Origin of the sequence: Qipengyuania gaetbuli, from assembly GCF_009827315.1 — a bacterium.
In the GTDB taxonomy this organism is placed as follows: domain Bacteria; phylum Pseudomonadota; class Alphaproteobacteria; order Sphingomonadales; family Sphingomonadaceae; genus Qipengyuania; species Qipengyuania gaetbuli.
Genome location: NZ_WTYF01000004.1, coordinates 728592 through 783822, shown reverse-complemented (window position 1 = coordinate 783822; position 55231 = coordinate 728592). Strand labels below are relative to the sequence as shown.

Genomic DNA, 55231 nt, shown 5'->3' with positions numbered 1-55231 from the left:
CCAACAACACTGTCTACGCCTCGCTGTGCAGCGATCTTTCTAGTTACTATACCCGTGCCACATGCCACATCGAGCGCTCTGCCACGCGGCGGGCATGCTTCGATCAAAGCATCACTCCAGATTTCAAACAACGGAGTTAGATAGGCTTGGTATAGTTCTGGTGGCGCCCTGCCAGCTATAAAATCCTCTATCAGCGCCATGCGTTCTCTCCTGCTTGGTTCTCCCCTTTACACATGGGCGAAAAGCGGACCACCAAATGTTACAGATCAATCATCCCTAGTCTCTGAAGCTAGGGTCGATCCGGTCAAGCTTACGCAGCAGCGCGGGCCAGGCGAGCTGCTTAGCGACGAGCGCTGTCGCCTCTTCAGGGGTCTGTTCCCTAACTTTCTCCGGAGTACCCTGCGGTGGATTGTGTAATCCATCGCGCCCAGCAGCGAGCATCTTCACTTGAGCGTCACATGCCCGTTCAAGAAAATAGAGCCGCAGGAAGGCTTCAGGCACCGATGCGCCAATGGCCAAAGTGCCATGATTGCGCAGGATCATGTAGTGCTTGTCGCCCATGTCCTCGACCAGCCTGTCTCGCTCTCCGAGGTCGGTCGCGATACCCTCGTACTCGTGGTATGCAAGGTCACCGCGAGCCACCATTCCCGTTTGCGTGTGTTCGAGAAGGCCGCACTCCATTGCGCTAACTGCCTGCCCCGCTGGTGTGTGCAAGTGCATGACTGCATGCGCATCGGGGCAATTCATGTGCAATGCCGAATGGATCGTAAACCCGGCCGGATTAACCGGGTGGGCAGTAGGCACAACCGGCTGCCCTTCAACATCGATCTTTACGAGTGATGATGCCGTGATCTCATCAAACATCATGTCGTATGGGTTGATCAGGAAGTGCTTATCCGGCCCCGGGACCTTGGCTGACAGGTGAGTGAAGATCAGATCGTCCCAGCCGTAATAGGCAACGAGGCGGTAGGCGGCGGCGAGATCGACGCGAACCTGCCATTCCTCTGGACTTACCGACCCGCGGATATGGGAATCGTCGGCGGCGGACTTTATGTCGAATATTGTTGCCATGGTTTTTCTCCTGAAAGTCAGTCCATTGCGGCTTTGTAGAGGCTGACCCGGGGGCGTTCGAAAACACGCATGACCATAGGGGCGAAGAACTCGATCGGCAGCGTGTCGTAGTCTGCATCGAAGGCCGGACAGTCGTATTTGTCGATGAATTCGACGGTCGCTTCGTAATAGGGCGATCCGGCGTATTTCTGTCGCATCTCGGGATCGAGTCCGACAAAGTGGAAGAAGTTCGCGCCTTGGAAAATGGCATGATGCTTCACGATCCAGTGCAACTCTTCTGACACGAAAGGTTCGAGGATCGCGGCCGCGATGTCGGCGTGATTGTACGCGCCTAGCGTATCTCCAATGTCATGCAGCAATGCCATGACGACATAGTCTTCCGGTTTGCCATCGCGATGGGCACGCGTTGCAGTTTGCAAACAATGCGTGAGGCGGTCGACAGGAAAGCCGCCAAAATCACCATCGAGCAATTTCAAGTGATCGAGTATTCGTGCACCGCCGTTTTCCGCGAACGGTTTGGCATGCGTCAAGATAATGTCCCAGTCCTCCTGGGTGCCTTCGGTCATAGTGCGGAAGGCTGCACTCCTCTCCATTACTTCGGTCATTTTGGTGGTCCTCTGCCTGATGTTGCCAATGACCTTCTACAGGTTCAGGAAGAGCAGAAATGCAAAGAACTTATCAATTCTCTGAAATTGGTCCCACGCACGCAGAGGGGCAAATGTTTGCGACCCTGGTCAAGCTGGGCGTGCGGAAGCGATTTACCAGTGGCTCTCAAGTGCTGCACCGCGGAGATCCGGGAACTGGTTTCTGGTTGATCGAGAGCGGACACGTTATGGCTTGCCGCTTCGGACCAGAGGGAGAGCGAACGCTTTTTGCGGTCCTTGGCCCGGGTGACTTGATTGGCGAGCTCGCTTGTTTCGCCGGCCTTCCTCAGCAGGTTCACGCGATCGCGGAAGGCGAAGTGCAACTCGTTTGGATCGAGATGGTTCAGGTCGAGCGCTTGCTGGAAGAAGGGCCCAAGTTCGCCAAGTGGCTACTAAGCGCGCTGGCGAATAAGCTGCGGCTTGCATTGGACAGGGTTGAAGGTGTCCAGAACCTACCCGCGAAGGCACGTATAGCGCGGGTTCTATCCGATATGGCCGCGAATGAAGGGCGCGCGCTCAAGATTACGCAACAACAGCTCGCTGACTTCGTTGGAGTATCGCGAGTGACAACAGTGCAGGTATTGTCACAGTTCGCTGCGGAAGGACTGATTGAACGGCATTATCGTCAGATCAACGTCGTCGATACACCCGGACTGACTGCGTACTCTGAATGAGGGTCGAGCATCACAGTCAACGCGCTTCGCCACCTGAGTATTCTGCTCATCCCCACCTGCAAGCCCGGAACCAGAATGTCGGCTAGCGCGATCCCAAACCCAGAAAGCGGACTGACCGCTGACGACCCGATTGCGGACGGTCTGCTTTCAGGCTGCGAAGCGCCCAAAGCAGACACTCCGCTTACGCATCCAAATTCTTCGGTTTTAAACACTGGCGGGTCTTTAAAAGCACGAATCGCATGCAATTCTTATGGAACTGCGAGACCCGGATTGAGTCCATGAGATGCTAGAACGACATGGGACTGGCGGAATGGCGAAGAGCAACCATACTGAGCGCAGAAGTCTGGACCTGCGAGTTGATTGCCCTTCGCTTCAAGTTCTGTGATCGTTCGATAGAAGGGATCGATCACGCCACATTTGCCTGTGTCACCACCATGGCGACGGCGCTGCTGATAGTAGCCATCGCGCAGATCGTGGCGGCGAGAGCCAGCTTCATTTTCTGTTGAATCGGGTTTTCGGTCTTTACGTACATTTTCATTCTCCAATGTTTGGCATCGCCGGTTCGTCGGCAACACGGAGAATATGGCTTGGCCGTGTATCACCCTGATATCGCATGGCCGGTTTTCTCGTTTCGATTGTTTCGGTTTCTCAGGCGGCGGCGCGCGAGATCGCTTGCCATGCAGCGGCAATCTCATCGACCATCGGTGCAACGTGGTCGGGACCAGTTTCGCCGTTGATGATCGAGAAGCGCAGCAGCTTGCGGCCCTGCCATTGAGCGGTGCGTACGAAATAGCGCCCGCTGGCGTTGAGCGCCTGCGCCACCGCTTCAGCCCCGTCGCAATGCGGGCTGTGGAACGCCACAGCGAGCTGGTTGAGGCACTGACGGTTGATCACCTCCACGCCGTCCAGCCGCCTGAGCGCCTGGGCGAGCAAGTGCGCCGAGTGGCAATGGCTTTCGATCATGTCCTCGATGCCCTTGCGCCCGAGGCTCTGCATCACCGCCCAGACCGAAAAGCCGCGCGCACGGCGCGAGAGTTCTGGGACATAGTCCGAATTGTTGCGCAGCGGTTCGCCTTTGGGGAGGTATCCCGCCTGCATCGACATGGCGCGGCGGTGGTACTCCTCATGCTTCACGATTGCGAAGCCGCAGTCATACGGAATTTGCAGCCACTTGTGTCCGTCGACCGACCAGGAATCGGCCAGCTCCACGCCTTCGGCAATGCGCCGCAACCTTCGGCTGGCACGCACCCATAGGCCGAAGGCACCATCGACATGCAACCATGCGCCGTGGCGTTTGCAAAGCGCGGCGAGGCGCGTGAAGTCGTCGAAGGCGCCCGACATGATGTGGCCCGCCTGTGCCAGCACGATCCGCGCGGGCACATCGTCTTCGGCCATGGCTGCCTCGAGCGCGTCGCAATCATAGGTTCCGTCGTCCAGCGAGGGGATCCGGTGCAATTGGTCGCTGCCGAAACCGAGGTACCGCAGCGCCGAGTAATTGGTCACATGGGCATCGTCGGCAATGTAGATCGCCACTTCGGGACAGCCGTAGAGGCCCTTGCGCTCGAAATCATGGCCAGCGCGCTCGAGCACGCACAGGCGCGCAGCGGCGAGTGAAGTGAAGGCTGCCATGGTCGCACCCGTGGCGAAGCCGACCGAACTTTCGGGCGGCAGGTCTAGCACGTCGAGGAGGTATTTCGCGCTTGCCGCCTCGGCCTGGGCAGACGCAGGCGAAGCTTCGTAGAGGCAGGCATTCTGGCCCCAGGCCGCGGCCATCCAATCGGCGGCCACGCCTGCAGGATGCGAGCCGCCGATAACCCAGCTCATGAAGCCGGCATCGGTCATGCCGGAGAGGCCGGGACGCGCAGCACTATCGAGCGATTCGATCACTTCGAGTGGGTCGCGACCCCTGCGAGGAAGTGCGATGTCGAACCTGTCCCGTGCTGCGAGCGGAGCCTGGTGGGGATCAAGCGCTTGGTCGCTGTAGCGACCCCGTGTCGCCAGTTGCGCTGCCTTTTCGAGCAGGCGTTGAGCAATTTTCTTGTCGGGGAAGGAACTCATCTTTTCTGCAACCACTTCGGAAGGAGGGAATAGGCGTTTTCGACGCCGGGCTGCTTGTGGGCGATACCGGCGTCTTCGAAAATGCCGGAAAGCCGACCGTCGTTGAAAGCATCGAACAGATCGGTCGCCCCGCCGAGGTGCTTCGTACCGACGAAGATTTGGGGGATCGTCGGTGTTCCGCCGCTGCGCTGGGCAAGTGCGGCACGTACGTCGCCGCCCCATGCCGGATCGGCATAATCGGGTCCGTCGAGATGGACGATGCGATAATCGACTTCCATCAGGTCGAGCAGCTTTTGTGCAGACCAGCAGAATTCGCACCATTCGAGCGCGAAAAACACCAGCGACTGCGTTTCGTCGGCGATAATGGCATCGACATGGGCGAGTGCGCGCTTATCGGCCTCTGGCACAGCTGCTGAGGGAGCGGCAGCAGGCGTGGCATCGAAGCGGGCTCCGGGGGTCGATCGCGAGATTTCTATCTCCGCCTCGTTCATGTCCTCCTCGATGTCACCGAACAGCGGCGTGGTCATGTAACGTTCGCCCGTGTCGGGGATCATCGCCAGCACGCGCGACCCTTCAGGAAGCTCGCTTGCAAGCTGACGTGCGGCGGCGAAAGTTGCGCCCGAAGTGATGCCGCAGAAAACGCCTTCCTCGCGGGCCAGGCGGCGCGACCAGGCAAGCGCATCGGCGCCCGCGACCGGGACGATCTCATCGATCACGCCGTCGGTAATGGCACGCGCTGTGACCGCGGGAATGAAATCGGGGGCCCAGCCCTGCATCGGGTGCGGGCGGAAGCGGGGGTGGCTCGCAGCGGGCGAGCCGTCCTCGGCATATTGCTGAGGAACACCCGAGGCGAGGACCGGCGAATTGTCGGGCTCGCAGGCGACAATGCGCGCCGAAGGCATATGTGCCTTGAGCGCACGCCCTACGCCAGCGATAGTACCGCCGGTGCCGAGACCACTGACGAATGCGTCGAGCGGCGCGTCGGCGAATGCTCGGACGATTTCCATGCCAGTGGTCGCTTCGTGGACCTTCTCGTTATTCTCGTTCTCAAACTGGCGGGGCAGGAACCAGCCGTGCTCCTCGGCCAGTTCGCGGGCCTTGTCGACCATGCCAGTACCCTTGAGCGACGCCGGAGTGAGCACGACCTTCGCGCCGAGGTAACGCAAGATCTTGCGGCGCTCGACGCTGAAACTTTCGGCCATGACGATGACCAGCGGATAGCCCTTGCGCGCGCAAACCAGTGCAAGACCGATGCCGGTGTTGCCGCTGGTCGCCTCGACCACTGTCTGTCCGGGCTTGAGCGATCCGTCCTTCTCGGCGGCTTCGATCAGGCCCAGCGCGAGCCGGTCCTTGACCGAACCCATGGGGTTGGCGCTTTCGAGCTTGAGCCAAACTTCGCGGCCTGGAGGGGAGAGCTTCTCGGCCAGCACCACGGGGGTGTCGCCGACGAGTTCGAGGACGGACCCGCGCCTTTCGCTTCCTTGTGGGCGGGAGAGGGGACGGGGGAAAGGAGCGTTCATGGCGCGGGTCCTAGGCTGTGTTTCAATGCCCATGACTATGCGCGGCCCGCGTTTCAGCCGGATATCGCGCCGGCGTCCTTAATGTTTCAATTGTATCGCTGCGGTGGCCGCACGCCCCTATTCGGGGTCGTAGATATACCCCAACCCGCGCACCGTGCGGATGACCACGGGCTTCGACGGATTGTGCTCGATCTTCTTGCGAATGCGCGAAATGCGGATGTCGATGCTACGGTCGAAGGGGTCCCATTCGCGGTCGTGCGCGCCTTCGAGTATCTGGTCGCGATTGAGCACCCGCCCGCGGTTCTTCGCGAAGAGCTTGAGCAGGTTGAATTCCATCGCGGTCAGCGGGATCGGCTTGCCATCCCTGTCGTATAGCTTGGCCGCTTCGAGATCGAGCCAGGTTTTGCCGAAGGGCAGGCGTCCTTCGGCTGCCTGCGGGTCTTCAACTTCCTTTGCGGAAGAACGGCGCAGCACGGCGCGCACCCGGGCCACCAGTTCGCGCAGGTCCACGGGCTTGGCGAGGTAATCGTCCGCGCCCATTTCCAGCCCGACAATCCGGTCGACCGTTTCTCCCGCTGCGGTCAGCATGATGATACGCGGAGCCCGTTCCTCGCCCTGCAGACTGCGCAGGACCGAAAGCCCGTCTTCGCCCGGCATATTGATGTCGAGCAGAAGCAGTGCCGGTTCGCAGCTTCCCAGCGTTTCCCGCAAATTCGCCGCATCATGCGCCTGCACGGTGCGGAAGCCGTTCTTTTCGAGATATTCCGCCAGCATCGCCCGCAGCGGCTCTTCATCGTCGCAGATGCAGATGAGGGTCGCATCGTCCATGTCAGCTACTCCGTGCGACGATCCTGGCGGCAAGCGCGCGGATGTCCTTTGGTGCGACCGGCTTTTCGAGGAAACGGCAGCCACAATTATCGAGGAAGCCGCGTGTTTCGGGGCTCATCGTGCTGCCCGTGACGAAAGCGATCCGTTCGACCAGTTCGGGACGTTCGCCCCTGATCCGCTCAAGGAAACCCTGCCCGCCGATGCCGGGCATCTTGATGTCGACGAGAATCGCGTCGTATTCGGTCGCAGCGCAGGCTTCGAGCCCGTCCTCGCCCGAATGGACCATGTCGACCTCGTAGCTGTCGCGCCGCAGGATTTCCGCGATCAATGCGGCGACGTCGTGTTCATCGTCGATCACTAGCACCTTGCCCGAGGGTTCCCCCGCTTGCTGCAGGGTGGGAGCAGCCTGCTCCTTGTGCGCATCCTCGCCGAGCGGCAGGTGGATGCGGAAATGGGCGCCACCTTCAGAAGGCATCAATTCGATCGACCCGCCATGCGCGGTCAGCACGCGGTGGCAGAAGGCAAGACCGATGCCCGTCCCCTGGCCCACTTCCTTGGTGGTGAAGAGCGGCTCGAACACGCGCTTGCCGACATGGGCGGGAATGCCCGGTCCATCATCGCAGAAGTCGATTACCATGAGGTTGCGGCTGCGGTCAGGGCGCGCTGTAATCTCGATCTTGCCGCCTTCGCCCGATTTGGCGATGGCCTGCTGCGCATTGACGAGCAGGTTGGTCACCACCTGTTCGAGCTGGGCGGGATCGCCGGAAAGCGGCGGCAGATCCTTCTTCAGATCGCAATCAACCTCGGCGGTGAATTCCATATCACCTTCGCGCAGGCTGCGAACCGCGTCCTCTACCAGTTCGGCGAGACCCAGCGTTTCCTTTGAAACCTGCTGTTCGCGCGCCATGGCGAGAAAGCTTTTGACGATCTTGGCGCAGCGTTCCGCGGCGTTCTCGATTTGCTCGACCCGCCGCAAAATTTCGGTGTCCTGCGTTTCTTCGCGCAGCATCAGCGCGTGCCCGACGACAACCGAAAGCGGGTTGTTGAGTTCGTGCGCGACACCCGCCAGCAGCTCCCCGAGCGCTGAAAGTTTCTCGGTCTCGAAAATGCGCTCGCGCTGGGCGGCGAGCATCGTGCGCATCTCGATCTCCTTGGTGATGTCCACCAGCGATGACACAGCGACATCCTCGCCGCGGTATTCGATCAGTCGCGACGAAACGAGTGCGGGAAAAGTCTCACCATCGGTTTTCTTGAGCTGCACCGAGACGTCGTCGACACGTCCCTGCGGCAGGATTTCGGTAACGAAATCGGCGAGATCCGAGCGCTTGACGAAATGTTCGGCAACTTTCTTGCCTGGGCCGAGGACTTCGCGTGCCGCGGGCGAGCGGTAGATGATCTGACCGTCATCCATTCGCGACATAACAAGATTTGCAGGACACGCCTCCATCACTTGCCGCAGGATCGCATCGGCTTCCTGATCGTGCTCGCTCGCCATTTCTCGGCGCGTCACGTCGCGCTGCGACAGTGCGAACCCGCCGTTCGAGGTTGCGACCAGCACCAATTCGTGGAGGCCCACGCCGCGCATCTCGACGACCGCTTTTTCGCTCTCCATATTGCCGGCTGTCAGGCCACTCTCGAGCCGGCGTAAGCGCTCCTGCACCGTCCTATCGATAACACCGCGCGCAACCCACTCGATCAGCAGCTGATCCCATTCGAGGCCGGGCGCGAAGAGATCGTCGAGCGCCGGATTGATCTGCGCCATAGCGTGATTGCTGTAGAACAACCGCGCTTCGTCATCGAACAGCGCGACCCCCAGCCAGAAATGATCGAGCAATTCGCGGAAAACCGGCGACTGTCCCTGCTCCCCGATGGCGGGTTTAGAGGTGGCTGGAGTGCTCACCTCAATGGCTCAAGCTGCCGTTCCCGGACAGCACCCGGACGAGTTCCACCGCTGTTCCGTCAGCCAGTGCGCCGGAACCGGCAGCCTCGGTCTCATGCGCTTCGCCGAACCGCTCGGCAAAGTCAGCCGCCGCGACGATCTCCATCGCTCCCGCCGCTTCGCGCAGGCGCATGGCATCCGCCACGGCCGGTCCGAAAACGTCGTAGATGTACTTCTGCACACCCACCACCGATCCGATCACCGAACCGGCGGCCAGGCCGATCCGGCAATTCCAGTCGACTGGGTGGCTCTTGTTGCGATTTTCGAGATAGCGCACGAAGCGAACCGCTGCGTCCGACACCGACTGGATGGACCGGTCCGATGGATCGGGCATACCGGCAACGGTGATGTAGAGATCGCCAACGGTCTTGATCCGCTCGCAGCCGAACTGGTCGCCGATACGATCGAATGCGGTGTAGATATCATTCAGTTCGCTGACGATCACGCCGGCGTCCTGTTGCTCGACCGTGGCCGAAAAACCGGAGAAATCGAGGCACAGAACCGCGACGTTCTCGTAGGTGCGCGGCGTGACCACGCCGAAAGTCTTGTATTCCTCGTAGACCGAGCGCGGCATCATGTTGAGGAGCAGCTTTTCGACCTGCTCCTTCTCGCGCTTGATCTCTCGCGTGTTGCGTTCGACCATCATCGAATAGGAATCGATCATCGATTCCAGTTCCTTGATCCGGCTGATGTTCTGGCACACCAGAACGGCGACCTTCTGGTTGCCCTCGAGTGCGGGATTGATCGTCATCGCGATCGTCATCATGCGACGGCGAATGCGAAAGCTTGCCTCGCTCGTGAACTGGCCGGTTTCCTGAAGCGCCCTGATCACCTCCGCAGTATCGATATCAGGAAAGACGTCGCGCAGTTGCTGCCCGGTCTCGATCTCGGCAAACCATTCCTTGAAGGTGTCGTTGAAGAAGCGGAACTTGAGCTCCGATGTGTCGAGAAGGGCAACGCCCACACCGATGGCGCGGAGCAACTGCTCGTTGATGGCTTCGATCGACATGCTCAGTCGTTCACCACGAGACCGCGACGCTGCGCAAAGGCGCCGACGACTTCCTGTGCGTCCTCATCCTCGACCCCATGGTCCTGGAGAACCTGGGTCAGCATGAGGGCGAGCTTGTCGAAATGCGCATCGGAAATCGGGAGGTGGCTGTGGAGCTTCTGGATCTGCACGTCGGTGTAGGAAGCCGGACCGCCCATGACCGAAGACACGAACTTTGTCTGGTGATCGACGATCCGCGCAAATTCGACATCATCGAAGAATGGGCCGAGATCATCGTCGTCCAGCAGTCGTTCGTAGAGGTCCAGCACGATCTTGCTGACCACCGAAAAACCACCGTATTTGTCGAACATCGATTGCTGTTGAGCCATGATAGCCTCCCCACCGCAAAGCGGTATGCTGCTCTGATGACAGAGCAAAATCAAGCCGCCGCCCGAGTGGCGTATAGGTTCTCGGCGATCCAGAGCTGGTTCGCCTGCATTGCCGTGTTGAGCGACTTGTGCAGGGCAGCCAGTCCCTCAAGGCCCATGTCGTAACCGGCGATCTCGTCGGATAAGCGAAAGATGTCGTGCGACAAGGCATCGCGGACGGCAGGATAATCGTCGAGCCTGCCGCACGCCCAGCTGTCGGCCAGCAGTTGCGCATCGCGCAGCGCATCGGTGATACCATGCGCAGTAATCGGGTCCTTGAAGTAGCCTGCATCGCCAACCAGCGCCCAACCGTTTCCGCAAGCCTCGCGCATGTGTCCCGGCTGGCCGCCAAAGCAGCGGATCTTGCCGGAAAGGCTCGCTCCCCGCAGTTCATCCGCCATCTGCGGCATCATCTTACTGGCCGCGTAGGCAAAAGCATCGGCGCCGCGCATGCCGCGCAGGTCATAGGGCCCATCGTGCGCAGCCGACAGGAATACGCAGGCCTCGCCGTCATTGGTGGGGATCACGCCGCCGCCGCAATCCTCGCCCCAGTACCAGCGATAGCCGCGCTGGCCGAGGCCCGTGAAATAGCCGAAAGCGATTTGAGACATGTTGGTGCCGCGCTTGATCAGTCCCGCACCAACATGCTTTGCGAGCGAGGAATTGCGACCATCGGCGCCAATCACCAGGTCGCAGGCGAGCGTGTGTGTACCCTGCCGGCCCTTGATAGTGACGCCTTTAATGCGCCCTGCGCCTTCCTTGACCACGCCGGTCATGGAAACGCCGAAAAGCGTGTCGACCCCGGCCTCGCGCGCCGCTCGGACCAGCTGACGGTCGAGCACCGTTCGGCGCGGCGCATAAAGCGCGCGCGTGCCGAAGCTGTCGGACAGGTCGATATCGATCGGGTCGGCATGGCCGTAGATGAAGGAGGTTCGATGGATCGGCGGCGTGTTTTCCGCAGTTATGGAGTGCAGGACTCCCCAATTGTGAAGCTGCATGACCGCCCCGCGCATCAGCGCATGGGTCGAAAGTGTGTCGCTTCCTTCTGCGGCACGGTCGATCATCAGCACGCGCGCACCGTGGCGCGCCATCAGCATCGCAGTGGCCGCGCCTGCGCAGCGTGCTCCAACAACGACGGCATCGTAACGATGTGTGGGAAGGATATTGTCGGTCACGTTTATTCTCCTCAGGCTGCTTGCAGGGTGTCGGAAGCTCCGAGCCGGGCGGCAATGACGGGGGCGAGGGCTTCGGCGTCGCGGCCGACACCGTCGATGAAACTGGATGCGCGGTGGCGCATGAAAGGCAGGCCCAGCACGTAGAGGCCTGGCGTGTCGCACAGGCCGCCCTCCTGCCTCAGTTCGCCGTCTGCATCGCAGGCATCGAAATGGATCCAGGAGTAGTCGCGCCGGTAACCGGTCGCCCACAGCACGGTAGAAATCCCGTGTCCGGCAAGGTCGATGGCGCCGTTCATTGGCATGAGGAGGCCGGTGTTCTGGCGGGCGGCGGGGTCCTCGGGAGCATCGATGCCTGCTGAGCCGATGAAGGCATCGATCTGGCTGAGCATCCGCTGGCGGCGGCGCTCGCCAAGGCCGAGGCTGCGCGCAAGATCATCGGCAAAGCCTACGACGCTGCCTAACGCGCCAGAGGCATGGCCGGCAATGATCACACCACGGCGCGCGAGGCTGTAGAGATCGATTTCGCGATTATCGTCGCTGCCGATCAGCTGCATCGAAGGCTGGGCCATGAGCTGGGCGGGCGAGCGGCCTGTCGCGTTCGGCTCAGCAAGAAAGCCGCTGGCATCAAGCCAGTCGAACAGGTCACGGCCGCGATAACGGCGCGGCGAACGCACGTGGCTGCCTGCCGCGAGGATGGTCTTGCGGCCCGACGCCGCAATCTCGCTCCCGAGCTGGACGCCAGTTGCCGAAGCCCCGACGACAAGAACGCCGCCTTGGGGAAGCTGTTCGGCGCCGCGATATTGGGTCGAGGCAATCTGGTAGAGGCTTGGCGAAAGGTCACGGCCCCAAGACGGAATACGCGGTCGGTCGCAGGCACCGGTCGCAACGACAACGCTGCGTGCGATCCAGCTGCCGCGCGAAGTAACGGCACGAAAGCGGTCGCCCAGCTTCTCGAGTGCGAGCACGTCGATTTTCTCGATAACGGGAAGGCCCTGGCCCGCTGCATAGTCCTGCAGCCGGGCGGCAAGGTCGCCAGCACGGAGGAAACCTTCCTCGCGCCCTGCCAACTGCTGGCCGGGCAGGCGGGTCATCCAACCTGGAGTCAGCAGCCGCAGCGAAGGCCAGCGCGCCGTCCTCCAGCGATTGGCAATGCTGCCACGTTCGAGCACGACGTTCTCGATTCCTGCGTCGAGCAGGCTGCGGCTCATCGCGAGACCGGCCTGGCCTCCACCGATAATCAGGCAATCGATGAACTGTGTCATGGGACGAACTCCGTTGGATTGGTCCGTCCCTTTTCGCCTGCCAACGTATCGCTCTTGTGCCGCCAACTGCGGTTTTTTGTTTCAAAGGTTTCAGCAGCGACAGCGAGCTCTGGTGGCAAAAGGAAGGCCCGCCGGTCCTGAAGACCGACGGGCCAGTGTTGCGGCAACTCGGGTCGCGAAGAGCGCCGCCACACTTTCGGAGGCTTGGGTCAGCCGACCTTGGCGGCAACCGAGACGGGGACGCCGTTGGTCATCACGTCGAACACGGCCGAACGGGCAACCGACTGGCGCACGATCTTTTCGAGCGTTTCGTCATCGGCATTGCCCTTGATGGCGACAGTAACGCGAACGCCCTGGAAGCCGTTGCGAACCTGCGGGTCGAGACCGAGGATGCCGTTGAGATCGATATCGCCCTCGACCGTGCATGCGACCGATTCGAGTTCGACCTGACGCATCGAGGCGATGTTGCCGATGCCGGCAGTCAGGCAGGCCGAAAGTGCGCCGAGCAGCAATTCAGCCGGGGTCGGGGCATTGTCGGTCCCGCACAGCACTTCGGGGTGGTCGCCTTCAATCGCGTAGGTCTGGTTGTGCTCGTTCTCGGAACAAGCGCCGTAGAAGTCCTTGAACTCGACGCGGCTATGCGTACCGGCAAGCCACTGGCCATTGGCGCGGAAGGTGAAGCGCGCGATTTCGCGCTGGTTGTCGACCGCACCGAGCGTGGCGATGAAAGTCGGGACGTCGACGCCGTTCATGGCGACGCGAGCGGGCTTGGTCATGGTATTGGTCATTTGTGGGTCTCCATTCAATCTCTGCACTGCCCGTCACCGTGACGGGAGAACGAGTGAATGAATGGGCCGCCAATGTTTCTGTTGGATGCCGCAACGATCGATATTTCATTTCAGTTGTTTCAAAGTTCAGGAACGAGATCGTCAGCTTTTTTGATTGAACAGAAGAGCTATGACTGTCCGCTTCCCACCCAGTTCGTGACTGATTTGCAGGGCATGAGGGTTGCTGCTAGCGGTCAGCCAGTGAGCGGCCGGATTGCCGACACAGTCCTTCCCGACATCTACAACCGCGACCGGCACATCAAGGTTGCCTTGACGGGCGCTGCCCAGCCGTCGGGCCGGTTGGAGCTGGTGGCAAAGCAAGATCGCGGCGCTAGCGCAGCCGGCAGTATGCTGGATTGGTTGATGAGTGGGTCACAGCCATCGGACTTCGCCGAGAGGAATATGGGACACACTCGATGCGGCGAACGAAGGCTTCGATGATCTACAAGGCTACGGGCAACCTGAGAGCCATCCAGATATTGCTCGGTCATTCCAAGATCGAGAACACTGTCAGGTATCTAGGTGTGGATATCGAAGATGCTTTGCTCCTCGCTGAGCGAACGGAGATCTGAGACGGAGGCGGCCCCTCCTAAAGCGGAAGGGCCGCTTTCCGGTCGACCAGGTGGTCATGAATGTCCAATACTGGGTGGTAAGCGGACATTCCCAACTTACAAGATCCCCTGATCAGAGCGATCAGATTCGCGTCGTTGAAATTTATGAAGTAAGACGTCGACCGATACTCTTCCGAGGGAGGCGGGGTTGCTGATACGTCGATTGATTTCATTCGTATTGCTTGGACTGTGCCTGCCATCTCAAGCGAATGCCGAAAGCGAGACTGACGGTGATCCAGCTCGAGTTTCCGAGCGGGCTTTGCTTGGTTCGATGATTGAGATCCAAACGGTCGCAGGCCGTACGGAAGAGTTTCAAAGGTTGACACTGCTTCTGAGGCGCGAACTCGAGAAGGCTGGAATTACGCAAATCGAGATCAAAGATCACGATGGCACACAGACGCTTATTGCTCGTTGGCCGGCAGGACGAAGCAATGAGAGCAAGCCAATTCTATTGATGGCCCACATGGATGTGGTTGAGGCCAAACCGGAGGACTGGCGGAACCCTCCGTTCGAGTTGCGCGAGGAAGATGGCTATTATCTCGGTCGCGGGACTGCCGACAACAAAGGCCAGCTGGCGGGTCTGCTCCTGTCGTTGCAGGAACTTCGGCGCCAAGATTTTCGGCCATCCCGCGACATCGTAATTCTTATTACCGGCGATGAAGAGACCACTGGAAACGGTGCCAGACGTGCTGTCACTGAATGGCGGAGCCTCGTCGACGCTGAGTATGCGATAAACTTCGACGCCGGCGGGGGAACGGTGACGCGCGATGGGAAGGTAGAAGCGTTCATGCTGCAATTGTCCGAGAAGGCTGTTGCAGACTTCAAGCTAACCGCGACAAACCGTGGCGGACATAGTTCTACACCGCGTCCCGACAATGCGATCTATGCGCTTGCAGGTGCCATAAAGGCCATCGAGGCGCATCGCTTCCTTCCTATGATCAACGAGGGCTCCCGGGCCCAATTTCAGATGTTTGCAGATCGGGACGGGGGACGGTTGGGCGAGATTATCAAGGCTTGGCTAGCAGATCCCGATAACCGCGAAAAAGCAGATCTCGTCGAAGCAATATTGCCTGGCTATACACGCACCCGTTGCGTTGCGACGATGATTTCCGGCGGCCACGCCCCGAACGCCTTGCCGCAACGAGCCGAAGCCAACGTGAACTGTCGCATCTTTCCTGGCGTCAAGATTGAAGACGTAAGGCTCCAGTTACAGGGCGCTTCAGGACCTGATATTGAGGTTAGCCTTGTCGAGGGTTCAACCACACCCACTGCTGAACCCACCGCCCCCCGAGATGACATCCTGCAAGCTTACCAGTTTGCTCTGGAAACACGCTTTCCCGACGCCCCGGTCGTGCCCATGATGTCGGCATGGGCGACTGACGGGGCGTTTGTACGAAATGCCGGCATTCCGGTTTACGGCTTGAGTGGAGACTGGGGGATCTCAGGCACATCCTCGGGCAGTCACGGTCTGGACGAGCGGATGCTGGTAGAAGCCTATCACGGTCAGATCCCAATCATGACCGAGTTTCTCCGCATTCTTTCTGGCACATGATCGGTAAAGGATGTTCGCAATCGGGTCGATCACTGCCGGTCCGCTCCTGGCACGGCGCTAGCTCGGTGAAAGCGTCGCCAGATGGGTGGAAAGCGGTCTTTCAGCGCCCGCCGTGTGCAGCTCTTTCAGTCTCGCTTAAGCGAAGGAAGCGAGCAGCATTGTTGTAGAAGATGTCACGCTTCTGAGCTGATGTGAGAAACGGCGCATCTTCAATTGTCCGGATCGCTGGCTCGATGACTCCGGGCCAAATCATCTGATCGGAACCGAACATAATGCGGTCTCCGTAACCTGCATCCACCAACTCGCGCAAAAACCTGTAAAAGGTGGTCCTTGGCTCGGTATATACTATGCCGCCGATATCCGCGTAGACCTGCGGATAGCTGAACATCAGCGCCCGCATCCGGTCTGCCATTGGGTAGCCCGCGTGCATGATGGAGACCCTTAGTTTTGGATGCCGGACAAGCACCGGCTCAAGGAGCAGGGGGTCGCCAAGGGAGACGCGATAACCGCCGCCAGAATAAGGCTGACCAGGTTCACCCGGGCCCATGTGGATTGCCACAGGAATATCAAGTTCTTCAGCAAGCGCCCACAACGGCTCCATCCGCGGGTCATCGACGCTAATGCCCTCGTACTGCGCCATGATTTCTCCGATGACACGCAGCTTGCCGTCAGCATGAAGGCCGCGAAGTTGTTCAGTAGTTCTAGCCTGAACGTGTTTCGATCCGCGGGTTCCCGAAAGCCGGTAGTCCACGGCTGGAATAATTCTGCGTGGTGCTGCAGCTAACCATCGGGCGAGCGACCCTGGCTCTCCACTTACCACACCGTAGATATTGAACTTTTCCATGGCCGCGAGAGTGTCACGCATCACCTGCTCGTCGCTTGAGGCAGCGGGGATCGGTTTGTCGCAAGGTTGGTGGTTGAAATCCATCCCTTCATAAACGCCGTCTCGATTGTCGGACCTGGGCATTACCTCAAAGGGCGTGCACATCGGCGGAGGGTCTTGGCCCGCGTAGACGGCGGAGCGGACATGTAGGTGCATATCGATGATGGGCTCTCGCGCCTCCTGCGCCTCAGCCGATCCAGAAGCAAATGCGAACAAGGCGACGAGTAAGCTGCGCACTATTGAGCCCTCCCGGAGCAGAATGTGCACCGTTGGACGTATGTCCGCAATCGGGTCGTTAGCTGCTGGTCCGCTCGTGGCACGTCGCTAGCTTGGTGAAAGCGGCTTCAGATGGGGTGGATAGTGGACTGTCTGCTTGGAGCTTAATTGGCTGGGAAGCTGCCACGCGTTCGGTTTGCAATCGCGACCAGCGACAGCATGACGGGCACTTCGACCAGTACACCGACGACCGTAGCAAGCGCAGCGCCACTGCCCAATCCGAACAGACCGATGGCAACCGCCACCGCCAGTTCGAAGAAGTTGGATGTGCCGATCAGCGCGCAGGGTGCTGCGACCGCGTGCGGCACTTTCCACGCCTTGGCCCAGCCATAGGCGACGAGAAAAATGCCATAACTCTGCACGATGATCGGCGCGGCGATCAGCGCGATCAGTAGGGGGCGCGCGACAATAGTCTCGGCCTGAAAGCCGAACAGCAGCAGCACCGTCAGCAACAAGCCGAGGATCGAGAGCGGCTTTATGCCTCCGGTGAAATCAGAAACCGCAGCTTCATCACCGCCATGCGTCGCGAGCAGTCGGCGGCGTATGAATGCCCCCGCTACGAGCGGCACGACCACATAGAGTACGACCGAGAGCAGCAGCGTTTCCCAAGGCACCGATATGTCGGTCACACCGAGCAGCAGCGCCACGATGGGCGCGAAAGCAAAGATCATGATAAGGTCGTTCGCTGCGACTTGCACCAGCGTATAGGCCGGATCGCCCTTGGTGAGCTGCGACCATACGAACACCATCGCGGTGCAAGGGGCCGCACCCAGCAGGATCAGTCCTGCGATATATTCCTGCGCGTCGGCGGGCGCGATCAAGTCGGCAAAAACGATCTCGAAGAACAGCACGCCAAGTGCAGCCATCGTAAAAGGCTTGATGAGCCAGTTCACTACCAGCGTGATGATCAGGCCCTTTGGCTTGTCACCGACGCGACGCACCGCGCCGAAATCGACTGAGACCATCATCGGGAATATCATCGCCCAGATCAGCACCGCGACGACGAGGTTGACCGAGGCGTATTCGATAGCCGCTAGCGACGCGAACAACTCTGGCCCGGCATTGCCAAGCGTAATTCCAGCGAGGATCGCAGCGCCGACCCATACCGAGAGCCATTTCTCGAACAGGCCCAAACCCGCTGCGCGGGCATCCAAGTCAGCAGTTGCAGAGGTCATTGCTTGTCAGCGTCCTTTCCGATGGCCTGCAGCCTTTCGCGCAGGGCAATTTGCTCAAGGCTGGCAATCGGGAGCGCCAGCATCAGGTCGATGCGCCGCTTGAGCATGCGAAAGGCATCGAGGAAGGCCGCTGCTTTCTCAGCATCGCTGCCCTCTGCCGCCGCCGGATCGGGAATACCCCAGTGTGCCGAGGTCGGACGCCCAGGCCAAATCGGACACGTCTCCGCCGCTGCGCTGTCGCAGACGGTAAAGATCAGATCGAACTCTGGCCCATGAGCAAAGTCGCTCCAACTCTTTGAGGAATAGCCGTCTGCCGGATAGCCCAAAGCCTTGAGCGTGTGGATCGCCCAAGGGTTGACGGTGCCAGTTGGATTGCTCCCGGCGCTGTAGGCTTTGAATCGGCCTTCGCCGTCATGGTTGAGGATAGCTTCGCCCAAGATCGAGCGAGCGGAATTGCCCGTGCACAGGAACAGCACGTTCAGCGGTTGATCGGACATTTGGTAACCTCAGCAGCAGGAGGTCTTGGCGGGAGTGAGCTGCGGTGCACAGCAAGCGCTCGACGCGGCGTCGGCGGAGGCAAGTTGATGGAGATCAGGATTGCCGCCGTAGGTCGTGCTCTCGCCATCGGTAAGAAAGGCTTCCCACACCACGCCATCGGGATCGGCGATCCAGCTCTTTTCCGATTGCGCATAGCAACAGGTCGTTGCACCTTCTTCGAGCACGGGACGGTCTGCAGCTCTTAGGCGGCCATAGACCTCTTCGAGTTCGGTCTTGTCCTCGACCTGTAAGCCGACGTGCTCGATGCCCTTGGCCGCATCCTCGCGCATCGAGATCGCAAAATTGATGCGGGGATCGTCGAGCATCCACTTGGCGTAATCCGCCTTTACGATCGTGGGATCGGAGCCAAATAGACTGGAATAGAACGTGATCGACTTGTCGATGTCGGTCACGCCCACATGCACATGAAAGCGTTTCATCACGCGCTCTTTCGTTGGGAGGAAGGAAAGTACTCGGCGTTTTCGGAGCAGGAAATGCCGCCGCAGCAGTTTTCGGTGAGGTAGCCCATCAGGCCGTTCATCGCGGCATAGTCCGCCGAATAAATGATGGAGCGACTTTCGCGCCGCTGGGTTACCAATCCCGCATTGGCGAGCTGGGCCAAGTGGAAGCTCATGGACGATGGGGGAACGTCGAGCTTTTCGGCCAGCACGCCGGCAGCGACTCCTTGATCGCCCGCTTGCACCAAGAGCCGGAATGCAGCGAGGCGGTGTTCCTGTGCCAAGGCTGAGAGGGCGCGGATGACGCGATCGGCTTGCATTGATCACTCCAATAATTCGATAAGTATCAAAATATCGAATCATGATGAAGTCGTCAAGCGAGCTGATGTCCGCTCTCAGACGATCGAGTGAGGTGGCCAATGTCGCGTTTCGGGTCGTTAGCTGCCCGTCCGCTCCTGGCACATCGCTAGCTCGGTGAAAGCGTCGTCAGATTGGGTGGAAAGCTGACATTGCTCAATGCGCCCTACCTTGGCAGTATCCCGTTATGCAAACCCCCAGCAAGCGAGCGGAGCTAATCCGGGCGGCTATAACAGCGCATTTGATCGGCCTCATCGTCGTTGGCTTCTATGGCACGATTGGAACATCAGGAGGCTTTGGAAACGGGGCATGGGTAGGAATGCTCGCTGGCGGCATAATCTCAATCCCTTGGTTCGCCTCGCTGTTTGCCGTAATCTGGTTTTTTGCTGACTTCTATTGGCGGAATTTCATCGTGCTCTGCATCGTCGGGCCTGCCGTAGTCTGTGCGTCGTGGTGGTTGTTCGATGGTCCCGACTTGATCGATGCAGTTGCTCTCACCGCCATTGTCGGGAGCGCGGTCTTTCTAGTAATTATTTCGATTGTGCGTTGGCGCAGCAACACTGCGACTTAACGTCCGCAATCGGGGCGGAAGCGGAATGACCGCTTTTCGATAAGATGAGCCGAAAGCAGACCGATTGCTAGAGGCCCCTTATCCGATAACTGCCGCTGTGTTTTCGTTAGAATCTTGCGGTAAGCCGTTAGCGAATTTGGGAACCAATATCACGAACGAGGAATTGCAATGCTGATCTAGAACGTAACTTTCAGCACTGCCATGAAACCCTCCATCCTGATAATCGAAGATGAATTCCTTATATCTGCCGAAATGGAAGAGGTCATTCGAGACCTCGGCTATGTGTCTGCCGGGACTGCGGATGATCTCGAAAGCGCGTTGAGCCTCGCCTCGGACGAGATCGATGTTGCGCTAGTGGACGTCAATCTCGCTGATGGCGCCACCGGTCCGGAGATCGGTGCCCGCCTTGCGCGAGAGTATGACATGCAGGTCGTTTTCGTGACTGCAAACCCGCAGCAATTGTCAGCAGGAGTCCCTGGAACGCTAGGAGCCGTGGAAAAGCCTGTAGACCTGAGAGTGTTGGACGAGGTGCTTGAGTTTGCGTTTGCTTACAAGCGCGGGTTGACCCCGACGCCGCCACCACGTCTTCAAATGTTTCAGGCGATCTAAGAAGCTCTCAGGCGTTTCAGTGGAATCTTAACTTCCATGCGAAGACCTTTGTCCGACCACCGTCTGGTATAATCCCCACCAAGTTGTTGGCGCACCGCCATATCGATCAGACGCGTCCCAAAGCCTGCAGCCATGGCTTGCGGTTCACGACACGAATCACCTTCTTCTCGCCAAATTATCTGCGCGAACTCGTCAGATTGATTAACTTTTATACTCACGGTCCCTTTGTCGCTTGAAAGCGAACCATACTTGATCGCGTTGGTAGCCAGCTCGTGGAACACGAGAGCGACGGGGGTTGCTGCCTTGCTATCGACTGGAATCTCCGAGCCACTGACCGTGATCCTGCCCTCCGAATACGCGTGGTAAGCGATGAAAATTTGCTCAAGTAGAGCTGAGAAATGCCCGTCGCCTACGATCGGGCGCGATTTCTCGGTGTGTGGGCGTACAAATTCGTGGGCGCGGCCAAGGGCTGAGATACGCCCCAGAAGTTCCTTGGCAAGAGAACTCAGAGCGGGCTCCGCGCGAGCCGAAAGGCTGACCAGTCCTGAGATGATCGCGAAAATGTTCTTGATCCGATGGCTGAGTTCCTGGCTGAGAATTTCGTTCTGTAACGCGATCGCCTTTTGGTCATCCACATCCGTGCACGTGCCTATCCAGCGCTGGATCGTACCTTGGCCGTTGTAGATGGGGGAAGCACGTCCGATCATCCATCGGTACTCTCCACTATGATGCCTTAAACGATACTCGACCTCGTAAGGCTCACCGGTCTCCAGACTATGTCGCCACTTCGCCCATGCGTTTGGTTGATCCTCGGGATGGAAAAGTGCAGCCCAGCCCTCACCATCTGTTGAACCTATCGGAACTCCGGTAAATTCGTACCAGCGAGCGTTGTAATAGTCGTGTGATCCATCCGGGAGGGTTGACCAAACAATCTGTGGCATGGTGTCGGCGAGCGCATGAAACGCATCGCCTGCTAGCTGCAATGCCCCGAAATCCGAGAGGGGAGGAGGAGATGTCGATCTCGCTGCTTTATTTTTGGAGGCAGAGACGACGCTCGAAGCCATGCGAGACTTTCCTTTGTTGGCCGGGGCGTTCCCTTGAGCCGTTGTGCATAAAAAAGCCACTTTGATGGATGGTTCCCAAGGAAGCTGCTCATCGTGGTGTGCGAATTTAAGTGGATTAGCTGAAGAGCGGACAGTCCGCTTGCGGCCCCGAATTGGTCAGGAGCCAATGGGAAAATCAAGGTACAGCGGTGACGACAGGCTATCCAACTTTCGCGAGGTCCTGCTCTTTATCGGCCCAAGCCAAAACCTGTGTCGCGGACATCGGCCGACTGAGCAAGAATCCCTGAATGCTGCGGCAGCCCTCCCGACGGAGGATTTCCAGTTGCTGTTCGTCCTCGACGCCTTCCGCCAGAGTCTCCATTCCCAGTGCTTCTGCAAGGGTTGTGATCGCGCGGATGATGGCGTGGCCATTCTCACCGGTCGCCAGGTCGGTAACAAAGCTACGGTCGATCTTGACCTTGTCGAAGGGAAAAGAGCGAAGGTAGCTTAGCGAGGAATATCCCGTGCCGAAGTCGTCCAGTGCGATACGTACGCCCAGCGCGCGAAGTTGGTGCAGGATTGCCATCGTCTTGTCGACCTGAGCGATGAAGATGCTCTCGGTAATCTCAAGCTCCAGCCGATTTGCCCCGATCCCCGATGCGGCGATGGCGTTGAGAATTTTCGTCACCAGATCGGGCGAAGTGAACTGCTTGGGCGAAATATTGACCGCAACCGACAAACCATCTTCCCAACGGCTAGCCTGGTGGCACGCTTCGCGAACGACCCATTCTCCGATGGGCAGGATCAGCCCCGTTTCCTCGGCAAGGGGGATGAAATCGTTGGGAGAGACCATGCCCTTCGTGGGATGGTTCCAGCGGATCAGTGCCTCGAATCCTTTCAGCCGCTCCTCTGACAAGCTGTAGAGCGGTTGGAAGTAGAGTTCGAACTCGCCTTCGCTGATGGCGCGGCGCAGGTCGAGTTCCATCTGTCGCCGTTGGCGGGCCTGCTCGTCGAGGGCGGGTTCGAAGAAGTGATAACAGCACTTGCCCTCGCGCTTGGCGCGATAAAGAGCGAGGTCAGCGTGCTTCATCAAGGTGATGCCGTCATCGCCATCCCCTGGCGCAACGGCAATGCCCAAGCTTGCCGAACAATCGGCCTTCTGCCCTTCGATTTCGATCCAGCGCATGAAGCAGGCCTGGACTTGCCCTGCCAACGTGTTGAGGTCGACGCTTGGCGCAATGCCGTCGATCAGGATCGCGAATTCGTCGCCTCCAAGGCGCGCAATGGTGGCGTCCGCCAGCGAGCCACGCAAATGCTCCGCCACATTTCGCAGCAAGGTGTCGCCTGCAGGGTGGCCGAGCGTATCGTTGACGACTTTGAAATCATCGAGATCGGCGTAGACCACCATGACCTTGTGATCGTTCTTCCGCCGAGCCAGCGACAGGGCCAGCTGTTCAAGGAAAAGTTTGCGATTGGGCAGGCTTGTCAGTCCGTCGTGCAAGCCGACATGAACGATCTTCTTTTCGCGCTCTTCTATAGCTTCGATCATCGCATTGAAGCTGCCAGCGAGGCGTCCGATTTCGTCGTTGGTATCGACGGAGACTTCGACCTTCTCGCCTGCACTGACCAAGCGAGTCGCCTCATCGAGCTTGCGTAGCGGTGCAGTGATCGTCTTGGCCACTCGCCAGCTTAGAGCGACTACCAGCAATAGTCCGGCAATGGCGAGCGCCGCCAGAAGCCAGCGAATGCCTGAATATTCAGCCAGGGAACGCGTCAGCGAATGCCTGAGTACCAGCCGCGGATTGAGGCTAACCTCGAGCGACGGCAGGGCCGACACCCGGTACAGCATGCGCTCGCCTTCTTCCCGTTCGAAGACTTCGCCGAGCGGGGCCGTGCCGATTGCATCGGGAATGCGACTTAGCCGGACAACCGAGGCATCGAGATCGACCGCAGCCAGGCGCGTCAATCGTGCCAGCTCGGCATCGTCGAGCGGCTGCGTTACGACCAGCCAGCCGACCAGATCCGGTACTTCCACCGGGGAGGCCGTGGCTAGAGCGAGCCGGTCGCCCTGCATGATCACTCCGAATTGTTTCCCTTCGTCCAGCGACTCCCACAGGCTCAGCGGATCAGGCATCGGATCGCCGGTCGAGCCGGTGAGTGTCGCATCGTAGCCTACGACGAAGGCCGATCCTCCGGACGAGCGAGCGCGAAGGTTGTCGAGCGCGCTGGCAATGGTCGGTCGGTCATTGGTGGCGACTGCCTCGCGGAAGCCGAAGTCGCGCGAAAGGACGTCGGTCGTGCTGCGCATCTGCTGGGCCCGCAGTTCGAGGATCTCGTCAAAGACCCGTGCATTGGCCGCCAGGTCGCGGGTCGAGGCGTTCTCGGCAAACCGCGCAATACCCTGACCCGCGATAATGAGGATGACCGCCAGCACGGCGGCGAACAGCGCCGCATATAGCGCAGCCATCCGCAACTTCAGCGAACCGAAGCGGAGGATGTCGATCCTGCCGAACGCGCTCATCGCAGCTTAACCGTGTACTTGCGGGAGAAATCCGCGGTCACAGATGCGTCGAAGTTCGTCTCGTTGGCTGGCGCCCGCAGACGCGGATGCCAGATTGTAATGGTGGCCTTGCCGCTGGGCACGTCGGACAGGTCGACGATTCCGTTGGCGTTAGTCTTCGCTGCATAGGGCGTTTCGACCACACGGACATAGCCGCGCATGGCGTCGTGGATGTTGCAGCCCAGCGCCGCCGTGCCTGCTATCGCGAAGCGCTGGGTCCGGGTCTGGTCGCGGCCATAGAGATCGATCTCGAACTTGGCGATTTTCGAGAAGCTGTAGATACTGTGGCGGACCTTATCGAGATTGGGAAATGCCACCGTGGAACCCTTGGCGACGATCAACGTCCCGGGGGTGAACTGCAGATCCTTCTGCGCCATGGCGGCGCGCCAGGCGAAGCCCGACGGAGACTTGGTACCGGCGGCGGGCGTAATTTCTACCACCGCATCGCGGACGGGGAGGCCGCGCTCGTCGACCACCTGCACGCGCGCGGAGGTGCTGCCTGCGGCCAGCAAGTGTGCAGCAGGAATACCGGCAGCAAGGAATGCCAGGAAGAATGCGACCTTTTTCATCGCCGCCCGCCCTAAGGGGTAAAGCTTAACGAACCACACCCCGGCAGTCGCCCTTGCAGTTAGTCCGGCTTTAACCATGTCCCGCTATGCTTTTGACAATGAGCAGACTTTTCGCCCTTTTCGCGCCGACGCTGGCGCTCGCGCTCGTCGCTACTCCAGCCGCGGCGGAGGACGCTCCACCGGTAGAGAGCGATGATCCGCTGTTCGAAGCCGGCAAGCTCTTGCTGACCAACGGCGTCACCGGCATCGAAGGCTCCAGCGGCGGCGGTGTCGCGACCTGGGCGACCATCGGCGGGCTTGAGACCGACAGCGGCGTTGGCCTGACCGGCCATGTCACGCTGATCGAGCTGCCAGATTTCGGCTGGCAGAGCCACGGCATCGCGGTCGGCATCGCCAACCGGTTCGAGCTGTCCTACGCCCGGCAGAACTTCGACACCCGCGATGCCGGTGCCGCGCTTGGCCTCGGAAAGGGTTACACCTTCAACCAGGATGTATTCGGGGCCAAGGTGCGCCTGGTCGGCGACCTCGTCTATGGCGATCCGCTGTTGCCGCAGATCAGCGTCGGGATCCAGCACAAGCGCAGCCGCGACGCCGCCGTGGTACAGGCCGTGGGGGCCGACAGTGCCGCCGGCACCGACCTGTTCGTCAGTGCCTCCAAACTGTTCCTGTCGCACAGCGTGCTCGCGTCCGCGACTGTCCGCTATACCTCGGCCAACGAGGGCGGGCTGCTCGGTTTCGGCAATGCGGCGGACGACGGCCGCTCGCTCCAGTTCGAGGGTTCGCTAGCCTACCAGCTGTCGCGCAGCGCAGTGGTCGGCGCAGAACTGCGCACCAAGCCCGACAATCTGGGCTTGGGTGAGGACGACTGGATCGACCTGTTCGCCGCTTACGCCCTGACCGACAACGTCACCCTGACCGCCGCCTATGTCGATCTCGGCTCGATCGCGACCTTCGAGAAGCAGCGCGGCGGATTCTTCTCCGCTCAGCTCGCCTTCTGATCCCATCCTGCCCTTACCGGAACCCTTGTCGATGATTGCTCTCCCCCTCGCCCTGCTTCTGCTCCAGCAAGTCCCGCCCGTCGATGCCGAGAGCGCTATCGACTGGGACAAGGAATTCGGCGTCGAGGAACAGGTGCGGGACCCTGTGACCGGGGAGATTCCGGTTGACCCCTATGAACAGAGCAACGCCAACGCCGGTGCCAGACCTTTCAGCGGTACTGAGATGGCCGCGACCTTCGGGGGCCAGGACGGCATCCGCGCCATTGCCGAACGCACCGTCGACCTGTCGCAGGAAGACCCGCGCATCGCGGCCATCTTCGCGGCGCATGACATGGTCCGGCTCAAGCGGACGCTGTTTGAACAGTTCTGCTACATGCTCAACGCCGGTTGCGACTACACCGGGCGCGACATGGCGAAGGCGCATGAAAACATGGGCGTGACCATGCGCGACATGAACGCCTTGGTCGAGAACCTGCAGCAGTCGATGCGCGAACAGGGCGTGCCCTTTGCAGCGCAAAACCGCTTCCTGGCAAAGCTTGCCCCGATGTCGAAGGATGTCACGGGCGAATAGGGTTGCAGGTCCTGGTGCAGTGATCGCACCAGCGAGTGCAAAGCGTTTACAACAAAGACTGAGCAGATTCAGTCGCTGGAACCGCGCGCGTGTGGTTATCCGTCTCGTTGAATCAAGTGCGCCCATCCCGCCCTATCGAGACGATTTATGTGGATCCAATGGGACTGAATGACGACGAATAGCAGGGAAGCGATGTGGAGACCGTGATCGAATTGTCCGCTTTTCCCATTGTGCTACCGAAACCGGACTGACCGCAATCGGCCCCGTTGCGGACGTTCGAGCTCTTTTAAGGGTTGCCTGAACCCGGACTAGAAGCTTTGCCTTGGTTATGGACTTCCCCAATGTCCGATCATGGATTGAAATTTGTCGATACCGCTGTCGATCCAAGAATGAAGAGGCGTTACGTTGATCCTGACATAACCGGCGCTATTTATCTGTGATGAGAAAATCGTTGACGAAGGCAACGCCAAATTCGCGTCGATGGATAGTGGTTTTGATCATAATGAATGGGCTCCTCTTAGCTGCAACAGTATCTTTGATCTTCAACCAGTCGGCTCCGGTGGCCGAGCCACGGATGGTCACTCCGCGTGGAGACCTAGCTGCGGATGAACGCGCCACTATCGACCTGTTCCGGAATGCACGCGAGTCCGTCGTCTTCATTTCCACACGGCAGCGGGTGGCCGATTTCTGGACACGTAATGTCTATAGCGTGCCGCGCGGATCGGGCTCGGGTCTCGTATGGGACGAGGCAGGTCATATCCTCACCAACTATCATGTCATCGAGGGTGCATCAGAAGCGCAGATACAGCTTGCCGACGGTCGCCAGTTTTCCGCCACACTGGTGGGTGCGAGCCCTCAGCACGACCTTGCTGTTTTGAAGATCGGCGGAGCAGGCTTCACTGCGCCCGCACGGGTGCCAATCGGCACAAGCAGCGACCTGCAGGTCGGACAGAATGTCTTCGCAATCGGAAACCCGTTCGGCCTAGACTGGACCCTGACCAAGGGGATTGTTTCGGCGCTAGATCGTTCGCTGCCGAATGAAAATGGCCCCGACATTCGGCACCTGATCCAGACCGATGCCGCCATCAATCCAGGCAATTCGGGTGGTCCGCTGCTCGACTCGGCAGGCAGACTGATCGGGATCAATACCGCGATCTATAGTCCCTCTGGGGCGTCGGCCGGGATCGGCTTTGCCGTGCCGGTCGATACGGTCATGCGGGTCGTGCCGCAGCTGATTTCCGAGGGTCGCTACACGCGGCCCAGCCTTGGCGTTGAAAGCGATGACGATATCAACGATCGGCTCAAACGTGCTTCGGGGATCGAAGGGGTTTTTCTCTTGCGGGTCGATCCCGGTTCATCAGCGGATCGCGCCGGTCTGGTTGCTGCCCAGCGCACGAGGCGCGGTGTCGTTCCAGGGGACATCGTTACCGCTTTGAACGGCAAACCCGTTTCTAGAGTCGGCGATCTGCTCGCCCGGCTTGACGATTTTCGGGTCGGACAAAGCGTCGAGCTCACGCTGATACGCGGCGGCGAAGAGCGAACGGTCAGGCTCGAACTTGAACCGGGAAGCTAACGCATGAAGAGGGGGCGGTCCCATTGGGGAGACCGGCACTCACGGCTGCCATCAACCGGCGTTGATCGAGATCGTCTTGCGTAACTTTGCCGCTTCTGCGGTGCGCGGAACCGTAACGGTGAGAACACCATTACGGAAGGCCGCCTCAACCTTCTCCTCGTCGATCTGCGAGGGCAGGCCGATGCGACGCTCGAAGCGGCCATAGCTGCGTTCGGAATAGCCGCGTTCCTCGTCACTGGTTTCGGACTTCTTTTCGCCCCGGATCACCAGCTGGTGATCGTCCAGGCTGATTTCGATGTCCTTTTCCTCTATGTCCGGCAACTCGGCCGTGACCCGGATTTCCTTGTCGTTCTCCGATAGCTCGACCCGCGGCCAGCCAAGGCTGCGCCCGATGGAAGGCGGCGAGGGCATGGACAAGCGTCAAGACATGTCGTCGAACAAGCGATTGATATCCCGATGAAGCGACATCACCGGATGATCGACCCGCTCCTCCTGCCGGGGAGCAATGTCCTAGCCCTGGCTTTTCCAGGGAAAGAGATCGTGAATAGCCATCTCGACATTCCTCCTATTTACCGACTGGTTCAGGCAAGCTTCGTCAAGCGGGGCAGGCGCGATTGCACCCACCCCGCCGAGGATTTGCCCGGTGGTTGAGGCTTAGGCCGCCTTGTCTTCGGTCAGCTGCGGCGTGTCGTCATTGACATGCTCACGGCTTCGCATGGCGATCTTGCGGGGCTTGAGCGATTCAGGGACGATCCGCTGGAGATTGATCGTCAACATGCCGTGCTCGTAGTTCGCATCGCGCACTTCGACATAGTCGGCCAGCTGGAACCGGCGCTCGAACGCGCGGGCGGCAATACCGCGGTGAACGAATTCGACACCGTCTTCGTCCTTCTGGGTCTTCTGACCGGAAATGACGAGCTGGTTCTGCTGTGCAGTGATATCGATTTCGTCCGGACGGAAGCCGGCAACCGCCAGAGTGATCCGGTAGCTGTCTTCGCCGGTTCGAACGATGTCGAAGGGTGGATAGCTGTCCTGCGTCTCGGCGCGGAAGCTGTTCTCGAGCGCATCGAAAAGCCGATCGAAGCCGACCGTGGAGCGGCGATAGGGGGTCAAATCAAATGCAGTTCTCATTTCCAAATCCTCCTTGTTGAGCAATCTGGGCATAAGAGGCGCGGGGAACCAAGAGCCGACGCCCTCTGTCCAACCGGACCCGTTATGGCATCCGGCACTGATAAAATTGGGAAACGCGCAATTAGTTTCAAGACCCGATGAAATTTTTTCAGTTTGTTATCAGTTTTTTGCAAGAGAAAATCAGGCGCACCGATAGAGGTGCGCCTGGCCTTCTTCCAGGAGTGAATATGATTGGATCCAGACCGTTTACGCGGTCAACGGATCGCTGCTCGCGGGATCGGAGCCCAGCCTTGCATCTGGTCCTTGAGCGCCAGTTTGAGCTTCTTCAGGCGGGCAATCAGAACTTCGTCAGGCCGGGGTCGTTTGCTTTCAAGCCGGATCTCGTCCTCTAGCCGCGCATGTTCGCGTGAAAGATAGTCCAGGTACCTGTCGGTCATCATCTCCTCCTCTCGCATTCGACCAGTCCTCCGATGTTGCCGTGCTTGGAGCCTGCCTTGCTCAGCAGGCGCCGAAGCAGCACTGCCGCCAGCCGTGCGTGGAAGGTGGGAGAGCGCGGCTTGAGGCCGCGCTCTCCCATCCTGTTAGAAGTCCATCGCCGGCATCGGTGCGGGCGTGTCCTCCTTGGGCAGTTCGGCTACCAGCGCCTCGGTGGTGATCAGCAGCGAGGCGACCGAAGCCGCATCCTGCAGCGCCGTGCGCACCACCTTCGCCGGATCGATGACACCCGACTTGACCAGGTCTTCATATTCGCCGGTCGCGGCGTTGAAGCCATGGTTGTAGTCGTCGCCTTCGAGCAGCTTGCCGACGATATAGGCACCGTCTTCACCCGCGTTTTCGGCGATCTGGCGAGCTGGGGCGCGCAGGGCGCGACGCACGATGTCGATACCCGACTGCTGGTCGTCATTGGCGGCCTTGAGGCCCTCCAGCGACTTGAGTGCGCGCAGCAGGGCGATACCGCCACCTGGCAGGATTCCTTCCTCGACAGCAGCACGGGTTGCGTGCAGCGCGTCGTCGACACGGTCCTTGCGCTCCTTGACCTCGACTTCGGTCGCACCGCCGACGCGGATGACGGCAACGCCGCCAGCCAACTTAGCCACGCGTTCCTGCAGCTTTTCACGGTCGTAGTCGCTGGTCGTGGTCTCGATCTGGGCGCGGATCTGGTTGACCCGGGCGTCGATGTCGGCCTTGTTACCGGCACCATCGACGATGGTGGTGTTGTCCTTGTCGATGATGACCTTCTTGGCCCGGCCGAGCATGCCGATCGTGACATTTTCCAGCTTGGTGCCGAGTTCCTCGCTGACCACATTGCCGGCGGTGAGGATGGCAATATCCTCCAGCATGGCCTTGCGGCGATCGCCGAAGCCGGGTGCCTTGACCGCCGCGACCTTGAGGCCGCCGCGCAGCTTGTTGACCACTAGGGTAGCCAGGGCTTCGCCTTCGACATCCTCCGCGATGATCAGCAACGGCTTGCCCGACTGCACGACCTGTTCGAGCAGCGGGATCAGCGCCTGCAGGTTCGACAGCTTCTTCTCATGGATGAGGATGTAGGGATCCTCGAGTTCCACCTTCAGCTTTTCGGCGTTGGTCACGAAGTAGGGCGAGAGATAGCCGCGATCGAACTGCATGCCCTCGACCGTTTCGAGCTCGGTTTCGAGGCTCTTGGCTTCCTCGACCGTGATCACGCCTTCGTTGCCGACTTTGTCCATGGCTTCAGCAAGGATGCGACCGACGGTTTCGTCGCCATTGGCGGAAATGGTCGCGACCTGTGCAATTTCGCTGTTGGCGGACACCTTCTTGGCATGGCTTTCGAGGTCCTTGACCACGGTGCCGACGGCGAGGTCGATACCGCGCTTCAGGTCCATCGGATTCATGCCGGCAGCAACCGCCTTGGCACCTTCGCGCACGATGGCCTGGGCAAGAACGGTGGCGGTGGTGGTGCCATCACCCGCCTTGTCGTTCTGCTTGCTGGCGACTTCGCGCAGCATCTGTGCGCCCATGTTTTCGAACTTGTCCTTGAGTTCGATTTCCTTGGCGACAGTGACGCCATCCTTGGTGATACGAGGAGCACCGAAGCTCTTCTCGATCACCACGTTGCGGCCCTTGGGGCCGAGAGTTACCTTGACCGCATTTGCAAGCGTATCCACGCCGCGGAGCATGCGATCACGCGCATCCGACGCAAACTTTACTTCTTTCGCAGCCATCTGGCCTGCTCCTTTCTCTTCTTTCGATTGAACCGAAGATCGGGTTGGTTGCTTACGCCGCCTTTTTGAGCTCGGCGGCAGTTTCGATGATGCCGAGGATGTCGCTCTCCTTCATGATGAGCAGGTCCTCGCCGTCGATCCGCACTTCGGTGCCGGACCACTTGCCGAACAGGATGCGGTCGCCCGCCTTGACGGCGAGTTCCACCAGCTTCCCGGCATCGTCACGCGCCCCCGGGCCAACGGCGACGACTTCGCCTTCCATCGGCTTTTCCTTGGCGGTGTCAGGGATGATAATGCCGCCGGCCGTCTTTTCTTCGGCCTCGATACGGCGAACCAGCACGCGATCGTGCAAAGGTCGGAAATGCATGCATAACCTCCATTACAAAGCGAAATGACTTACAGCGCCTCCCCCGGATGATCGGCAGGAGGCATTTCGCGATCTAGTTTTGCCAAAAACGGCTTCAAGAGGCCCAAATCAGATTTTTTGGCACTCGTGGATTGCGAGTGGCGAGGGGCTTTTTCCGTATGCCTTATCAGGGTCTTGACGGTCCAAAATAGACTCACAAAATATCCCGAGCGGAACAATCCGCAGTGAGTGATGAGCGGCAAGGCAGAAAGGAGGATGTTCCCATGTCGCAACCATTCGCACGCTACCTGCATCCCTTCGATGTTGCGCATCATCCGTCGCTTGAGCCCGAAGTGAAGCGAGCAATTCTGGCGTCGTGGGCTTCCGATAGGCATGCCGTCGAAAACGAGCCGGCGATGCGCCAGCCCCCCGAACTCGAGGGTCCGGTTTCCGCTGATGATGTACTCGCCGCACCGCGCTCGCTCGACGGCCCGGACAGCCAGCCCACGCTACAATGACCGATCGCGCTTTTCTGGTTCAGCTGGACGGATACGGACTGACCACGGCAGAAATCTGCTATTTCATGCCGGATCACCCCTCGCTCGTGCAAATCTATGCCTGGCAGGAATACGACGCAGCACCGGATTTTCCGGTGCTGTTCGATTTCCTCGCCCATTGGCGGCGAGAGATCGAGGCGGAGATCAGGTCAGTCCGTATCGCGCACGAAAAGATGATCCGGCCAGCGAGCTGGCGTACGGCAGATGGCGTGATCTCGTGGGACTAGCAGAGCCGTGTGATTAAGCTTGCTAACCCGGATGCGTGCCAACGGAAGCAAACTGCTGACTAGTAAAATCTGAAAGCCTTCGGCCAATTGCTAGGCAGTTTTTCAATTATTTTCCACTGAATGCTGCCAGTCGGTTTTCGGCCCATGATCGGACATTGGGGAAGCCCATAACCAAGGCTAGGCTGCCAGTCCGCTTTCAGGTTCCTCTAAGAGGGCCCGAAAGTCCGCAATGAGGGCGCAAAGCTGCCATTAATCGGGCATGGGCACCGCAATCTCCCATTGATCTTGGTGCCCATCACTTTCATGTCGGGTGCGCCATTAGAAAAAAACCCCAGAATTCTGGGATTTTCGAATTCACCCGACGGGAATATGATGGGCAACTTATGGCGACTTCGGGCCGATTGGGGCCTGTCTGGTGTAGGTAAGTAAGAGCGAGAAGCGGACCCTCGACAAGCCCTCAACATCCATCCATGCAGCCTTGGTTGCATTAGAAGGATTTTGTAGGACAATGGTTTTACACGCTGCCTATGCTCTCTTCTGATCGAAACAGTTTAGCCGAGAAATATCTTGTCGATGACCTGCCTGGTGCGCGGCAAATGGGAAGCCGATTGTACGGTATTCTCGCGAAATTTGACGCTGGGGCACCCGTTAGCGAGGCATCCCGAGCTTACCTTCTGGCTAATAAGCTGCATTGTCTTCATGCGCTACTTGAAGGCCGGACCGACTTCGATGCTTTCACACGCGAGGCTGCCATTCAGCGCGCCCATCGCATGAAGATGGCTGAGATTGCTGCCAGCGAGGCAGCGGATGAGGAGGCGAGGCGCAAAGCTGAACGAGTTGCGGCCAGTGCCGAGATCTTCGCGGACCCGCAATACAAGCGGAGGCAAGAGGTCAAGCAGCTGAAGCGAAGGTTCAACTTGGGGTACATTGAACCGGAGCGCTATCCACGCACCATTCGGTTGCTACAGTCGTTGGCGAACGACGAGAGGCTTCAACCTAAGGACGTCATGTGGCTTCAGGTGGGAGACGAAGACTGTTGGACCAATGAAGTTGCAACCGCTTGGCATTTGGTTGAAGCCAAGGTTCTGACTGCTGCCTGGCGCGAAACCAAGGATCCGTGGGATGCAATCAATGCCAGTAGCCACTGGCGTAAGGCTGGAAATCCAGAGGTTGCCATTTCCCTCACCGAGGACGCGCTGGCCGCGACTGAAAAATCAGCCCCCAAGGTGCGCTCGGCGTTGGCAACCACACGTGGCGCAGCCTTGAGAGCCGTCAATCGCCATGCTGAGGCCAAAGCGTTGGGTGAGGAGGCGCACGCACTTGCACCGAACGACTACCGCCCCTGCACACTCCTCGGGGCCGTTCACATGGAGCTGAACGAGATCATTGCAGGGCATGAGTGGTTTATGAAAGCCGAGGAGCGGGGGGCAGATAAAGCGGCAGTCGACCACGACATCAAGGCGTTACTCGCTCGCATGCCTGATGCGGAGCGCGATCGCATACGGGCATTTCTGCTTAATCAGGACCCTGAGCGTTTTGCGTGGCTACGATCCAAGCGGGGTCCCGCCCATAAGATTGCTCAGGTGCGATAGTCACCGCGCCATAATGCCCACCGCAGCCGCCAATTTCTGTGTGCAGTTCTGCGCTCGACATAAGCGGTGAAGGGCATTTTGGGCCGCTAACTGTTCGTCTGCTTTCGCCCAAATTCCTCTAAGAGCTGTCATTCCGCTTCCGACCCGATTGCGGACATTCGGAAAGGCTTGGATTTTAGAATCCTCATTCAGAGTGCGGCATGCTGCTCTGAAATATTCTCGCAGACCAACTCGGCCTTGAAGCCAACCATTGCAGGACCGGCCCAGTGTACCGCGCCTGCCTGCATTGCAAAGGCTTCCATGAGTTTCGAGCCCAGGCCTTTCTCGTTTTGGCCCTTGGAATCGAGCCCCAGCCCATCATCCTCAATCGTTAGGCGCCAACCTCCATCCCTTACATGAAAATATACCCCAATCATGCCACTCCTACCTTCGGGGAAGGCGTATTTGATTGCGTTGGAGATCGCTTCGTTCATGTACAGGCCCAATGCGGCTGCGGTTTCGCGCGGCAGCTTGCATGGGTCGACTTCCCGGAAGAATCGCACGTTTCTCGGTAGAGCCGCGTTTTCAAGCCGATCGAGCAGATTGTCCATGAACAGCTTTGTATCGACCTCTATGGTTTCCGACTGCTCTAGGGCAAGTTCCGAATATGCGTCCGCGAATGTTCTGACGCGGCCCGCTGCATCATTCAGATGTTCGTGAATGAGTGGGTCGCTTGCGCTACGCTTCTGCATTTCCAGCATGCTGGCAACGAGGGCGAAATTGTTCTTGGTGCGATGCTCGAGATCGGCCAGCAGGATCAGTCGGCGATCTGCCGCAGTCTGAATTTCGTCGACTGTTCGTCGCGCCGCTCTTCGGAACGCTTCGGCAAAAATCACGACGATAAGGCAGCATGCCGCGTTCAGAGCCACCCGCGGCGGGTCTGCCGGATCGATAAACTGAAACCCGCGGGTCTCGGGAAGGACGAAATACCACGCCCAGAAGAACGTCACCGCGAATGCGGTCATTCCCGCCTGCCAGTGTCCATAGAGTGTAACCAGCAGCAATGTTGGATATATCAGGGCGAAGGGGCCCGATGTCGGAGCCCATAAATCGAACACCGATCGCAGGCTGATCATTGCCGCCGAGCACAAGACCCCAAAGGTGATCTGGGCGCCGAACTGGCCCTGCCTGGTTAGAAACTGGCGTGTAACATCGAATTGCGCGAGACGCTGCATGGCATTCTTCCCGGGCGAAAAATGCATCCGGTGACCAATCGCAACCGAAGCGTCGATACCCTTCCGCCCATCGACACAAACAGATTAGACCAGATAGGAATGAGAGTCGACGGCTGGCTCTTTTCGCCCAGGAAACATGTGTTTCCAAACTTTCTTGGCTTTGTGGCTTGGCAAGGTAGTCTTCAGATTCCAGCTTGTTGGCTAATCTTGCGCCCCATTCTTTTGCAAAAGACTTGCCTGATTGCCAAACTGGGATCGTCCGATTTTCACATAGGTCGTCAAGGATCCACCAAGCTAACACCATGCCAGAAGCGGACGGGCGGCAAACGACCCGATTGCGGACTTTGACCTAACCGACCATTTAGGCGCCATGTCGAGCGATTGCTGTTCATCAAAGGGAACCGAGCTAGAGAAGCTTGCAAGGCAGGCAGACCAGCGACGTGTCCTGATCATAGTGCTCCTGATCAACGCTGTGATGTTCTTCGTTGAGTTCGCGGCCGGGGTGATTGCTGGGTCGACTGCCCTCATGGCGGATGCGACCGACATGTTGGGAGACGCCTTGGTTTATGGCGTTAGCCTGTATGCCCTCTCGCGAGGCGACCGATGGAAAGCTGGCGCGGCTGTCTTCAAAGGTATCCTGATCCTATTGCTAGGTATCAGCATCCTGGTGAATGTCGCGATCAAGCTCAGCACTGGAGTTCCCCCATCATCGACATTGATGCTCGTTTTCGGCGGAATGGCACTCGTCGCAAATGTGGTTTGTCTTTCGCTGCTTTGGAGATTCAGACGGCAGGATGTGAATATGGCGAGCACATTCGAGTGCTCTCGTAATGACGTGATCTCGAACGTTGGTGTCCTCATAGCGGCTGGCGCTGTCGCGCTAACGGCGTCGCCTTGGCCCGACATACTGATAGGTGGTGCCATGGCAGTGATCATTCTTCGCTCGTCGGTGAGAGTTCTCAGGGAGTCGATCCCTCAGGTGCGAGCTGGCAAAGCTGAAGTCCGCTAACCACCCCATCTGGCGACAGTATCACCGGGCTAGCGGTGTGTCAGAAGCAGCCCCCGACGGCTAACGACCCGAAATCAGCCCATCAGAGGCTAAAGTTTCCGCGATCTAGGCGGACATATGTTTGTTCTACGGGCTTCGCCCCGTCCCCGAAACGAAGCCCGTGCATTTAGGCTCTACATATCTCCGACCCTGACGATGAACCACTTATCGGCCTGCTGGTCGTAAATGCAGAGAAACATGTCGCGAAAAGTCTTCTGCGCGTCTCCGGGTGTGAAGCCCAAGCCAGAGAGGCGTTCGCGGTCCAGCTTGCTGAATTCGGCATAGGCTGCCTCGCATTCACCGCGCGTTTCGTAGGGGATGCCGGTCGGATGAGCGGCAGCTTGTGAAGCAATTGCGGCAACTGCTGCCAGGCCAAGCATACGTTTCATGTCGTCTCTCCTTTGTTGAGTGCGACAATCCTATCCTGAGCCAAATGAAACCGAATGATGGAGTGCTGATGATTTTAGATTCAAATGAGAAAATCCGGCGTAATCCCCGTGCTGTCCCAATAGTCAGTTAAGCCCATCCTGCTGCAAAGCGACAAGAAATTGTCATGCTGGCGAATCTTCGAAGTGATCGGAATGAAAAGAGGTTGAGTGACCCGTCGGTGCATATCGTTAATCGAAACCTCAACATCCGGATCGTAGCGCAGTTTAATTGGAGCCTCTATCCCGTTGAGGTAATAACCCTTGCAGACATCCATCGCCTCTTCGATTTTGTTGAGAGCACATAGGTATAGAATGGCCGCTACGGCCAAGCTCTGCCAGCCGCTGTTCTCCATCATTGAGCGCACGAGTGTGTTAAGCTTTCGGTCGTCTAATTCACTCATCGCCAGAAGGGCTTCGCGATGGAATTGCAGTGAATGTGGAGGCATCGTTGGACGCGCGACGTCATCGCTTAACAAACGAAGGGCAGCGAAAGGCCGGCCAGTGAACGCAAGGGTCATGTTGCGGCATTGCCAAATACCAGGATGTCCGGGCCAGACCTGAAGAGCATTATCTAGAACGACATCCATCTCATCTACCTTGCCAAGGCAATAAAGATGCCACCCGCGCTTGTAATGCAACGTCGCGGCTAGTGGATCCTCATCTAACAGAGCAGAGATCAACGGCACGGCAGCGGAAACCCGGCCAGTTGCCATCTCGAGAACAGCCATTTCATGCCGCGCCGCAAAATGATCAGGATCGAATTCGAGAATTTCTTGCAAGCGCGATCGCGCGCCCGTCCAATCTCCAAACAGTGGCCTGAGAATAGCAAGCGCGACTCTTGCATCGCCTTGATCCGGATCGAGTGAAAGCGCCGTGGCGGCCGCCTCTTCGCATCGACTTACGTATTCAACCGTAAGCTCGATCGGTTCGTATTCGGCTGCCCTTGCTAGGTGCAAGGCCAGCAGCCCCCAAGCATCTGGATTGTCCGCATTTGCCGTGGAAACCGCCGACTGTAGCCGAGCTATCGATTGCTCGTCAGCCTTGGCCCATCCTTGTCGCCAAACCCTTTGAGCAGAATTGAAAACTTGTTCGAATGGAAGCTTACTTACTTTTAGGGCGTAGCCCTTTGCAGGAATTGTCTCTATAACGACCCGGACAGATCCAACTGCTCGTAGCGAACGTCGCAATTGGTAGATGGAACGGTTTAGGCTATCTTCCCCGACAGTTACCCCGCCCCAACATTTCGAAAACAAAGTCTCGCGGGAGACAGCTGCAAATGGAGTGCTTGCGAGCAATTCAAACACCTGGACGGTGCGAGGCTCCAATGAGACTTCCGCTGACGGACCGACAAGAACGCGACGATCTGGGTAGAGTAATACATCTCCGGTGCGATACTCGACGTGTCTAAGCATTCGACCTCCGCGCGCTGACGGGTATGATTGCCTTCTTTTCTAATCAAATGGTGAGCATCGTGCACCTCAATTCATCGCACTAACGACCGCTTTCCACCCACTTCGTGACCGATTTACCGACCTAGCGATGTCCCAAGTGCGGACGGGCGGCTAACGACCCGATTGCGGACAGTAGAGAATGGGGGCACAGGTGAGCCATGTCCCGCCCATTGCCGCTGCTGAGCTTCATTCTCTGTACTATCGTTTCGGGCTGTTCGCAGAATGCCAACTGTCGGAATTTGACACCTGCGCAATCGGTTTCCCTAGCGATTGAGCAAAAAGGTCAGATGCTTGAGCGATCAACACAGGCATACCGTAGGAATTTCGCATCTGATGTGGCGCGGTTAGCAGGCGATAGCACCGGTTGGGTCGCGAAAGTTTACTTCGAAGGCTAAGACGGTCGAACGCTTATCGCGATGATCGACACTGATTGCTATGTCAGTTGGTCAGAGCGTTGACCGCTTCCCACCCCATCTGACGACGCTCTCATCGAGCTAGCGATGTGACAGGAACAAGTAGCCGCAAAAGCTTATCGAAGATTCTACTACACGCCACAGATGTGTTGAACCAGAAGGCCTCGTGCCGCATCATGTCTGCGTCTCGCCTCTGGAGTCGGCGCCATGGAAAGCCGGTTATCAAGAATTGCCGATTGCGCGCAGTGCGTCGCGGATTGCGCTCGACAGGCAATGGAATCTTCTTCAGCGACCAATGACATGAATGCCCTGCACGATGCCATGGTGGCTTACCGTGCAGCAGCCGTTCACTACATGACTCACCCCTCGATTGCGGACTATGTACGTGCTGATGCATTGAAGTATTCCGGCGACACCCGCGATGCCATCGAGCGCATCGCGGAACTCATCGATCGGCTCACCGAGAGCGATTAGGAGCGATCTACATCACCACATTCGTTATTTTGCGAGCGCTATCGTCAGGATTAGCGCGAAGATCACCAGCACGAATGCGAGCGACAGCCAAAGAACCGTTTCGCCTCTCCCAGGAGGGCCACGGTTATTTTTCATAGAGATTTGCCATAGTTGCGGAACGAGCGGTGGGAGTGAATGTGCCGAGATACTCTTGGTAGGAATTCACTAAGTTAAAGCAGGTCACTAAGGGATTGGGGAATTTGCTAAGTTATACAATAAGTTGTATGAGTTCGGAGTCGCAGAAAATTCTCTAGGCATATCTGCGCCTTGGGACATCCGCTCTCCCGGATGATCCCGCCCTAGCATGGAGGAACCATGCCACTATTTCTCATCTCCCTGGTCTTCCTCGCGGCGCTCCTCGCCGCGTTCATGCTGTCCGAATGGATGGTTGCACGCCGGAGGCGACGAAAGAAACTAAATCCGGTTTTCTCGGAACAGTCATTTCGTAAGCCTGTTGAAGACCATAGGGCGCACTCCCGCAGACGATCTAAAGCGCGTCCTAGCGACTTCGGCGGGTCGCCCAAATCGTCCTGAGCCATCATAGCGAGGCGGCCCGCCATCTTTTGCGAGGCGCACTATTTGTCGCCCGGTTCTGACTCAAAAGAGCGACTTGAATTCTTGAATTCGAAACGGTGGGCAGACTTGTGTTTCCGCGACCCTACACAGGTGCAAATCGATCAGCCCATCGTTCCGTTTACCGGAATTGCCACCTTGGGGAGTTGATTTAGATCGTTACCCCGCGGCTTTACATACGGGGAGCCGCCTGAAGGGCTGGCAGTGGGTGTCCCCTCATGTCAGGCCTTCTTCATTACGTTGGCATGACTTGAAGTTCATCCCCATCACCCCATATCGATAGCACCTGACCTTATGTGGGCCGTTGAGCCTCCCCCCCAGCTTGGCGATCCGCACCTGACACATCACCTTAGGTGCAGCTTCGCCTAAGTTTGGATCTTCGCCTAAGTTTGGATCACTGAATTAACAAGTAATCAGCATTGTTGATCACAGGGGGTCAGCGCGGTTGAAACGAAAATGGCGTCACAACTCCGCGACGCCACTCCGCAATTTGTGCTTATCGGTGGCCGTTAGCAGTTAGATGGCCGTTAGCAGTTGCCTTCAACGCCATCCGCGCAATCGCCAACGGATTCCACGTCTTCAACAGCGCCATCGATTGTATTGCATGCCGGCAGGAGCAGTACGGAACCACCCAGCGCGAGCATTGTAAGAAGCTTTCTCATTTCTCACTCTCCATTGATCAATTGACTTAATAAGAACAGATTCTGCGGCGTGTCGTTCCTGTTTCAACCAAGTTCGGTGCAACTGGAAAGTAAGCAGACGGCGGGGCAACCCCTTGCGGCGGGCATCAACTTTGGCCAGAAAATACTCGGCCAATCAGACCGGGGAGAACTTTCGTGGCAGATGGCGATGGAGCGCGAGCCAGCGACGCTGCAAGGTTCGCAGCAATCGTGTCCTGCTCTTCCGATGCGATCATTTCGAAATCGCTCGATGGCACGGTTGAAACCTGGAACCCTGCGGCAGAGGCGCTCTTCGGGTGGAGCGCGGACGAAATCGTAGGACAGTCAATAACGCGCATCATTCCCGAGAACCGCTTGGAAGAAGAGCGTCGGATCCTAGAGAGCGTTCGTCAGGGCAAAATCGTCCCGAGATTCCGGACAACTCGTTTGTCAAAGGACGGCACCGAGATTCCGATCGCGGTCACGGTTTCACCAGTTCGCGACGACTCTGGTCAGGTAGTGGGTGCATCAAAGATAGCGAATGACCTTCGCGAACAAGCGCGACTTCTAGCTGGTCTGCAAGAAAAGACGGAACAATTTACTGCCCTCGCGAACAATATCCCACAGCTTGCATGGATCGCGAATGCACAAGGGTGGATCTATTGGTACAATCAGCGCTGGTTTGATTATACGGGAACGACCCTGCAAGACATGGAGGGTTGGGGTTGGAAGAGTGTTCATCATCCCGACCATGTCGACAGGGTCGTGCGGCGCATTCAGGAAGCCTGGGACAGCGGTGAGCCTTGGGAGGATACTTTCCCTCTCAAACGCCATGATGGAGCCTATCGTTGGTTCTTGAGTCGCGCGAACCCCCTCAAAGATAGTGATGGTAGAGTGATCCTATGGTGCGGCTCAAACACCGATATCACGGAAGAGCTTGAAGCGAGGAAGCGGATCGAGATGCTAATGAGGGAGGTTGGCCACCGCTCTCGCAACATGCTCGCGACCATTCAGGCGATGATCAATCGCTCGCGCCACAAATCCAGCGAGGAATTTGCGGATTCGCTCATCCATCGCATTGCTGCATTGAAGTCCAATCAGGAAATCTTGGACGGGGGAGATTGGACCGGAGCACGCATCGTCGATGTCGTGAATGCCCAAACCCAGCACGTTAGTGACCAGCAGCGCTCCCGGATTCAGGTTGTGGGTTCCCAAGATCTGATTATTAGCGCGCGACATGCTGAGGCTCTTGGCCTCGCGATACACGAGTTGGCTACCAATGCAGATAAATACGGAGCGCTTTCGACTGAGACTGGGACTGTTCAGATTGGGTGGCAACGTTCAGACAACAAAGAAGAACATTTAAGTTTAGAGATTTTCTGGTCTGAGTCCGGCGGCCCGGAGGTCAGTCTCCCCAGTCGAAGAGGATTCGGCTTTCTACTGGTAAAACAGAACGTCGAAGCAGTCTTCAATGGCGGCGTTTCTTTCGACTTTCGCCGAGAAGGCATCATCTGGTCGCTCACTTGCCCGGCGGATAACTGTCTGATTGATCACATCCACAGGGTAGATCCCCAAGACTATCTCTCTTGAATGGCGCGCCACCTGAATCGGTTAGCCGATCACGGAATCCGTTCGCCGTAAGTGTTAAGCGTCTGGTGCACTATGGTCAGGCGCACCAAGGTCGCGAGCCACTTGGTGCTGATCCACCCCTGTGACGCCGAGGCCAGCTCTGATGCTTTTCGGTAACGGGTGGGCGATTTGGAGGATGTTTGCTGCTCGCCAACTTTGCTACTGATTTGCCGAGTGAGAGGGGCCTCAGAAGCTGACTAGCTTGAAACGACCCGGAAAAGCGCGGCGGCGCTTCCAGGCATGATGCCGTTCTGCGTTGACGGTATTTCTCGGAACGACCGCTTTGCCGTTCCGTTAGTTTGTTACGGCAGTGCCCAGACGATGAGAGCACGCCTGTTTCACCTAGCAAGCAAACTCCTCGAAAGGAGAACGCCATGACCAACCATGCCACGATGCTCGAGCGAGCAAGCGACGGAGATGTCGCCCACGACGAAACGGCCGCACTTATCGCCTCCGACAAGGTCGAAGGCACGACGGTGTATAACAAGAACGGCGAAAAGCTTGGCCAGATCGAAAACTTCATGGTCGGAAAGCGCACCGGCCGCGTCGAATACGCCGTCATGAGTTTCGGCGGCATTCTAGGGCTGGGGAAGAACCATTACCCCATTCCGTGGGATCGCCTTGAATACAATGTCGGAATCGGAGGCTATATAGTCGATATTGACAAGGAGGCCCTCAAGGACGCGCCCTCCTATGCTCAGGATGACCAGCCGCAGTTCAATTCGGATTATGTGGTCGGTGTCCGCAGCTACTATGGCATTCCGTACTAAGCTGGATGACCAACGGGCGGCCTATGCCGCCCGTTTCATCATGTCTGCTCGTGCTTGAGTTTCGGCTGTGAGCGCCTTTGAAGCGCAAGCGAACAAGCCAAATTGGTCAACTGCCCATCAAAGTGCTACATTCCTTTGGTAACGGTGACAGCAGATTGCGGGCGAGGCTGCATTTAACCTTTCCTATCTTAGCTTCTGCATGAGCTCTTGGCCCCGATTGGAGGCCCCATGCCTACTCTCATACTCGAAATTCACGATCTGGATGACGCAATAATCGATGTCATCACAATGGAAGGCGGTAACCCCGCTTGCGCCTTTCACTATCTGGAGGAGAATGAAACCCCGTTCCCCGTAAAGCTTTGGCGAGAGGGCTATCGAGGACGGGCATTTCTCGGCGACGTCCGGCGCGACGACCGAGGTGTATGGCACATTCAGGATAGGCAGGTCGAAGCGGAGGTGGATGATGCGTAGGCTCGGCATCATAGGTGCGATAGGTGGTGCTGTCGTGTTGGCTTACAGGCGGTGGGGGCGTTCGAGGCAACGTAACGCGGCGTTCGGTCCCGATCAGCCTCACGACAGTCACATGGACGTTCGCGACGCCGGCCCCGGGGCGATGCGCGACAAGCCTGTGAGGGAATGGACTGAAACCGACGAGGATCTCGATGAAAGCTTCCCTGCCAGTGATCCTCCTGGAGGGTATTGAGCCTAGCCTTCTAGGGGCATGGTACAGATGGCACTCAACCTACTCTTGGCAGAAGTTGCGCTTTCCCCATCTAGCAACTGATCTACGGGGAAAAATTTGGTATCAAGCCGCCACTCAGTGATGGAGCCAATTGCTACAATCCGACCTCAATAGCGCTCGCGGCGGGTTGAGCAAATCGTCGACCTTTTCAGTCTATATCAGCGGGTAGGACAATCGGTCGTGTGCTCGGATATGGGAACCTCCCCATGACGTCATCGGTAGTCTGACAATCATGCACCGAACAGGCGGAAAAGTTGTATAATAAGATTATCAAACCGCCACAGCGTTCCGCATTTATTGATCTAGTGAACGCCGCCATTCGAGCTGGTTTTGAGACCGGCCTAATAAGCAAGGCTCCTCTAGAAAAGAACTACCTGCTGGAGAAGGCCGCATCTGATGTCAGTTTGGACGATTTCGGTGATGATTGGTTCGAAGCACCAATGGAGGTGTTGCTTGGGTCGTTGAACCACGAAGCGAATTTGAATGAAGCGGGGCAATGGGCAGCACAGAAGCAATTCTCGCACGTCCTTCACGGCCGGCTAATGGCTCAAAGGTGGTTCGGTGATCGCCCTGAAATCTTAGCGAGACCTATCTCACGCCCGATTGTGATTGTCGGACCCATGCGATCCGGCACGACCCGACTTCATCGTCTCTTGGCAGTTGATCGACGCTTCAATCATCTACGTAGTTTCGAGACCATAAGTCCGGTGCCGCGGCCCGATTTCATAGAAGTCATCGAAGGTATCAAGAGCGATCGGCGTCCAGCCATAGCACGGCGGATCATGGCGATCGCACGACTGGCGAATCCGCGTACGCTGTCTATCCACCCGACCGGGCCCTTCGAACCCGAGGAGGAATTGGGCCTGCTCGTCGCGAGCATGTGGGGTATGAAGCACGAGACACAGTGGTCGATTCCGACTTACGCCAGGTGGTGTGAGGCTCAGGATGCTACCCCGGCCTATTTACACATGGCCAATCTCCTTCGATTGGTTGGCTGGTCGCAGCAGGCGCCCATCGATCGCCCATGGCTCCTTAAGACACCCCAGCATATGTTGGACTTGCCTGCACTGCTGAGAGTTTTCCCCGATGCAAGGCTCATCTTCACCCATCGAGACCCAGTGAAACTGGTGGGAAGCGCTGCATCACTGGCTTGGAACCAAACAATAATTTACTCGAACAAGACCAACCCTCGGAAGTTAGGGCGAGAATGGCTTCGCAAGACTGCGCTCAAAGTACAGCGTATGCAGGAAGCACGAAGGAGCATACCCGACAGCAACATGATCGACGTTAATTATGACGACATGGATAGGGATTGGTTCGGCACTATGAAGCGAGTGTACGAATTTCTGAGCTTGGACATCGGACCTGCTGTGCCTGCGATGAAACAGTATCTTTCCCGCTCCAAAAGGCTGAAGCGGCGCCCTCATAAATATAGCCTAGCTGAATTTGGCATCGGGGACGGCGAGGTAAGGGAGCGCTTTTCAAACTACTCGCGAACCTTTGATATTGCCTCTGAGGTCAGCGTTGCCCCACAATCCCGTCGAATGCATCACAAATTCGGGCAACCGCTTAAGCAATGCTAATGTCCTCTCTTATCCTTTTGTGAGTCACTGCTAATGCACCTACCGGAAGTAGCAGTTTCCCTGCCGCTGATTGCGAAGCGTCGGTTGGATAGCGGGTCCGAGAGCTATTCCTAATCAGACCACAACTGGCATTCCGCTTCAACGCTTAGCAAATCGGGGAAAGAGCGGCCCTTCCGCTTTAGGATGTGCTGCGTAATCGACCCGCCATCTATGTCATTGGCAGGAATATCATATATATATATATAGGCCGCGACTGCCATTGGACAGGGCGATCGCATCGTCCGCATTTGAAAACGTCAAACCTGTGGGTCGGCCTCCGGCGAAAGTATGTATTTCGCCTTGTGTGCCCAGTGAGAAGCCGCTGCCTTCGGTCCAAGAAATGATGAAAGCTGTTTCGCCATCACTCCATGTAATCATATTCGGCTGCGGGCTGACGTCCGAATTGCTTGACGCAGAAAACCCACTTCCGACAGATTTTGAACCGCGGTAAATCAGGACGGCCTGGTCACCCTCTCGATTGGCAAAGATAATGTCTTCGTACTTCTGCCGATCTGACTTGTATTAGATCTCAGGCAAAAAATCGGTTGGTGGGTTTTCGCCGCCCTTGTCTTTACCCCCACCTTTTCCATCGGGAGGCGCTGCGGAAGCGGCAAATGCCATTGCTAGAGCAATGGCCGCTGTGGGTGAAAATCTTGAAACACGCATGATCGGTCCCCTGTAGGAGAAATCCCGCGCGACCATCTTCTCTTGTGATTGACTCCTAATAGCACAACTCAACGCACTTCTCGAATCCGCGGATAAAGCGTCCGCTTCCCACCCATCATCGGACATTCGCGGTGCTGATTACCGGAGCAAAGCTGCCGGTCCGCTTTCAGGCATCCGCAGGGAAAGCCTGAACGTCCGGAATGAGGGCGCAAAGCTGACACTGATCCCATGTCGCTTCGAGCATGACGGGGGAGGGGGGATTCAATACCCCGGGGATAACCTTAGAAAGTGATCGGGTGAGGGGGTGTCGTTGGGGGTAATGACCGCGAAAATTAGAGAATAACCCTTTAATTACAGGATAATAAGAAGGCTATTCCTGTCCCTCCTCCGCTACCAGAATCCGAACAGCAGCGGCGCAAGGGAATTCCACCAGTCCGTGCGGGCGATGAGCGGCGAAACTGCATGCAGCGGGATCAGGATCGCCATGGCCCCGAGGGTCACAGGGTGGATCCGGCCCAGCTTGCGCTTGTCGTAGATGGCAAGCGCGATCAGAACTGCATCGCCTACCAATGCCGGTATCATGTCCGACCATGGAAAAGGGATCACGGTCATCCAGCTAATTCGTGAAAAGGCTGGGGCGAAAAGGTTCAGAAATGCCACGAATATGAGCCGCCGATGCCACTCAACTCGCCGCGTCGCTTCGAAGATGGCCCAGGCAAACGCGATGCAAAAAACCGTGATATCGACCAAGTTGTAGATCGCATATTCGAACGGCTGTTCAACGCCGCGGGCCTGTCGTTCGGCTGCCGCTTGCACAGTCTGCCATATGCCGAGCGGCAACATCGCTCCGGCAAGCGCGACCCCTGCCATGCCGAGTTCGCGGTGCAGCTTCACTTTGCCTGTTCTTACCAGCTGCGTTTGCACCACGAAGAGCCCAACCCAGGCGAAGAACGCCAACCCGTGCAGGTGGCGCAAAAGCGTGAATTGATTGCTGCCTGTTGCCAGGGGAATGAAGTAGGTGGCGGGAAAACTCAGCAGAACCAGAGCGGCAATCAAAAGTGCGCTTGTCGCGAAGAAGCCGCTCGATCTGCGGCCAGGAGTTACCTTGCCCATTCCCCGTCCCCCCCGATTTTGGACAGACCTAACATCATTGCAGACAACACAGAAGCGTGTCCGAGTTGGGTTGTAACACGCGTCGCCGAGGCAATTGTTGCCGGTCATGCCAATCAATCGATCAAATTCGAAGGTCGGGGCGGCGAGCCTCCCTCCGCTACGATTTCCCAGAAATCCGCGGTCACACGCCACTTCTTGCCAAGATGCGACCGGCAGGTGTAGCCAACCCGTCAGGGTCGCTGGGAGGAGGCTCTATTGGCAAATCAACCAGCGAAGACGCGCATCTATCAGAACCATCACCTGGATTCGACCAGGTGGAATTGGTTCAAACCCCGCGACAACGACATCATCATCGCAACGTCCTACAAGGCCGGGACGACGCTGATGCAGACGATCGTCGCCAACCTCCTGTTTCCGCACGACGACATGCCGGCGCCTGCATCCGATTTGTCGCCCTGGCTGGATTTCAGGCTCTTCCCGCTTGAACTGACGCTCGGCCAGCTGGAGGCGCAGGAACACCGGCGGTTCATCAAGACGCATACCCCGCTCGATGGCCTGCCCTATTTCCCCGAAGCCAAGTACATCTGCGTCAGCCGTGATCCACGGGACGTCTTTATGTCGCTCCTCAACCATTGGGGAAACCACACCGAAGCGTTCTACATGGCGGCGAATTCGACACCCGGCAGAGTAGGCGACGAGTTCCCGCGTTTCGGCGGCGATATCAAGGAGATGTGGAGGGACTGGATCACCCGAAGCTGGTTCGACTGGGAGATCGGCGGCTACCCCTATTGGTCGCATCTGAGCTACGCGCTCACCTTCTGGAACCATCGCGAGATGGACAATATCCTGATGGTCCACTTCAACGATCTGCGGGCCGATCTCGATGGCGAGATGAGGCGCATTGCCGCGTATCTGGACATCGACGTGGCGGAGGAAGACTGGCCGGACGTCATTCGCCGTTGCACTTTCGAAGAGGTCAAGAAGAACCCGTCCAAGGTGGTGGGCGAGGGTATCTCCTTCGCCTTCGAGGGAGGGGCGGATACTTTCATCCACAAGGGCACCAACCGGCGCTGGGTTGGCGTACTGGATGAGGAAGACCTCGCGCTTTACGAGGAAGCGATGGCCAAATTGCCGCAGGATTTCAGGCAGTGGCTTGAACGCGGGAGCCAGGCAGGAATGGCTGGCTAGCTATTCCTCCGCCACCGGATGTCCTCAAGATTTGTGCTTGGCGCTCGACTGTCATAGTCTTCGCTCGGGTCCGGGGGAGATTGGTTATGAGTGCTTTCGCGCGATCCGTGTTTCATGCCGTTGCTGTTACTGCCTTGGCCTTACCTGCGATGCAGGCGCGGGCTCACGAACCGGTTGTCCCTGAACTGGAAGCGATGCGGGTCGCAAACATGCAGGGAGCCACGCTGGCATTCCTCGGCACGCTGACTGACGAACAACGCGAAAAGGCGAGCAGCACGCTGGACGACAATGCCACCAGGACAAGCTGGTCCAACCTGCCTGTCAGCATGGCGCCGAGGTCAGGACTGGTCGTAGCGGAAATGTCGCCCGAACAGCGCCGCGCGCTCCACGCCATGATGGCGTCGGCACTATCCAGCCAGGGCTACCTCAAGTCGGCGACGATCATGTGGCACGAGGACGTGCTGCGTGCGATGTTCGACGCGATGGTGGGGGCTATGCCGGACAGCGATCCGCGCAAGGCGCAGGCGCTCGGTTTTGCCGACAATTACGACAGCGAGAAGTATTTCGTCTCCGTGTTCGGCGATCCCCGGGAGGAGGATTGGGGTTGGCTGGTTACGGGACATCATTTCGCCGTCAACTTCACCGTGTCCGGCGGCAAGATCGCGTTCACGCCGATGTTTCTCGGTGCCAATCCGCAAATTGTCCAGGAGGGCCGCTACGCAGGCTGGCAACTGCTCCAGCATGAATCCGACAGGGCGTTAGCCTTGCTCGGATCGCTCGACGACGATCAACTGGTGCAGGCCGTTGTGGCGGCAGAGGTGGATGGCGCTGTCTTTGCCGGGCCGGGTAAACAGGAAAGCCACCAGCAGTCCTTCGGCATAAAGGCCTCGGACCTCAATCCGGTCCAGCGCCAACTGCTTAACGGCCTGCTCGACGAATATCTCGGCGATGCGTCGAATGAGGCGGCCGCGCGGCAACGCGCTTCGATCGAAGCCGACGGTCCGGACACATTGCGATTTGCCTGGTGGGGGCCGACCGACCAGCCGAGAGGCCGCTATATGTTCAGAGTGCAGGGCCCGTCAGTGCTGATCGACTATGTCCGTGAACCGTCCGGCGACGGAGCGCATAATCACGTGCATTCGATCATGCGCGACCCGTCGAATGACTACGGAGCCGACTGGTTGAAGCGCCACTACCAGGAAGCGCACCAGGAGTAGCGCGCGAGATATGCGACCTAGGGGGGCGAGCTCTCCAGCCGCTACCGCACCTCCGTCGCTTCGGGCGAGCTGGTCGCCGCCAACATTGCCTGGCAGCTGGTGCCTCCGGTCCTGGCTGACGGGTCCGCCAAGGCTTCGAGGTCGTTCACGTAGGCCTCGGGCAATTCGGACCTTATCCTGGCCCAGGTTTTGCTCCCTCCCGGCGTGCAGATGATCCGCAGGAAATCCGGGCCGGCCCCGAGATCGAAGTGCCTTGCCGGGACCAGCCCTTCCTCGGCGCGATCCCACAGCTGGAACGTCGCCCAGGCGTGTTCGCGCATCATGTAGTCAAAGCGCATCTGGTCGGTAGGATCGAGCTCCCGGGAACCGTCCAGTCCGAAGCGGAAGACTTCTGCCGTCTCGCGGCTCTCGTAAATCGAGCTGCGAAACTTCGACCACTGGGACATGCTCGCATTCGATTCCTCGCGGCTCGCAATCTTGGTGCCTTCCGAGATCTGGAAAGCGACAAACATCAGCGAAACAATAAGCGCGGCTGTCGAGACGACCTGAGCGATGAAGGAGACATATTCCATGCGCCGGTGGCGATGGACTGCGTCAGGATCCTGTCCGCTTGCAGGTTCGATTTTCTCGGCATTCCATTCCCCCCGGATGGCCGCAACTGACTTTCGATCATGTATCGTGCGGCTTTTTGAGGAGCAAGAAGCGCCAGCCAACCCGGCCGAAATCGCAAGGGTCGGGAGTTACTCCCAGCTCGCGCCGGTCGATCGCCAGGTCTTGCTTTCGGCATCCCACACGCTGGCGGTGACGCAAGGAGTCGGGTTGATCCCGTCGCACTGCGATCCGTGAACGTCTGCCAGCAACACCGCATGCGGACCCAGCTTCGCCATGCCCCAACCACGGGTCAGCATGGAAGCGAGGGTGCCGTCTACAAGGAAGTGCGCCATCGTTCCGCCGGTGCCTCCATACATCGAGGCAGCGGTGGAACAGGCGAAGCCCGATTCGTTCAGCGCCCAGTCCTCGTCGCCGTCACCGTCGAGGTCGACCCGCTGGATCGCAGCGTCTTCCATGGCGAATTTGCCGCCGTCCAGTTCCGCGCAAACCGAGGCGGCCTCGTCTATCTTGGTCTGCAACTGCGCCGGCACATCGGCTGAAGGTTTCGCATGAAGCTGCGCCGGGAAGACCAGCATCGCAGATGCCATGATCGCGCCAAAGTTTCTGACACCCACCCTGTGTCCTCCTCTCGAATTCATCGACCCCTGACCGGAAGCTGGCGCAAGACCGGAAATTCGGCAAGTCCTGCGCTCGACCCGCTGACCACCACCCTTATTGGCGAAGGAGTTTTCCCGGGAACATTGACATCCCCGCGGAGTATATTAGATAATGCTCATATTAGGGAGCTAGAGACCATGTCTACCCACGATACCGCTATGAAAAACGCCACGACCCAGATCCGGCGCGCGCTCGACGACAAGGCGCTGAAGCCTTCGATCGCTGGGTTCTTCGACGAAGCGACCAATACGATCAGCTACGTCGTCCACGATCCCGCCACCAACGAGGCGGCGATCATCGACTCGGTGCTCGACTACGATGCCGCTGCAGGCCGGACTTCGAACGGTTCGGCGGACCTCATCATCGAATATGTCACCAAGAACGATCTCACCGTGACCTGGCTGATCGAAACGCACGCCCATGCCGATCACATCTCGGCAGCGCCCTATCTGCAGGAAAAGCTCGGCGGCAGGCTCGCCATCGGGCGGGAGATCATTCGCGTGCAGGAAGTCTTCGGCAAGCTGTTCAATGCAGGCACCGAATTCCAGCGCGACGGTTCGCAGTTCGATCATCTGTTCGATGACGGCGAGACCTTCAAGCTCGGCACGCTTGAGGGCATTGCGCTGCATGTTCCCGGTCACACGCCGGCGGACATGGCCTTCATCATCGGCGATGCCGCATTTGTCGGCGACACCATCTTCATGCCCGACTTCGGGACTGCCCGTGCGGACTTTCCCGGCGGCGACGCGCGCCAGCTGTACCAGTCCATCAAGCGGCTCCTGTCGCTGCCCGAGGACACGCGCCTGTTCCTTTGCCACGACTACAAGGCACCCGGCCGCGACGAATATGCCTGGGAAACCACGGTCGGCCAGCAGAAGCGAGAGAACGTGCACGTCAAGGAAGGCACAAGCGAGGACGAATTTGTCGAGATGCGTACTGCGCGTGACAAGACGCTCGCCATGCCCAAGCTCATCATGCCCAGCGTGCAGGTGAACATTCGCGGCGGGCGCCTGCCCGAACCGGAGGATAATGGCGTGAGCTACATCAAGATCCCGGTGAATGCGGTATGATGCTTCCCGGCTTCCCTGAAGCAGCCCCGCTCGCCGGCCTGGCTGGCGGGCTGCTCATCGGCCTCGCTGCAGCGCTGATGCTGCTCGGCGCGGGTCGTGTTACCGGCGTGTCCGGCATTGTCGGACGAGCATTCGGCATCAACGACAGCGGGATGTCCTGGTCGAGCGCCTGGACCTTCGTCATCGGCCTGCCGCTCGGCGCGTTTCTGGTGGCAACGTTGAAGGGTGGGTTCGAGCCAGAATTCGTGCCCCTGCCACTGCTCGCTGTTGCCGGTGTGCTCGTCGGTTTCGGCGCGCGTCTCGGCAGTGGTTGCACCAGCGGCCATGGTGTTTGCGGTGTCAGCCGCCTGTCGCAGCGCTCGCTCGTGGCGACGGCAACCTTCATGATCGCGGGTATCGCGACCGTGGCCGTAATGGGAGCTCTGTAATGATCCGGACCCATCTACCCCCCCTGGTTTCTGGCACCCTGTTCGGCGCGGGCCTCGCGCTTGGCGGCATGACCGACCCTGCACGCATCCGCGGGTTCCTCGACATCTTCGGTGCGTGGGACCCGACGCTGGCCTTCGTCATGGGCGGCGCAGTGCTGGTCATGGGCATCGCATGGCGTTTCGTGCCCCGGATGGCTCATCCGGTGTTCGCGCCCAAGTTCTCGCTTCCTGACAGGACCGACCTGACCCCGCAGCTGGTGGGCGGCGCGACCCTTTTCGGTGTGGGCTGGGGCCTTGCCGGCCTCTGTCCGGGGCCTGGCTTCGCAAGCCTCGCCATCGCCCCGCTCGAGGCAGTGGTGTTCTGCGCCAGCCTGCTGGCCGGGATGCTGATGCATCGCGTGCTCTTCGACCAGAAAGCAAAGGCACCTGCCCATGCAAGCCACTAAGCTAACCGATCGCCTGAGCGTTCGCGGCCAGATTACGGCCGAGGACGTGCATGCCGCCAAGGACGCCGGCTTCACGACTATCGTCTGCAACCGGCCCGACGGCGAAAGCCCCGACCAGCCTTCCGCCGAAGCAATCGCTGCGGCAGCGAGCGAGGCTGGCCTGGCGTTCCACAATAACCCCGTGACCCCTGACACGCTGACGCCCGAGAAAGTCCGGTTCCAAGGCGACATCTTGGGGTCTGCCGAGGGCAAGGTGCTGGCCTATTGCGGCAGCGGTCGGCGCTCAACCATCCTCTGGATGCTGGCAAACCCGGACGGGCTGACGCCGGACGAGCGGGTCGATATCGCAGCGCAGGCCGGATACGACCTCGCCTCGATGCGTCCGAACCTCTGACCGGCGGAGCGTTGAATGGGTAGCAGGGCTCCCGGCACCGGGAACGGATCGCTGACAGGCGGCGCGATGCGCCTGACCCGCCAGCACGCCCAGCGCTACCTGCCCATCCTCGACTGGGGGCGTACCTACGACAGGGGCACGCTGTCCAACGACCTCATCGCGGCGGTGATCGTCACGCTGATGCTGATCCCGCAGAGCCTCGCCTATGCGCTGCTGGCGGGCCTGCCGCCAGTCGTCGGGCTCTATGCCTCGATCCTGCCCCTAATCGCCTATGCCATCTTCGGTACCAGCCGCACGCTTTCGGTCGGGCCGGTGGCCGTGGTCTCTCTCATGACCGCGGCAGTGGCCGGAAAGGTCGCTGCGGGCGGTACGGCCGAATATCTCGCCGCGACCATCGCGCTGGCAGCGATTTCCGGGCTGATGCTGACCGCCATGGGCCTGCTACGGCTCGGCTTCCTTGCCAACCTCCTGTCGCATCCGGTCGTCAGCGGTTTCATCACCGCAAGCGGGATCATCATTGCTGCCAGCCAGCTCAAGCACTTGCTTGGCGTGAAGGCAGAGGGCGAAACGCTGGTCGAAATCGTGCTGTCGCTTGCCTCGCATATCGGGGACACCAACCAGGTCACTCTGGCGATTGGTGCGGGCGCCACTGCGTTTCTCGTATGGGTGCGAAAGGGGCTGAAGCCTACCCTGATGAAGCTTGGCCTCAAGGAAGGAACAGCGGGGGTGGCGACCAAGGCGGGTCCTGTGCTCGCGATCGTCGTGACCACGGCAGCTGTAGCCTTGCTGGGCCTCGACGAGCGCGGTGTCAGGACCGTGGGCGACATCCCGGTCGGCCTGCCACCGTTTGCCTTGCCCAGCTTCGATGCGGGGTTCTGGTCGGAATTGCTGGTCGGAGCCGCCTTCATCTCGATCATCGGCTTCGTCGAATCCGTGTCTGTCGCGCAGACGCTTGCCGCCAAGCGCAGGCAGCGCATCGATCCCGACCAAGAGCTGGTGGCGCTGGGCACGTCGAATCTGGCTTCCTCGCTGTCCGGAGGCTTTCCGGTGACCGGCGGTTTTTCACGTTCGGTCGTCAATTTCGACGCCGGCGCAGCAACGCCGGCGGCGGGGGCTTTCACGGCCATCGGCATTGCGCTGGCCACCGTTTTCCTGACGCCGCTGCTGTTCTACCTGCCGCTGGCCACCTTGTCGGCGACGATCATCGTGGCGGTTCTCACCCTGGTGGACCTGCACAAGCCCGTCGAGCTGTGGCGCTATTCCAAGCGTGACTTCATCGCGATCACTGCCACGATCCTCGTCACGCTGGTGGACGGGGTGGAATCGGGCGTGCTGGTTGGCGTGATCGCCAGCCTTGCCTTGTTCGTGTGGCATTCCTCGCTGCCGCACGCGGCGGTGGTGGGGCAGGTCCCCAATACGGAGCATTTCCGCAATGTGCGCCGGCACAAGGTCCTGTGCGATCCGCAGGTCCTCACCATCCGGGTCGACGAATCCCTGACCTATCTCAACTCGCGCTGGCTGGAGGAATTTGTCCTCAGCGAGATTGCCGACAATCCGGAGGTGAAACATCTCGTCCTGATGTGCTCGGCAGTCAATTTCATCGATGCTTCGGGACTGGAAGTACTGGAGGCGCTCAACGAGCGGCTGGGCGATGCAGGGGTGACCATGCACTTGTCCGAAGTGAAGGGACCCGTCACCGACCGGCTGTCGCGGACCCACTTCCTCTACAAGCTGAGCGGCAAGATCTTCCTGACGCAGTTCGATGCGTTCAGGACGCTCGCCCCCGATGCCGCTGCACGCGGCATTATGTCGACGCCGGACCTCGGCGCCAACCGGATAGAGAAACGGATGTGAGCGGGGTGGGCGCGAGGATCAGGCAGAAGCCTGACCGGCGTCCGTTTCGCATTGCGCGCAAAACAGGTCGTAGAGCGTGCCGATCACGGCCTTCGCGTCTTCGCTGTCGATCGAATACCAGACGAACTGCGATTCCCGCCGGGTCTTCACGAGGTTCTCGCGCCGCAGGACGCTCAGGTGCTGCGAAAGTGCCGATTGCGAGAGCGGGATCTTGGTCGCCAGTTCGCCGACCGTCATTTCCTTCTGCGACAGCTGGCACAGGATTATCAGGCGAGATTCATTGGCCATCGACTTCAGCAGCGCAACGGCGCGGCCGGCATTTTCCTGCATCATTTCAAGCGGAAGATCCACTTGGCGACTCCTTGGCTGCGGGCATCACGCGCGCGTCTGACAACCGGGCCATTCGCGGTTGCGTCGCGAAACCGGCCCTGCAATAGCTGTATTAGGAACTCGTGATATGAAAACAAGTCGCGAGCCGGTGGAGAGAGATGGGCTTTAACCCCTTCGAGACCGTCCGCGAGGACGTGGCCCTGTCGCCGCAGGTGGCCGACGAGGTGAAGACCTCCACCTGTTACATGTGTGCCTGCCGCTGCGGGATCAGGGTCCACCTGAAGGACGGCACGATCCGCTATATCGAGGGCAATCCCGATCATCCGGTCAACAAGGGTGTGCTGTGTGCCAAGGGTAGCGCGGGCATCATGCACCAGTATGCG

59 protein-coding genes and 1 pseudogene (2 of these 60 only partly in view) are annotated in these 55231 nt (G+C 58.8%); 26 read left to right on the top strand and 34 right to left on the bottom strand.

Annotated elements, in window-relative coordinates; translation table 11 throughout:
• The 3 genes from GRI42_RS06195 to GRI42_RS06185 form a co-directional block, all read right to left on the bottom strand.
• On the bottom strand, positions 1-200 hold the start of the coding sequence (locus GRI42_RS06195) for a class I SAM-dependent methyltransferase (protein WP_160607449.1). The gene continues 634 nt to the left of window position 1, outside the view; only the first 200 of its 834 coding nucleotides appear in the window; its start codon is at positions 198-200; its stop codon lies beyond the left edge, outside the window.
• Positions 201-276: 76 nt separating this feature from the next.
• Positions 277-1071: a class II aldolase/adducin family protein gene (locus GRI42_RS06190; RefSeq protein WP_160607448.1), complete on the bottom strand. Its 795-nt coding sequence runs from the start codon at positions 1069-1071 to the stop codon at positions 277-279.
• A 17-nt stretch (positions 1072-1088) separates the two neighbouring features.
• Positions 1089-1676: an HD domain-containing protein gene (locus GRI42_RS06185; RefSeq protein WP_160607447.1), complete on the bottom strand. Its 588-nt coding sequence runs from the start codon at positions 1674-1676 to the stop codon at positions 1089-1091.
• A 59-nt stretch (positions 1677-1735) separates the two neighbouring features.
• Between GRI42_RS06185 and GRI42_RS06180 the strand changes: the two genes are divergently transcribed.
• On the top strand, positions 1736-2389 hold the full coding sequence (locus tag GRI42_RS06180) for a Crp/Fnr family transcriptional regulator (protein ID WP_160607446.1): 654 nt from the start codon (positions 1736-1738) through the stop codon (positions 2387-2389).
• A gap of 406 nt (positions 2390-2795) precedes the next feature.
• Here GRI42_RS06180 and GRI42_RS14060 read toward each other — a convergent pair whose 3' ends face one another.
• From GRI42_RS14060 to GRI42_RS06135, 10 genes are all read right to left on the bottom strand, one after another.
• Positions 2796-2921: a hypothetical protein gene (locus tag GRI42_RS14060; protein ID WP_267904376.1), complete on the bottom strand. Its 126-nt coding sequence runs from the start codon at positions 2919-2921 to the stop codon at positions 2796-2798.
• Between the two features lie 116 nt (positions 2922-3037).
• Positions 3038-4447 carry a pyridoxal phosphate-dependent decarboxylase family protein gene (locus GRI42_RS06175; protein WP_160607445.1) on the bottom strand — a complete coding sequence of 470 codons (1410 nt, stop codon included), beginning with the start codon at positions 4445-4447 and terminating at the stop codon, positions 3038-3040.
• Positions 4444-5967 (bottom strand): cysteine synthase A, encoded by a 1524-nt coding sequence (gene cysK / locus GRI42_RS06170; RefSeq protein WP_160607444.1) that lies wholly within the window; start codon positions 5965-5967, stop codon positions 4444-4446. The genes GRI42_RS06175 and cysK overlap by 4 nt, the downstream gene beginning before the upstream one ends.
• A 117-nt stretch (positions 5968-6084) precedes the next feature.
• Positions 6085-6795: a response regulator gene (locus GRI42_RS06165; RefSeq protein WP_160607443.1), complete on the bottom strand. Its 711-nt coding sequence runs from the start codon at positions 6793-6795 to the stop codon at positions 6085-6087.
• 1 nt (position 6796) lies between these two features.
• Positions 6797-8695: a hybrid sensor histidine kinase/response regulator gene (locus GRI42_RS06160; protein WP_325065306.1), complete on the bottom strand. Its 1899-nt coding sequence runs from the start codon at positions 8693-8695 to the stop codon at positions 6797-6799.
• A 1-nt stretch (position 8696) separates the two neighbouring features.
• Positions 8697-9743, bottom strand: a complete 1047-nt coding sequence (locus GRI42_RS06155) for an adenylate/guanylate cyclase domain-containing protein (RefSeq protein WP_160607442.1) — start codon at positions 9741-9743, stop codon at positions 8697-8699.
• 2 nt (positions 9744-9745) lie between these two features.
• Positions 9746-10111 carry a group I truncated hemoglobin gene (locus GRI42_RS06150; RefSeq protein WP_160607441.1) on the bottom strand — a complete coding sequence of 122 codons (366 nt, stop codon included), beginning with the start codon at positions 10109-10111 and terminating at the stop codon, positions 9746-9748.
• A gap of 50 nt (positions 10112-10161) precedes the next feature.
• Complete coding sequence (locus tag GRI42_RS06145; RefSeq protein WP_160607440.1) at positions 10162-11325, bottom strand: NAD(P)/FAD-dependent oxidoreductase; 1164 nt, start codon at positions 11323-11325, stop codon at positions 10162-10164.
• Positions 11326-11336: 11 nt separating this feature from the next.
• Positions 11337-12587, bottom strand: coding sequence for a flavin-containing monooxygenase (locus GRI42_RS06140; protein WP_160607439.1), 1251 nt, complete (start codon positions 12585-12587; stop codon positions 11337-11339).
• 209 nt (positions 12588-12796) lie between these two features.
• On the bottom strand, positions 12797-13375 hold the full coding sequence (locus GRI42_RS06135; RefSeq protein ID WP_160607438.1) for an OsmC family protein: 579 nt from the start codon (positions 13373-13375) through the stop codon (positions 12797-12799).
• Positions 13376-13432: 57 nt separating this feature from the next.
• Here GRI42_RS06135 and GRI42_RS06130 point away from each other — a divergent pair, with 57 nt between their 5' ends.
• From GRI42_RS06130 to GRI42_RS06120, 3 genes and pseudogenes are all read left to right on the top strand, one after another.
• Entirely contained in the window at positions 13433-13855 is a 423-nt protein-coding gene (locus GRI42_RS06130; RefSeq protein ID WP_160607437.1) for a hypothetical protein, read from the top strand.
• Positions 13753-13986, top strand: a pseudogene (locus tag GRI42_RS06125) (tyrosine-type recombinase/integrase); the annotation flags it as partial. The gene GRI42_RS06130 and the pseudogene GRI42_RS06125, both read left to right, overlap by 103 nt.
• A 202-nt stretch (positions 13987-14188) precedes the next feature.
• Positions 14189-15577, top strand: a complete 1389-nt coding sequence (locus GRI42_RS06120; protein ID WP_160607436.1) for a M20/M25/M40 family metallo-hydrolase — start codon at positions 14189-14191, stop codon at positions 15575-15577.
• Positions 15578-15677: 100 nt separating this feature from the next.
• Here GRI42_RS06120 and GRI42_RS06115 read toward each other — a convergent pair whose 3' ends face one another.
• From GRI42_RS06115 to GRI42_RS06095, 5 genes are all read right to left on the bottom strand, one after another.
• Entirely contained in the window at positions 15678-16616 is a 939-nt protein-coding gene (locus tag GRI42_RS06115; RefSeq protein ID WP_267904402.1) for an amidohydrolase family protein, read from the bottom strand.
• Between the two features lie 224 nt (positions 16617-16840).
• Positions 16841-17911: an ACR3 family arsenite efflux transporter gene (gene arsB, locus GRI42_RS06110; protein WP_160607435.1), complete on the bottom strand. Its 1071-nt coding sequence runs from the start codon at positions 17909-17911 to the stop codon at positions 16841-16843.
• On the bottom strand, positions 17908-18408 hold the full coding sequence (locus GRI42_RS06105; protein WP_160607434.1) for an arsenate reductase ArsC: 501 nt from the start codon (positions 18406-18408) through the stop codon (positions 17908-17910). The genes arsB and GRI42_RS06105 overlap by 4 nt, the downstream gene beginning before the upstream one ends.
• 9 nt (positions 18409-18417) lie before the next feature.
• On the bottom strand, positions 18418-18888 hold the full coding sequence (locus GRI42_RS06100; protein ID WP_160607433.1) for an ArsI/CadI family heavy metal resistance metalloenzyme: 471 nt from the start codon (positions 18886-18888) through the stop codon (positions 18418-18420).
• Positions 18888-19226, bottom strand: coding sequence for an ArsR/SmtB family transcription factor (locus tag GRI42_RS06095; protein WP_160607432.1), 339 nt, complete (start codon positions 19224-19226; stop codon positions 18888-18890). The genes GRI42_RS06100 and GRI42_RS06095 overlap by 1 nt, the downstream gene beginning before the upstream one ends.
• A gap of 278 nt (positions 19227-19504) precedes the next feature.
• Between GRI42_RS06095 and GRI42_RS06090 the strand changes: the two genes are divergently transcribed.
• Positions 19505-19834 carry a hypothetical protein gene (locus GRI42_RS06090; protein ID WP_234033872.1) on the top strand — a complete coding sequence of 110 codons (330 nt, stop codon included), beginning with the start codon at positions 19505-19507 and terminating at the stop codon, positions 19832-19834.
• A 201-nt stretch (positions 19835-20035) separates the two neighbouring features.
• Positions 20036-20443 carry a response regulator gene (locus GRI42_RS06085; protein ID WP_160607430.1) on the top strand — a complete coding sequence of 136 codons (408 nt, stop codon included), beginning with the start codon at positions 20036-20038 and terminating at the stop codon, positions 20441-20443.
• Here the strand turns inward: GRI42_RS06085 and GRI42_RS06080 are convergent.
• From GRI42_RS06080 to GRI42_RS06070, 3 genes are all read right to left on the bottom strand, one after another.
• Entirely contained in the window at positions 20440-21507 is a 1068-nt protein-coding gene (locus GRI42_RS06080; protein ID WP_160607429.1) for a sensor histidine kinase, read from the bottom strand. The two genes, GRI42_RS06085 and GRI42_RS06080, sit on opposite strands and share 4 nt — an antisense overlap.
• 199 nt (positions 21508-21706) lie before the next feature.
• Positions 21707-24007: a putative bifunctional diguanylate cyclase/phosphodiesterase gene (locus GRI42_RS06075; protein ID WP_160607428.1), complete on the bottom strand. Its 2301-nt coding sequence runs from the start codon at positions 24005-24007 to the stop codon at positions 21707-21709.
• Positions 24004-24615 carry a cupredoxin domain-containing protein gene (locus tag GRI42_RS06070; protein WP_160607427.1) on the bottom strand — a complete coding sequence of 204 codons (612 nt, stop codon included), beginning with the start codon at positions 24613-24615 and terminating at the stop codon, positions 24004-24006. The genes GRI42_RS06075 and GRI42_RS06070 overlap by 4 nt, the downstream gene beginning before the upstream one ends.
• 98 nt (positions 24616-24713) lie before the next feature.
• On the opposite strand from GRI42_RS06070, the gene GRI42_RS06065 reads away from it, so the two are divergent.
• The 3 genes from GRI42_RS06065 (at position 24714) to GRI42_RS06055 (ending at position 27757) form a co-directional block, all read left to right on the top strand.
• Positions 24714-25613, top strand: coding sequence for a DUF3034 family protein (locus GRI42_RS06065; protein ID WP_160607426.1), 900 nt, complete (start codon positions 24714-24716; stop codon positions 25611-25613).
• A gap of 31 nt (positions 25614-25644) precedes the next feature.
• Positions 25645-26184, top strand: a complete 540-nt coding sequence (locus tag GRI42_RS06060) for a group I truncated hemoglobin (RefSeq protein WP_160607425.1) — start codon at positions 25645-25647, stop codon at positions 26182-26184.
• Positions 26185-26686: 502 nt separating this feature from the next.
• On the top strand, positions 26687-27757 hold the full coding sequence (locus GRI42_RS06055) for a S1C family serine protease (protein ID WP_234033870.1): 1071 nt from the start codon (positions 26687-26689) through the stop codon (positions 27755-27757).
• Between the two features lie 51 nt (positions 27758-27808).
• Here the strand turns inward: GRI42_RS06055 and GRI42_RS06050 are convergent, their stop codons facing one another.
• Positions 27809-28168 (bottom strand): Hsp20/alpha crystallin family protein, encoded by a 360-nt coding sequence (locus GRI42_RS06050; RefSeq protein ID WP_234033869.1) that lies wholly within the window; start codon positions 28166-28168, stop codon positions 27809-27811.
• Between the two features lie 63 nt (positions 28169-28231).
• Here GRI42_RS06050 and GRI42_RS13820 point away from each other — a divergent pair, with 63 nt between their 5' ends.
• Entirely contained in the window at positions 28232-28408 is a 177-nt protein-coding gene (locus tag GRI42_RS13820) for a hypothetical protein (RefSeq protein ID WP_170290002.1), read from the top strand.
• A gap of 3 nt (positions 28409-28411) precedes the next feature.
• Here the strand turns inward: GRI42_RS13820 and GRI42_RS06045 are convergent, their stop codons facing one another.
• From GRI42_RS06045 to groES, 5 genes are all read right to left on the bottom strand, one after another.
• The gene (locus GRI42_RS06045; protein ID WP_199800434.1) at positions 28412-28888 is read right to left on the bottom strand and encodes an Hsp20 family protein; all 477 of its coding nucleotides are present in this window, start codon (positions 28886-28888) and stop codon (positions 28412-28414) included.
• A 254-nt stretch (positions 28889-29142) separates the two neighbouring features.
• The gene (locus tag GRI42_RS06040) at positions 29143-29325 is read right to left on the bottom strand and encodes a DUF465 domain-containing protein (protein WP_160607423.1); all 183 of its coding nucleotides are present in this window, start codon (positions 29323-29325) and stop codon (positions 29143-29145) included.
• Positions 29325-29465 (bottom strand): hypothetical protein, encoded by a 141-nt coding sequence (locus GRI42_RS06035; RefSeq protein WP_160607422.1) that lies wholly within the window; start codon positions 29463-29465, stop codon positions 29325-29327. Before GRI42_RS06035 ends, GRI42_RS06040 begins: the two co-directional genes overlap by 1 nt.
• 4 nt (positions 29466-29469) lie before the next feature.
• Positions 29470-31089 (bottom strand): chaperonin GroEL, encoded by a 1620-nt coding sequence (groL, locus tag GRI42_RS06030; RefSeq protein ID WP_160607421.1) that lies wholly within the window; start codon positions 31087-31089, stop codon positions 29470-29472.
• 52 nt (positions 31090-31141) lie between these two features.
• Positions 31142-31456, bottom strand: coding sequence for a co-chaperone GroES (gene groES / locus GRI42_RS06025; RefSeq protein ID WP_066760610.1), 315 nt, complete (start codon positions 31454-31456; stop codon positions 31142-31144).
• 263 nt (positions 31457-31719) lie between these two features.
• On the opposite strand from groES, the gene GRI42_RS06020 reads away from it, so the two are divergent.
• From GRI42_RS06020 to GRI42_RS06010, 3 genes are all read left to right on the top strand, one after another.
• The gene (locus GRI42_RS06020) at positions 31720-31953 is read left to right on the top strand and encodes a hypothetical protein (RefSeq protein WP_160607420.1); all 234 of its coding nucleotides are present in this window, start codon (positions 31720-31722) and stop codon (positions 31951-31953) included.
• The gene (locus GRI42_RS06015) at positions 31950-32219 is read left to right on the top strand and encodes an usg protein (RefSeq protein WP_160607419.1); all 270 of its coding nucleotides are present in this window, start codon (positions 31950-31952) and stop codon (positions 32217-32219) included. Before GRI42_RS06020 ends, GRI42_RS06015 begins: the two co-directional genes overlap by 4 nt.
• Positions 32220-32746: 527 nt before the next feature.
• Positions 32747-33811, top strand: a complete 1065-nt coding sequence (locus tag GRI42_RS06010; RefSeq protein ID WP_234033867.1) for a hypothetical protein — start codon at positions 32747-32749, stop codon at positions 33809-33811.
• A 188-nt stretch (positions 33812-33999) separates the two neighbouring features.
• On the opposite strand, the gene GRI42_RS06005 is transcribed toward GRI42_RS06010, so the two are convergent.
• On the bottom strand, positions 34000-35025 hold the full coding sequence (locus GRI42_RS06005; protein WP_160607417.1) for a sensor histidine kinase: 1026 nt from the start codon (positions 35023-35025) through the stop codon (positions 34000-34002).
• A 370-nt stretch (positions 35026-35395) separates the two neighbouring features.
• Between GRI42_RS06005 and GRI42_RS06000 the strand changes: the two genes are divergently transcribed.
• Positions 35396-36034: a cation diffusion facilitator family transporter gene (locus GRI42_RS06000; protein WP_160607416.1), complete on the top strand. Its 639-nt coding sequence runs from the start codon at positions 35396-35398 to the stop codon at positions 36032-36034.
• 173 nt (positions 36035-36207) lie between these two features.
• On the opposite strand, the gene GRI42_RS05995 is transcribed toward GRI42_RS06000, so the two are convergent.
• Complete coding sequence (locus tag GRI42_RS05995) at positions 36208-36462, bottom strand: hypothetical protein (RefSeq protein WP_160607415.1); 255 nt, start codon at positions 36460-36462, stop codon at positions 36208-36210.
• A gap of 80 nt (positions 36463-36542) precedes the next feature.
• Positions 36543-37913, bottom strand: coding sequence for a winged helix-turn-helix domain-containing protein (locus GRI42_RS05990; protein ID WP_160607414.1), 1371 nt, complete (start codon positions 37911-37913; stop codon positions 36543-36545).
• A gap of 725 nt (positions 37914-38638) precedes the next feature.
• Here GRI42_RS05990 and GRI42_RS05985 point away from each other — a divergent pair.
• The 4 genes from GRI42_RS05985 to GRI42_RS05970 all read left to right on the top strand — a co-directional run bounded on the left by GRI42_RS05985 (position 38639) and on the right by GRI42_RS05970 (position 44834).
• Positions 38639-38839, top strand: a complete 201-nt coding sequence (locus tag GRI42_RS05985; protein ID WP_160607413.1) for a hypothetical protein — start codon at positions 38639-38641, stop codon at positions 38837-38839.
• Positions 38840-40287: 1448 nt separating this feature from the next.
• On the top strand, positions 40288-41700 hold the full coding sequence (locus GRI42_RS14130) for a PAS domain S-box protein (protein ID WP_160607412.1): 1413 nt from the start codon (positions 40288-40290) through the stop codon (positions 41698-41700).
• Positions 41701-42113: 413 nt separating this feature from the next.
• Positions 42114-42509 (top strand): PRC-barrel domain-containing protein, encoded by a 396-nt coding sequence (locus GRI42_RS05975; RefSeq protein ID WP_234033865.1) that lies wholly within the window; start codon positions 42114-42116, stop codon positions 42507-42509.
• A gap of 996 nt (positions 42510-43505) precedes the next feature.
• The gene (locus tag GRI42_RS05970) at positions 43506-44834 is read left to right on the top strand and encodes a sulfotransferase family protein (RefSeq protein ID WP_199800433.1); all 1329 of its coding nucleotides are present in this window, start codon (positions 43506-43508) and stop codon (positions 44832-44834) included.
• 1095 nt (positions 44835-45929) lie between these two features.
• On the opposite strand, the gene GRI42_RS05965 is transcribed toward GRI42_RS05970, so the two are convergent.
• Positions 45930-46652, bottom strand: coding sequence for a hypothetical protein (locus tag GRI42_RS05965; protein WP_160607411.1), 723 nt, complete (start codon positions 46650-46652; stop codon positions 45930-45932).
• Between the two features lie 255 nt (positions 46653-46907).
• On the opposite strand from GRI42_RS05965, the gene GRI42_RS05960 reads away from it, so the two are divergent.
• Together GRI42_RS05960 and GRI42_RS05955 are read left to right on the top strand one after the other, a co-directional pair.
• Entirely contained in the window at positions 46908-47840 is a 933-nt protein-coding gene (locus GRI42_RS05960) for a sulfotransferase domain-containing protein (RefSeq protein WP_160607410.1), read from the top strand.
• Between the two features lie 86 nt (positions 47841-47926).
• Positions 47927-49057 (top strand): DUF3500 domain-containing protein, encoded by a 1131-nt coding sequence (locus GRI42_RS05955; RefSeq protein WP_160607409.1) that lies wholly within the window; start codon positions 47927-47929, stop codon positions 49055-49057.
• A gap of 41 nt (positions 49058-49098) precedes the next feature.
• Here GRI42_RS05955 and GRI42_RS05950 read toward each other — a convergent pair whose 3' ends face one another.
• A complete protein-coding gene (locus GRI42_RS05950; RefSeq protein WP_160607408.1) occupies positions 49099-49770 on the bottom strand; it encodes a hypothetical protein in 672 nt (223 codons plus the stop codon).
• A 27-nt stretch (positions 49771-49797) separates the two neighbouring features.
• Complete coding sequence (locus tag GRI42_RS05945; RefSeq protein ID WP_234033861.1) at positions 49798-50256, bottom strand: hypothetical protein; 459 nt, start codon at positions 50254-50256, stop codon at positions 49798-49800.
• Between the two features lie 228 nt (positions 50257-50484).
• On the opposite strand from GRI42_RS05945, the gene GRI42_RS05940 reads away from it, so the two are divergent.
• From GRI42_RS05940 to GRI42_RS05920, 5 genes are read left to right on the top strand one after another with little or no spacing between them, the layout of a single operon-like run.
• Positions 50485-51396: an MBL fold metallo-hydrolase gene (locus GRI42_RS05940; RefSeq protein ID WP_234033859.1), complete on the top strand. Its 912-nt coding sequence runs from the start codon at positions 50485-50487 to the stop codon at positions 51394-51396.
• On the top strand, positions 51393-51824 hold the full coding sequence (locus GRI42_RS05935) for a YeeE/YedE family protein (RefSeq protein ID WP_160607405.1): 432 nt from the start codon (positions 51393-51395) through the stop codon (positions 51822-51824). The genes GRI42_RS05940 and GRI42_RS05935 overlap by 4 nt, the downstream gene beginning before the upstream one ends.
• Entirely contained in the window at positions 51824-52270 is a 447-nt protein-coding gene (locus tag GRI42_RS05930; RefSeq protein WP_199800432.1) for a DUF6691 family protein, read from the top strand. Before GRI42_RS05935 ends, GRI42_RS05930 begins: the two co-directional genes overlap by 1 nt.
• A complete protein-coding gene (locus GRI42_RS05925) occupies positions 52257-52664 on the top strand; it encodes a TIGR01244 family sulfur transferase (protein ID WP_160607404.1) in 408 nt (135 codons plus the stop codon). Before GRI42_RS05930 ends, GRI42_RS05925 begins: the two co-directional genes overlap by 14 nt.
• A 15-nt stretch (positions 52665-52679) precedes the next feature.
• Complete coding sequence (locus GRI42_RS05920) at positions 52680-54518, top strand: SulP family inorganic anion transporter (protein WP_170290001.1); 1839 nt, start codon at positions 52680-52682, stop codon at positions 54516-54518.
• Between the two features lie 18 nt (positions 54519-54536).
• Here the strand turns inward: GRI42_RS05920 and GRI42_RS05915 are convergent, their stop codons facing one another.
• Positions 54537-54869, bottom strand: coding sequence for an ArsR/SmtB family transcription factor (locus tag GRI42_RS05915; protein WP_325065305.1), 333 nt, complete (start codon positions 54867-54869; stop codon positions 54537-54539).
• A gap of 137 nt (positions 54870-55006) precedes the next feature.
• On the opposite strand from GRI42_RS05915, the gene GRI42_RS05910 reads away from it, so the two are divergent.
• Positions 55007-55231: the start of a molybdopterin oxidoreductase family protein gene (locus GRI42_RS05910; protein ID WP_160607403.1), read on the top strand. It continues 2754 nt past the right edge of the window; 225 of the gene's 2979 nt are visible here — the first part of the coding sequence; its start codon is at positions 55007-55009; its stop codon lies beyond the right edge, outside the window.

What these genes read in the sequence shown, in the direction of transcription:
- GRI42_RS06165 (WP_160607443.1), bottom strand. Translation starts at nt 6,795, where the DNA reads ATGGACGATGCGACCCTCATCTGCATCTGCGACGATGAAGAGCCGCTG.
- GRI42_RS05930 (WP_199800432.1), top strand. Translation starts at nt 51,824, where the DNA reads ATGATCCGGACCCATCTACCCCCCCTGGTTTCTGGCACCCTGTTCGGC.
- GRI42_RS06010 (WP_234033867.1), top strand. Translation starts at nt 32,747, where the DNA reads ATGCTCTCTTCTGATCGAAACAGTTTAGCCGAGAAATATCTTGTCGAT.
- GRI42_RS06060 (WP_160607425.1), top strand. Translation starts at nt 25,645, where the DNA reads ATGATTGCTCTCCCCCTCGCCCTGCTTCTGCTCCAGCAAGTCCCGCCC.
- GRI42_RS05920 (WP_170290001.1), top strand. Translation starts at nt 52,680, where the DNA reads ATGGGTAGCAGGGCTCCCGGCACCGGGAACGGATCGCTGACAGGCGGC.
- GRI42_RS06015 (WP_160607419.1), top strand. Translation starts at nt 31,950, where the DNA reads ATGACCGATCGCGCTTTTCTGGTTCAGCTGGACGGATACGGACTGACC.
- arsB (WP_160607435.1), bottom strand. Translation starts at nt 17,911, where the DNA reads ATGACCTCTGCAACTGCTGACTTGGATGCCCGCGCAGCGGGTTTGGGC.
- GRI42_RS13820 (WP_170290002.1), top strand. Translation starts at nt 28,232, where the DNA reads ATGATCGACCCGCTCCTCCTGCCGGGGAGCAATGTCCTAGCCCTGGCT.
- GRI42_RS05955 (WP_160607409.1), top strand. Translation starts at nt 47,927, where the DNA reads ATGAGTGCTTTCGCGCGATCCGTGTTTCATGCCGTTGCTGTTACTGCC.
- GRI42_RS05965 (WP_160607411.1), bottom strand. Translation starts at nt 46,652, where the DNA reads ATGGGCAAGGTAACTCCTGGCCGCAGATCGAGCGGCTTCTTCGCGACA.
- GRI42_RS06070 (WP_160607427.1), bottom strand. Translation starts at nt 24,615, where the DNA reads ATGAAAAAGGTCGCATTCTTCCTGGCATTCCTTGCTGCCGGTATTCCT.
- GRI42_RS06150 (WP_160607441.1), bottom strand. Translation starts at nt 10,111, where the DNA reads ATGGCTCAACAGCAATCGATGTTCGACAAATACGGTGGTTTTTCGGTG.
- GRI42_RS06135 (WP_160607438.1), bottom strand. Translation starts at nt 13,375, where the DNA reads ATGACCAATACCATGACCAAGCCCGCTCGCGTCGCCATGAACGGCGTC.
- GRI42_RS06155 (WP_160607442.1), bottom strand. Translation starts at nt 9,743, where the DNA reads ATGTCGATCGAAGCCATCAACGAGCAGTTGCTCCGCGCCATCGGTGTG.
- GRI42_RS06000 (WP_160607416.1), top strand. Translation starts at nt 35,396, where the DNA reads ATGTCGAGCGATTGCTGTTCATCAAAGGGAACCGAGCTAGAGAAGCTT.
- GRI42_RS06020 (WP_160607420.1), top strand. Translation starts at nt 31,720, where the DNA reads ATGTCGCAACCATTCGCACGCTACCTGCATCCCTTCGATGTTGCGCAT.
- GRI42_RS06130 (WP_160607437.1), top strand. Translation starts at nt 13,433, where the DNA reads ATGAATGGGCCGCCAATGTTTCTGTTGGATGCCGCAACGATCGATATT.
- GRI42_RS06075 (WP_160607428.1), bottom strand. Translation starts at nt 24,007, where the DNA reads ATGAGCGCGTTCGGCAGGATCGACATCCTCCGCTTCGGTTCGCTGAAG.
- groES (WP_066760610.1), bottom strand. Translation starts at nt 31,456, where the DNA reads ATGCATTTCCGACCTTTGCACGATCGCGTGCTGGTTCGCCGTATCGAG.
- GRI42_RS06045 (WP_199800434.1), bottom strand. Translation starts at nt 28,888, where the DNA reads ATGAGAACTGCATTTGATTTGACCCCCTATCGCCGCTCCACGGTCGGC.
- GRI42_RS06140 (WP_160607439.1), bottom strand. Translation starts at nt 12,587, where the DNA reads ATGACACAGTTCATCGATTGCCTGATTATCGGTGGAGGCCAGGCCGGT.
- GRI42_RS05940 (WP_234033859.1), top strand. Translation starts at nt 50,485, where the DNA reads ATGAAAAACGCCACGACCCAGATCCGGCGCGCGCTCGACGACAAGGCG.
- cysK (WP_160607444.1), bottom strand. Translation starts at nt 5,967, where the DNA reads ATGAACGCTCCTTTCCCCCGTCCCCTCTCCCGCCCACAAGGAAGCGAA.
- GRI42_RS06055 (WP_234033870.1), top strand. Translation starts at nt 26,687, where the DNA reads ATGAATGGGCTCCTCTTAGCTGCAACAGTATCTTTGATCTTCAACCAG.
- GRI42_RS14060 (WP_267904376.1), bottom strand. Translation starts at nt 2,921, where the DNA reads ATGTACGTAAAGACCGAAAACCCGATTCAACAGAAAATGAAGCTGGCT.
- GRI42_RS05945 (WP_234033861.1), bottom strand. Translation starts at nt 50,256, where the DNA reads ATGGCATCTGCGATGCTGGTCTTCCCGGCGCAGCTTCATGCGAAACCT.
- GRI42_RS06095 (WP_160607432.1), bottom strand. Translation starts at nt 19,226, where the DNA reads ATGCAAGCCGATCGCGTCATCCGCGCCCTCTCAGCCTTGGCACAGGAA.
- groL (WP_160607421.1), bottom strand. Translation starts at nt 31,089, where the DNA reads ATGGCTGCGAAAGAAGTAAAGTTTGCGTCGGATGCGCGTGATCGCATG.
- GRI42_RS05935 (WP_160607405.1), top strand. Translation starts at nt 51,393, where the DNA reads ATGATGCTTCCCGGCTTCCCTGAAGCAGCCCCGCTCGCCGGCCTGGCT.
- GRI42_RS06080 (WP_160607429.1), bottom strand. Translation starts at nt 21,507, where the DNA reads ATGGCTTCGAGCGTCGTCTCTGCCTCCAAAAATAAAGCAGCGAGATCG.
- GRI42_RS05975 (WP_234033865.1), top strand. Translation starts at nt 42,114, where the DNA reads ATGACCAACCATGCCACGATGCTCGAGCGAGCAAGCGACGGAGATGTC.
- GRI42_RS06065 (WP_160607426.1), top strand. Translation starts at nt 24,714, where the DNA reads ATGAGCAGACTTTTCGCCCTTTTCGCGCCGACGCTGGCGCTCGCGCTC.
- GRI42_RS06175 (WP_160607445.1), bottom strand. Translation starts at nt 4,447, where the DNA reads ATGAGTTCCTTCCCCGACAAGAAAATTGCTCAACGCCTGCTCGAAAAG.
- GRI42_RS06035 (WP_160607422.1), bottom strand. Translation starts at nt 29,465, where the DNA reads ATGGGAGAGCGCGGCCTCAAGCCGCGCTCTCCCACCTTCCACGCACGG.
- GRI42_RS05985 (WP_160607413.1), top strand. Translation starts at nt 38,639, where the DNA reads ATGGAATCTTCTTCAGCGACCAATGACATGAATGCCCTGCACGATGCC.
- GRI42_RS06085 (WP_160607430.1), top strand. Translation starts at nt 20,036, where the DNA reads ATGAAACCCTCCATCCTGATAATCGAAGATGAATTCCTTATATCTGCC.
- GRI42_RS06005 (WP_160607417.1), bottom strand. Translation starts at nt 35,025, where the DNA reads ATGCAGCGTCTCGCGCAATTCGATGTTACACGCCAGTTTCTAACCAGG.
- GRI42_RS05995 (WP_160607415.1), bottom strand. Translation starts at nt 36,462, where the DNA reads ATGAAACGTATGCTTGGCCTGGCAGCAGTTGCCGCAATTGCTTCACAA.
- GRI42_RS06100 (WP_160607433.1), bottom strand. Translation starts at nt 18,888, where the DNA reads ATGAAACGCTTTCATGTGCATGTGGGCGTGACCGACATCGACAAGTCG.
- GRI42_RS06105 (WP_160607434.1), bottom strand. Translation starts at nt 18,408, where the DNA reads ATGTCCGATCAACCGCTGAACGTGCTGTTCCTGTGCACGGGCAATTCC.
- GRI42_RS05925 (WP_160607404.1), top strand. Translation starts at nt 52,257, where the DNA reads ATGCAAGCCACTAAGCTAACCGATCGCCTGAGCGTTCGCGGCCAGATT.
- GRI42_RS06180 (WP_160607446.1), top strand. Translation starts at nt 1,736, where the DNA reads ATGCAAAGAACTTATCAATTCTCTGAAATTGGTCCCACGCACGCAGAG.
- GRI42_RS05990 (WP_160607414.1), bottom strand. Translation starts at nt 37,913, where the DNA reads ATGCTTAGACACGTCGAGTATCGCACCGGAGATGTATTACTCTACCCA.
- GRI42_RS06190 (WP_160607448.1), bottom strand. Translation starts at nt 1,071, where the DNA reads ATGGCAACAATATTCGACATAAAGTCCGCCGCCGACGATTCCCATATC.
- GRI42_RS06115 (WP_267904402.1), bottom strand. Translation starts at nt 16,616, where the DNA reads ATGCACCTACATGTCCGCTCCGCCGTCTACGCGGGCCAAGACCCTCCG.
- GRI42_RS06050 (WP_234033869.1), bottom strand. Translation starts at nt 28,168, where the DNA reads ATGCCCTCGCCGCCTTCCATCGGGCGCAGCCTTGGCTGGCCGCGGGTC.
- GRI42_RS06040 (WP_160607423.1), bottom strand. Translation starts at nt 29,325, where the DNA reads ATGACCGACAGGTACCTGGACTATCTTTCACGCGAACATGCGCGGCTA.
- GRI42_RS06185 (WP_160607447.1), bottom strand. Translation starts at nt 1,676, where the DNA reads ATGACCGAAGTAATGGAGAGGAGTGCAGCCTTCCGCACTATGACCGAA.